The 57,222-nt window shown below is 60.3% G+C and carries 54 protein-coding genes, 1 tRNA gene and 1 pseudogene (2 of these 56 only partly in view); 26 read left to right on the top strand and 30 right to left on the bottom strand.

Features of this window, described 5'->3' with window-relative positions; all coding sequences use genetic code 11:
- A protein-coding gene (gene edd, locus AC1RR7_RS17595; protein ID WP_085606582.1) for a phosphogluconate dehydratase crosses the window boundary here: on the bottom strand, positions 1–1,174 show its 5' portion. 653 nt of this gene lie to the left of the window's left edge; only the first 1,174 of its 1,827 coding nucleotides appear in the window; it begins with the start codon at positions 1,172–1,174; its stop codon lies off the left edge, out of view.
- A gap of 220 nt (positions 1,175–1,394) precedes the next feature.
- On the opposite strand from edd, the gene gap reads away from it, so the two are divergent.
- From gap to AC1RR7_RS17550, 9 genes and pseudogenes are all read left to right on the top strand, one after another.
- A complete protein-coding gene (gene gap / locus AC1RR7_RS17590; protein ID WP_096818258.1) occupies positions 1,395–2,396 on the top strand; it encodes a type I glyceraldehyde-3-phosphate dehydrogenase in 1,002 nt (333 codons plus the stop codon).
- 120 nt (positions 2,397–2,516) lie between these two features.
- A complete protein-coding gene (locus AC1RR7_RS17585; protein WP_085709647.1) occupies positions 2,517–3,035 on the top strand; it encodes an RNA polymerase sigma factor in 519 nt (172 codons plus the stop codon).
- Positions 3,036–3,155: 120 nt separating this feature from the next.
- Positions 3,156–4,121: a FecR family protein gene (locus tag AC1RR7_RS17580; RefSeq protein ID WP_493158064.1), complete on the top strand. Its 966-nt coding sequence runs from the start codon at positions 3,156–3,158 to the stop codon at positions 4,119–4,121.
- Positions 4,122–4,243: 122 nt separating this feature from the next.
- Positions 4,244–6,829: a TonB-dependent receptor gene (locus AC1RR7_RS17575; protein WP_493158063.1), complete on the top strand. Its 2,586-nt coding sequence runs from the start codon at positions 4,244–4,246 to the stop codon at positions 6,827–6,829.
- Positions 6,830–6,940: 111 nt separating this feature from the next.
- Positions 6,941–7,537: a biliverdin-producing heme oxygenase gene (locus AC1RR7_RS17570; RefSeq protein ID WP_273538097.1), complete on the top strand. Its 597-nt coding sequence runs from the start codon at positions 6,941–6,943 to the stop codon at positions 7,535–7,537.
- Between the two features lie 104 nt (positions 7,538–7,641).
- Positions 7,642–8,037, top strand: a complete 396-nt coding sequence (locus AC1RR7_RS17565; RefSeq protein WP_493158062.1) for a YbaN family protein — start codon at positions 7,642–7,644, stop codon at positions 8,035–8,037.
- 102 nt (positions 8,038–8,139) lie between these two features.
- Positions 8,140–9,498, top strand: a pseudogene (locus AC1RR7_RS17560) (methyl-accepting chemotaxis protein); the annotation flags it as partial.
- Positions 9,499–9,600: 102 nt separating this feature from the next.
- A complete protein-coding gene (locus AC1RR7_RS17555; RefSeq protein ID WP_371320921.1) occupies positions 9,601–10,356 on the top strand; it encodes a methyl-accepting chemotaxis protein in 756 nt (251 codons plus the stop codon).
- Between the two features lie 142 nt (positions 10,357–10,498).
- On the top strand, positions 10,499–11,848 hold the full coding sequence (locus AC1RR7_RS17550; protein WP_493158061.1) for a CoA transferase: 1,350 nt from the start codon (positions 10,499–10,501) through the stop codon (positions 11,846–11,848).
- A gap of 231 nt (positions 11,849–12,079) precedes the next feature.
- Here AC1RR7_RS17550 and AC1RR7_RS17545 read toward each other — a convergent pair whose 3' ends face one another.
- Positions 12,080–12,931: a DNA-3-methyladenine glycosylase family protein gene (locus AC1RR7_RS17545; RefSeq protein WP_493158060.1), complete on the bottom strand. Its 852-nt coding sequence runs from the start codon at positions 12,929–12,931 to the stop codon at positions 12,080–12,082.
- Positions 12,928–14,355: an arginine-ornithine antiporter gene (arcD, locus tag AC1RR7_RS17540; protein WP_493158059.1), complete on the bottom strand. Its 1,428-nt coding sequence runs from the start codon at positions 14,353–14,355 to the stop codon at positions 12,928–12,930. Before arcD (AC1RR7_RS17540) ends, AC1RR7_RS17545 begins: the two co-directional genes overlap by 4 nt.
- Before the next feature lie 437 nt (positions 14,356–14,792).
- Between arcD (AC1RR7_RS17540) and arcD (AC1RR7_RS17535) the strand changes: the two genes are divergently transcribed.
- From arcD (AC1RR7_RS17535) to AC1RR7_RS17480, 12 genes are all read left to right on the top strand, one after another.
- Complete coding sequence (gene arcD, locus AC1RR7_RS17535) at positions 14,793–16,220, top strand: arginine-ornithine antiporter (protein WP_064383741.1); 1,428 nt, start codon at positions 14,793–14,795, stop codon at positions 16,218–16,220.
- Positions 16,221–16,255: 35 nt separating this feature from the next.
- On the top strand, positions 16,256–17,512 hold the full coding sequence (arcA, locus tag AC1RR7_RS17530) for an arginine deiminase (protein ID WP_096818274.1): 1,257 nt from the start codon (positions 16,256–16,258) through the stop codon (positions 17,510–17,512).
- Between the two features lie 174 nt (positions 17,513–17,686).
- A complete protein-coding gene (locus tag AC1RR7_RS17525; protein WP_096818276.1) occupies positions 17,687–18,697 on the top strand; it encodes an ornithine carbamoyltransferase in 1,011 nt (336 codons plus the stop codon).
- 74 nt (positions 18,698–18,771) lie between these two features.
- Positions 18,772–19,701, top strand: a complete 930-nt coding sequence (arcC, locus tag AC1RR7_RS17520; RefSeq protein ID WP_096818277.1) for a carbamate kinase — start codon at positions 18,772–18,774, stop codon at positions 19,699–19,701.
- 64 nt (positions 19,702–19,765) lie between these two features.
- On the top strand, positions 19,766–20,128 hold the full coding sequence (locus AC1RR7_RS17515; RefSeq protein WP_273541009.1) for a DUF5064 family protein: 363 nt from the start codon (positions 19,766–19,768) through the stop codon (positions 20,126–20,128).
- A 145-nt stretch (positions 20,129–20,273) separates the two neighbouring features.
- The gene (gcsR, locus tag AC1RR7_RS17510; protein WP_085730273.1) at positions 20,274–21,782 is read left to right on the top strand and encodes a transcriptional regulator GcsR; all 1,509 of its coding nucleotides are present in this window, start codon (positions 20,274–20,276) and stop codon (positions 21,780–21,782) included.
- 305 nt (positions 21,783–22,087) lie between these two features.
- A complete protein-coding gene (gcvH, locus tag AC1RR7_RS17505; protein ID WP_074688335.1) occupies positions 22,088–22,471 on the top strand; it encodes a glycine cleavage system protein GcvH in 384 nt (127 codons plus the stop codon).
- A 10-nt stretch (positions 22,472–22,481) separates the two neighbouring features.
- Positions 22,482–25,334, top strand: a complete 2,853-nt coding sequence (gene gcvP, locus AC1RR7_RS17500; RefSeq protein WP_493158058.1) for an aminomethyl-transferring glycine dehydrogenase — start codon at positions 22,482–22,484, stop codon at positions 25,332–25,334.
- A gap of 75 nt (positions 25,335–25,409) precedes the next feature.
- On the top strand, positions 25,410–26,786 hold the full coding sequence (locus tag AC1RR7_RS17495) for an L-serine ammonia-lyase (RefSeq protein ID WP_085730271.1): 1,377 nt from the start codon (positions 25,410–25,412) through the stop codon (positions 26,784–26,786).
- A 51-nt stretch (positions 26,787–26,837) separates the two neighbouring features.
- Positions 26,838–27,962, top strand: coding sequence for a glycine cleavage system aminomethyltransferase GcvT (gene gcvT / locus AC1RR7_RS17490; protein WP_102621277.1), 1,125 nt, complete (start codon positions 26,838–26,840; stop codon positions 27,960–27,962).
- A 404-nt stretch (positions 27,963–28,366) separates the two neighbouring features.
- On the top strand, positions 28,367–28,579 hold the full coding sequence (locus AC1RR7_RS17485; protein WP_007934683.1) for a cold-shock protein: 213 nt from the start codon (positions 28,367–28,369) through the stop codon (positions 28,577–28,579).
- Between the two features lie 97 nt (positions 28,580–28,676).
- Positions 28,677–29,165: an RDD family protein gene (locus tag AC1RR7_RS17480; protein WP_102621276.1), complete on the top strand. Its 489-nt coding sequence runs from the start codon at positions 28,677–28,679 to the stop codon at positions 29,163–29,165.
- Between the two features lie 58 nt (positions 29,166–29,223).
- Here AC1RR7_RS17480 and nadA read toward each other — a convergent pair whose 3' ends face one another.
- The 19 genes from nadA to AC1RR7_RS17385 form a co-directional block, all read right to left on the bottom strand.
- Complete coding sequence (gene nadA, locus AC1RR7_RS17475; protein ID WP_096818286.1) at positions 29,224–30,282, bottom strand: quinolinate synthase NadA; 1,059 nt, start codon at positions 30,280–30,282, stop codon at positions 29,224–29,226.
- A 270-nt stretch (positions 30,283–30,552) separates the two neighbouring features.
- Positions 30,553–30,628: transfer RNA gene (locus tag AC1RR7_RS17470), tRNA-Lys, on the bottom strand.
- 63 nt (positions 30,629–30,691) lie between these two features.
- Positions 30,692–31,384, bottom strand: a complete 693-nt coding sequence (gene queC, locus AC1RR7_RS17465; protein WP_085730268.1) for a 7-cyano-7-deazaguanine synthase QueC — start codon at positions 31,382–31,384, stop codon at positions 30,692–30,694.
- Between the two features lies 1 nt (position 31,385).
- Complete coding sequence (gene queE / locus AC1RR7_RS17460) at positions 31,386–32,033, bottom strand: 7-carboxy-7-deazaguanine synthase QueE (RefSeq protein ID WP_007951198.1); 648 nt, start codon at positions 32,031–32,033, stop codon at positions 31,386–31,388.
- Between the two features lie 165 nt (positions 32,034–32,198).
- Complete coding sequence (gene ybgF, locus AC1RR7_RS17455) at positions 32,199–33,038, bottom strand: tol-pal system protein YbgF (RefSeq protein ID WP_096818288.1); 840 nt, start codon at positions 33,036–33,038, stop codon at positions 32,199–32,201.
- A 6-nt stretch (positions 33,039–33,044) separates the two neighbouring features.
- On the bottom strand, positions 33,045–33,542 hold the full coding sequence (gene pal, locus AC1RR7_RS17450; protein WP_003178634.1) for a peptidoglycan-associated lipoprotein Pal: 498 nt from the start codon (positions 33,540–33,542) through the stop codon (positions 33,045–33,047).
- Between the two features lie 52 nt (positions 33,543–33,594).
- Complete coding sequence (gene tolB, locus AC1RR7_RS17445) at positions 33,595–34,863, bottom strand: Tol-Pal system beta propeller repeat protein TolB (RefSeq protein WP_217993298.1); 1,269 nt, start codon at positions 34,861–34,863, stop codon at positions 33,595–33,597.
- Positions 34,864–34,892: 29 nt separating this feature from the next.
- Positions 34,893–35,972 carry a cell envelope integrity protein TolA gene (gene tolA, locus AC1RR7_RS17440; protein ID WP_096818292.1) on the bottom strand — a complete coding sequence of 360 codons (1,080 nt, stop codon included), beginning with the start codon at positions 35,970–35,972 and terminating at the stop codon, positions 34,893–34,895.
- A complete protein-coding gene (gene tolR / locus AC1RR7_RS17435) occupies positions 35,972–36,424 on the bottom strand; it encodes a protein TolR (RefSeq protein WP_162803534.1) in 453 nt (150 codons plus the stop codon). The genes tolA and tolR overlap by 1 nt, the downstream gene beginning before the upstream one ends.
- A gap of 23 nt (positions 36,425–36,447) precedes the next feature.
- The gene (tolQ, locus tag AC1RR7_RS17430; protein WP_039766018.1) at positions 36,448–37,143 is read right to left on the bottom strand and encodes a protein TolQ; all 696 of its coding nucleotides are present in this window, start codon (positions 37,141–37,143) and stop codon (positions 36,448–36,450) included.
- On the bottom strand, positions 37,133–37,600 hold the full coding sequence (gene ybgC / locus AC1RR7_RS17425) for a tol-pal system-associated acyl-CoA thioesterase (protein WP_096818294.1): 468 nt from the start codon (positions 37,598–37,600) through the stop codon (positions 37,133–37,135). The genes tolQ and ybgC overlap by 11 nt, the downstream gene beginning before the upstream one ends.
- Positions 37,601–37,727: 127 nt before the next feature.
- Entirely contained in the window at positions 37,728–38,789 is a 1,062-nt protein-coding gene (gene ruvB, locus AC1RR7_RS17420; RefSeq protein WP_096818296.1) for a Holliday junction branch migration DNA helicase RuvB, read from the bottom strand.
- Positions 38,790–39,398, bottom strand: a complete 609-nt coding sequence (ruvA, locus tag AC1RR7_RS17415) for a Holliday junction branch migration protein RuvA (protein ID WP_007951205.1) — start codon at positions 39,396–39,398, stop codon at positions 38,790–38,792.
- A gap of 115 nt (positions 39,399–39,513) precedes the next feature.
- Positions 39,514–40,041, bottom strand: a complete 528-nt coding sequence (gene ruvC / locus AC1RR7_RS17410) for a crossover junction endodeoxyribonuclease RuvC (RefSeq protein ID WP_115078986.1) — start codon at positions 40,039–40,041, stop codon at positions 39,514–39,516.
- A 98-nt stretch (positions 40,042–40,139) separates the two neighbouring features.
- Positions 40,140–40,886 carry a YebC/PmpR family DNA-binding transcriptional regulator gene (locus AC1RR7_RS17405; RefSeq protein WP_085709622.1) on the bottom strand — a complete coding sequence of 249 codons (747 nt, stop codon included), beginning with the start codon at positions 40,884–40,886 and terminating at the stop codon, positions 40,140–40,142.
- Between the two features lie 135 nt (positions 40,887–41,021).
- Positions 41,022–42,797, bottom strand: coding sequence for an aspartate--tRNA ligase (gene aspS / locus AC1RR7_RS17400; RefSeq protein ID WP_096818297.1), 1,776 nt, complete (start codon positions 42,795–42,797; stop codon positions 41,022–41,024).
- A 108-nt stretch (positions 42,798–42,905) separates the two neighbouring features.
- Positions 42,906–43,127, bottom strand: a complete 222-nt coding sequence (locus tag AC1RR7_RS17395; RefSeq protein WP_096818299.1) for an FmdB family zinc ribbon protein — start codon at positions 43,125–43,127, stop codon at positions 42,906–42,908.
- Positions 43,128–43,240: 113 nt separating this feature from the next.
- Positions 43,241–43,585: a ribbon-helix-helix domain-containing protein gene (locus AC1RR7_RS17390; protein WP_102621273.1), complete on the bottom strand. Its 345-nt coding sequence runs from the start codon at positions 43,583–43,585 to the stop codon at positions 43,241–43,243.
- A gap of 241 nt (positions 43,586–43,826) precedes the next feature.
- A complete protein-coding gene (locus AC1RR7_RS17385; protein ID WP_039766007.1) occupies positions 43,827–44,297 on the bottom strand; it encodes a Dps family protein in 471 nt (156 codons plus the stop codon).
- Positions 44,298–44,606: 309 nt separating this feature from the next.
- Here AC1RR7_RS17385 and AC1RR7_RS17380 point away from each other — a divergent pair, with 309 nt between their 5' ends.
- Entirely contained in the window at positions 44,607–45,209 is a 603-nt protein-coding gene (locus tag AC1RR7_RS17380; protein ID WP_096818303.1) for a cold-shock protein, read from the top strand.
- Positions 45,210–45,292: 83 nt separating this feature from the next.
- On the opposite strand, the gene AC1RR7_RS17375 is transcribed toward AC1RR7_RS17380, so the two are convergent.
- Together AC1RR7_RS17375 and AC1RR7_RS17370 are read right to left on the bottom strand one after the other, a co-directional pair.
- On the bottom strand, positions 45,293–45,499 hold the full coding sequence (locus AC1RR7_RS17375; RefSeq protein WP_096818305.1) for a SlyX family protein: 207 nt from the start codon (positions 45,497–45,499) through the stop codon (positions 45,293–45,295).
- 2 nt (positions 45,500–45,501) lie between these two features.
- Entirely contained in the window at positions 45,502–45,927 is a 426-nt protein-coding gene (locus tag AC1RR7_RS17370) for an HIT family protein (RefSeq protein ID WP_273538305.1), read from the bottom strand.
- An 878-nt stretch (positions 45,928–46,805) separates the two neighbouring features.
- Here AC1RR7_RS17370 and AC1RR7_RS17365 point away from each other — a divergent pair.
- Positions 46,806–48,152 carry an OprD family porin gene (locus AC1RR7_RS17365; protein ID WP_493066006.1) on the top strand — a complete coding sequence of 449 codons (1,347 nt, stop codon included), beginning with the start codon at positions 46,806–46,808 and terminating at the stop codon, positions 48,150–48,152.
- Positions 48,153–48,273: 121 nt separating this feature from the next.
- Here the strand turns inward: AC1RR7_RS17365 and AC1RR7_RS17360 are convergent, their stop codons facing one another.
- Both AC1RR7_RS17360 and AC1RR7_RS17355 read right to left on the bottom strand, forming a co-directional pair.
- The gene (locus AC1RR7_RS17360) at positions 48,274–49,113 is read right to left on the bottom strand and encodes a mechanosensitive ion channel family protein (RefSeq protein WP_007951217.1); all 840 of its coding nucleotides are present in this window, start codon (positions 49,111–49,113) and stop codon (positions 48,274–48,276) included.
- A 138-nt stretch (positions 49,114–49,251) separates the two neighbouring features.
- Positions 49,252–49,737 carry a YajQ family cyclic di-GMP-binding protein gene (locus tag AC1RR7_RS17355; protein ID WP_007951218.1) on the bottom strand — a complete coding sequence of 162 codons (486 nt, stop codon included), beginning with the start codon at positions 49,735–49,737 and terminating at the stop codon, positions 49,252–49,254.
- 140 nt (positions 49,738–49,877) lie between these two features.
- Between AC1RR7_RS17355 and AC1RR7_RS17350 the strand changes: the two genes are divergently transcribed.
- Genes AC1RR7_RS17350 through AC1RR7_RS17340 form a run of 3 tightly spaced genes read left to right on the top strand, consistent with a single transcriptional unit; the run spans position 49,878 to position 53,462 of the window.
- Positions 49,878–50,795 carry a putative 2-dehydropantoate 2-reductase gene (locus tag AC1RR7_RS17350; RefSeq protein WP_493158057.1) on the top strand — a complete coding sequence of 306 codons (918 nt, stop codon included), beginning with the start codon at positions 49,878–49,880 and terminating at the stop codon, positions 50,793–50,795.
- Positions 50,796–50,840: 45 nt separating this feature from the next.
- Positions 50,841–52,877, top strand: coding sequence for a sensor histidine kinase (locus tag AC1RR7_RS17345; protein ID WP_493158056.1), 2,037 nt, complete (start codon positions 50,841–50,843; stop codon positions 52,875–52,877).
- A 3-nt stretch (positions 52,878–52,880) separates the two neighbouring features.
- Positions 52,881–53,462 carry a cob(I)yrinic acid a,c-diamide adenosyltransferase gene (locus AC1RR7_RS17340; protein WP_273538295.1) on the top strand — a complete coding sequence of 194 codons (582 nt, stop codon included), beginning with the start codon at positions 52,881–52,883 and terminating at the stop codon, positions 53,460–53,462.
- Between the two features lie 39 nt (positions 53,463–53,501).
- Here the strand turns inward: AC1RR7_RS17340 and AC1RR7_RS17335 are convergent, their stop codons facing one another.
- From AC1RR7_RS17335 to secA, 4 genes are all read right to left on the bottom strand, one after another.
- Positions 53,502–54,446, bottom strand: coding sequence for a Nudix family hydrolase (locus AC1RR7_RS17335; RefSeq protein ID WP_273538294.1), 945 nt, complete (start codon positions 54,444–54,446; stop codon positions 53,502–53,504).
- Positions 54,443–55,075: a glutathione S-transferase family protein gene (locus AC1RR7_RS17330; RefSeq protein ID WP_096818317.1), complete on the bottom strand. Its 633-nt coding sequence runs from the start codon at positions 55,073–55,075 to the stop codon at positions 54,443–54,445. The genes AC1RR7_RS17335 and AC1RR7_RS17330 overlap by 4 nt, the downstream gene beginning before the upstream one ends.
- Before the next feature lie 62 nt (positions 55,076–55,137).
- The gene (gene argJ, locus AC1RR7_RS17325; RefSeq protein WP_096818319.1) at positions 55,138–56,355 is read right to left on the bottom strand and encodes a bifunctional glutamate N-acetyltransferase/amino-acid acetyltransferase ArgJ; all 1,218 of its coding nucleotides are present in this window, start codon (positions 56,353–56,355) and stop codon (positions 55,138–55,140) included.
- A gap of 122 nt (positions 56,356–56,477) precedes the next feature.
- Positions 56,478–57,222, bottom strand: partial view of a preprotein translocase subunit SecA gene (gene secA / locus AC1RR7_RS17320; RefSeq protein WP_096818321.1) — the 3' portion only. The gene runs 1,994 nt beyond the window's last position; 745 of the gene's 2,739 nt are visible here — the last part of the coding sequence; its start codon lies off the right edge, out of view; the stop codon is at positions 56,478–56,480.

Here is a 57,222-nt window from a genome sequence, read left to right as displayed (position 1 = left end):
GTTTGCCGTTATCGAGGAACGGCTCCTTGGTGTACTGGCTCAAGCCGTGGCCGAGCACGGTGTTGACGTCTTCGTGCAGCAGGCCGGCTTCGAGCAGCTCGCGAATCAGGAACGACATGCCGCCCGCAGCCTGGAAGTGGTTGATGTCGGCCTTGCCGTTCGGATAGACGTGGCTCAGGGTCGGCACGACTTCGGAGAGGTCGGCCATGTCCTGCCAGGTCAGTTGAATACCTGCCGCCATGGCAATGGCCGGCATGTGCAGGGTGTGGTTGGTCGAGCCGCCGGTGGCATGCAACGCGACGATCGAGTTGACCAACGCCTTCTCGTCGACGATTTCACCGATCGGCATGAAGTTGCCGTTCTGTTTGGTCAGGCGCGTGACCTGATGCGCGGCTTCGCGGGTCAGGGCATCACGCAGCGGCGTGTTCGGGTTGACGAAGGATGCGCCCGGCAAGTGCAGGCCCATGACTTCCATCAGCAGCTGGTTGGTGTTGGCGGTGCCGTAGAAGGTGCAGGTGCCCGGGCTGTGATAGGACTTCATTTCCGATTCCAGCAGCTCTTCGCGGGTCGCCTTGCCTTCGGCGTACTTCTGCCGCACGTCGGCTTTTTCCTTGTTGGAAATCCCCGACACCATCGGGCCGCCCGGCACGAAAATCGTCGGCAGGTGACCGAAACGCAGGGAGCCCATCATCAGGCCCGGCACGATCTTGTCGCAGATGCCGAGCATCAGTGCGCCGTCGAACATGTTGTGGGACAGCGCCACCGCCGTCGACATCGCGATCACTTCGCGACTCGGCAGGCTCAGCTCCATGCCCGGTTCGCCCTGGGTCACGCCGTCGCACATGGCAGGCGTGCCGCCGGCGAACTGGCCGACCGAGCCGATTTCGCGCAGGGCGTTCTTGATCTGTTCCGGGAAGACTTCGTACGGCTGGTGCGCCGAGAGCATGTCGTTATACGACGAAACAATGGCGATGTTCGCCGAGTTCATCATCCGCAGGCTGTGCTTGTCTTCGCTGCCGCATCCGGCCACGCCGTGGGCGAAGTTGGCGCATTGCAGCTTGCCGCGCATCGGCCCGTCAGTGGCAGCGCCGCGAATCAGCGCAAGGTAAGCCTGACGCGTGGCGCGGCTGCGGGCGATAAGCCGTTCGGTGACCTCAAGAACGCGGGGATGCATGTGTAGAACTCCAGGCTAACGGATGTGGCGACCTGATTGTCTATGCTGATCAAAAGCCCGTTCGCGTGGGATGACGAGCGGTTTTCTTGATCATTCGGACCAGTTGATTCAGGTCACTCGTTGTAGATAAAACAAAATATTGCCACTAAAAAGGCTTGTTTTCTATTTTTATGCGAATAATCTTGTAATTCCAACAACAAAACGACGGCGGCGCTGTTCAATGACTCTTCGAATCGCAATCAATGGTTTTGGCCGCATCGGCCGTAATGTCCTGCGCGCACTGTATACCCAAGGCTATCGTCAGGATTTGCAGATCGTCGCCATCAACGATCTGGGCGACAGCGCGATGAATGCGCACTTGCTCAAATACGATACCGTTCACGGCACGTTCGATGCTGAAGTTGCGCATGACAACGAGAGTCTGACCGTCAACGGTGACCGCATTTCGGTCAGCGCCATCCGCAACCCTGCCGAACTGCCGTGGGCTGCGGAAAAGATTGATGTGGTATTCGAATGCACCGGTCTGTTCACCGACCGGGCCAAAGCTGCCGCGCATATTACTGCCGGTGCGCGCAAAGTCATCATCTCGGCCCCGGCCAAAGGCGCCGATGCCACCGTTGTTTATGGTGTGAACCACGACATCCTGCGCCAGTCGCACCAGATCATTTCCAACGCATCGTGCACCACCAACTGCCTGGCCCCGGTGGCCCAGGTGCTGCACCGCGAACTGGGCATCGAAAGCGGTCTGATGACCACGATTCACGCCTACACCAATGACCAGAACCTGACCGACGTCTATCACACCGATCCGTACCGCGCCCGCTCCGCCACCCAGAACATGATCCCGAGCAAGACCGGTGCTGCCGAAGCTGTGGGCCTGGTGTTGCCGGAACTGGCAGGCAAGCTGACCGGCATGGCCGTGCGCGTGCCGGTGATCAATGTGTCGCTGGTTGACCTGACCGTACAATTGAAGCGCGAAGCCTCGGCCGATGAAGTGAACGCACTGATGAAAGCCGCGAGCCAGCATTCGAAAATCCTCGGCTACAACACCCTGCCGCTGGTATCGAGCGACTTCAACCACAACCCGCTGTCGTCGATCTTCGACGCCAACCACACCAAATCCAGCGGCAAACTGCTGAAAGTGCTGGCCTGGTACGACAACGAGTGGGGCTTCTCCAACCGCATGCTCGATAACTGCCTGGCGCTGTGCAACGCGGAATAAAACCGCTGCCGCCGATTTGAGAGCGGGTAAATAGCTTTACCAACCTTTGACAAATCAACACTTGACCACTCGGGCGGATGATAAGCATTATCATTCGCTCGAAATGGATCAGGTCCTCCCGTGAGTCAGTCGCAGTTCAATCACGTTTTCCTCGCCCAGCGCACTTCACTGCTGCGAACGCTGGAACGAATGGTCAACAACCACAGCACCGCCGAAGACCTGTTGCAGGAAACCTACCTGCGCGTCACCCGGGCGCTGAGCGAACGGGCCATCGATCACCTTGAACCCTTTGTCTTCCAGACCGCGCGCAACCTGGCGCTGGACCATTTGCGTGCGCGCAAGATTCATTCACGCACCATGGTCGACGACGTACCGCAGGACGTGGTGCACAGCGTCGCCGCCCCCGCCAGCAGCGCCGAAGACGCCGCCCACGCCGAACAATTGCTGGAGCGCCTGAACGTGAGCCTCGGTGAACTCAGCCCCCGTCAGCAGCAAATCTTCATCCTCAGCCGCTTGCACGGGCACAGCTATCAGGAGATCGCCGAAGAACTCAGCGTGTCCCTCAGCACGGTGCAGAAAGAACTCAAACTGATCATGACCATTTGCATCGGTGTCGCCGAGCGCCTGAACGGCGACTGACCAGGCCTTGTCCGTATTCGACAGGATCGACTGCACTGATCATCGGGCTTTGTTACCCTTGCCCGACTTTTACGCTTCACTAAAAAAACAGCCGTGCACAGACACTGCCGAGGAAACACCGTGACGGACACCCACCGCCCTCCTTCGCCCGATAAGGCGCAGGACGCCGCCAACGCAATGGACCAGGCTCTGGACTGGCTCATCGTGCTCGGCAGTCCGGACGAGGAGCAGACCCGGCAGTTTCATGCCTGGCTGGCGGCCGATCCGTTGAACGGCCAGGCGTTCGCCAAGGCCCAGGCGATCTGGGACGGCCCGCAGATCGCCCAGTGCGCGCAGAACCTCGCGGCCAAACCGAAGAAAGTCACCGTCCTCACACGTCTGCGTCCGCACTGGAAACCGCTGGCCACCGCCGCCGTGCTGGTGCTCGGTCTGTTCAGTTTCAGCAACCTGCCGATGCGTTTGCAGGCCGATCACCTGACCGTGGTCGGCGAGCGGCAACGCCTGCAGCTTGAGGACGGTTCGAAAGTCCTGCTCAACACCAATTCCGCCTTCTCCAGCACGATCAACGATCGGCAGCGGGTGGCGCGCCTGTATCAGGGCGAAGCATTTTTCGAGGTCCCGGCCAGCCACAGCCAGCCGCTGGAAATCGACGCCGGGCCGGTGAAGGCCAGCGTGCGCGACACCGCGTTCGCCGTGCGTTACCTGGACGGCGTGGCGCAGGTTCGGGTGCAGCGCGGCGATGTCGATCTGCGCGCAACCCGTGACGATGCCCGGGTGCGGCTGTCCGCCGGGGAAAGCATCCGTATCGGCCCGAATGGTTTCGACCGCCCGGCCAAGGTCGATGCCGCCACCGATCTGGCGTGGGTGCAGGGTCGGCTGATCTTCGAGAACTGCCCGCTGAACCGGGTGCTGGCCGAACTGCGCCGTTACTACCCGGGCTTCATCATCAATACCAACGAACAGTTGGCCGACGTCGCCGTCACCGGCAATTACCGTCTCGACCAACCACTGGACGTAGTTCGTTCGCTCGCTCACATCACCTCGGCCAAGCTTCAGGAATTCCCGGCGCTGGTGATTTTGAACTAAATGAGAATTATTTTTACTCGATAGCCAAAGCTCGTTCGTCTCGTTATAGCCAATGCAATTGATTCGCATCTCGCGATACCAATCAGCACCTATAAAGATTCGTGCGACACGGAGCGCTATCGATGTCCTCACGCCTTACCTGCCAGACTTCTTCCCCTTCCCGCGTGCTGTCGCTGCTGACCGCCGCCATCCTGATGGCCGGCACCGCGCCGCTGATGGCTGCCACCGAGCAACCGGCACGCAACATGGGCGATTACTCGTTCGCCATCGGCCAGCAACCGCTGGTGTCGGCGCTCAACGCGTTCACCGCCGTCACGGGCTGGCAGGTCGGCTTGCCGGCGGAACTGGGTCAAGGCGTGTCGTCGCCGGGCGTGCGCGGTTCGCTGCCACCGGAAAAAGCCCTGGAGCGCCTGTTGGTGGGGACCAACCTGAGCTTCCGCAAACTGAGCAACAACAACGTCGTGCTGGAAAAGCGCAACAACAGCGGCGCACTCAACCTCGATCAGGTGACCATCAGCGCCACCCGTCAGGAACAGTCGGTGAGCAGCGTGCCGGCCACCGTCACCGTGCAGACCCGTCAGGACCTGGACCGCAACAACGTCAACACCATCAAGGATCTGGTGCGCTACGAGCCGGGCGTCTCCGTCGGCGGCGCCGGCCAGCGCGGCGGGATCAGCGGCTACAACATTCGCGGCATCGACGGTGACCGCATCCTGACCCAGGTCGACGGTGTCGAAGTACCCGACGGCTTCTTCAACGGCCCGTACGCCAAGACCCAGCGCAACTACGTCGACCCGGAAATCGTCAAACGCGTCGAAATTCTCCGCGGTCCGGCCTCGGTGCTCTACGGCAGCAACGCCATCGGCGGCGCCGTCAGCTACTACACCCTCGACCCGGACGACATCATCAAGCCCGGCAAAGACGTCGGCGCCCGCCTGAAAACCGGCTACAGCTCCGCCGACGACAGCTGGCTGAAATCCGCCACCGTCGCCGGTCGCGCCGACCAGTTCGACGGCTTGCTGCACTACAGTCAGCGCGACGGTCATGAAACCGATTCCTACGGCAGCAACAACGGCACCGGTCTTGAGCGCACTGCCGCCAACCCGGAGGACGTGAAAGCCACCAACGTACTGGCCAAGATCGGCTGGAACTACAGCGAAGGTTCACGCCTGGGCCTGACCTACGAAAAGTACAAGGATGATCGCGACACCGATCAGAAAAGTGCCTACGGCGGCCCGTTCTTCAATGGTGCTCCGACGATCCCCAACAGCATGCTGCCCGGCGGCATGTATCAGTGGCGTACCGGCAACGACACCGTCACCCGCGAGCGTTTCGGCCTGGAGCACAGCTTCGCCCTCGACAGCCTGCTGGCCGATAACGTGAAGTGGAGCCTCAACCACCAGGTCGCCAAGACCGACCAGAGCACCGAAGAGTTCTACTACCCGATGACCCGTAAAGTGCTGCGTACCCGCGACACGATCTACGAGGAAAAACAATGGGTGTTCGATGCGCAACTGGACAAGGCATTCGCCATCGGTGACACCGATCACGTGCTGACCTTCGGCACCACGATCAAACAGCAGAAAGTCACCGGTTCGCGCAGCGGCGACGGCAAGTGCCTGGCAGTCGGTCGCGGCTGCACCGCCATCGGCGCCACCAGTGCGGCCGACGTGCTGAAAAAGTCCAGCGACTTCCCGGACCCGACCATCAACACCTACAGCCTGTTCGCCCAGGATCAGATCAGCTGGAACAACTGGACCTTCCTGCCAGGCCTGCGCTACGACTACACCCAGCTCAAGCCGCACATCACCCAGGAATTCCTCAACACCGTGGCTGCCGACGGCAAAGGCACGGTCAGCGACGAGAACAAGACCTGGCATAAAGTCTCGCCGAAATTCGGCCTGACCTACGCCCTGACCGAAAACTACACCTGGTACGGTCAGTACGCCGAAGGCTTCCGCACCCCGACCGCGAAAGCGCTGTACGGCCGCTTCGAGAACAGCACCACCGGCTACAACGTGGCACCGAACCCGAACCTGGAACCGGAAAAAAGCAAAAGCTATGAAACCGGTCTGCGCGGCAACTTCGAGCAAGGCTCGTTCGACGTGGCGGTGTTCTATAACAAGTACCGCGACTTCATCAACGAAGACGCCGTCACCCCGGGCTACAGCGAGCTGACCTTCCAGTCCAGCAACATCAAGCACGCCACCATCAAGGGTGCCGAAGTCAAAGGTCGCCTGAACCTGGATTCCTTCGGCGCGCCGCAAGGCCTGTACACCCAGGGTTCGATCTCCTACGCCTACGGACGCAACAACGACAACGGCGAGCCGTTGAACAGCGTCAATCCGCTGACCGGCGTATTCGGTCTGGGTTATGACCAGGACAACTACGGCGGCCTGCTGAGCTGGACCGTGGTGAAGAAAAAGGATCGCGTCGACGACAGCAACTTCAAGTCGCCGGACGGTGTCAGCAGCCAGTTCAAGTCGCCGGGCTTCGGCATTCTCGATCTGGCCGGTTATTACAAGGTCACCGACGACGTCACCGTCAGCGGCGGCATCTACAACCTGACCGACAAGAAGTACTGGTTGTGGGATGACGTGCGCGGTTACGACAGCGTCGGCGAAGCTTCGGTGACACAACCGGCCAACCTTGATCGCCTGACCCAGCCGGGTCGCAACTTCGCGATCAACCTGGTCTGGGATATCTGATCCGGCCAATCTCACGGCGCGTGTGCATTGCCGCGCCGTGAGGTTTTTTTACTGTCCGGCGCTTGCCCGTACGTCTCGTTATCAAGCGCCTCTTCTTTTCAAGGACATCTCATGAGCACCCCGGAAAAAGCCCTGCGTTCGCAACGCCTGAACCAGATCACCCACGAGCCGCACAGCAAGCTCGATGCGCTGGTCAAGGCGCACGCGCCGTTCGAGACTCGTGCCAATTTCGCCCGCTTCGTGGTTGCGCAGTACCTGTTCCAGTCGGAACTGGTCTCGCTGTACAACGATGCCGAACTGACCGCCATCGTCCCTGACCTGCCGGCCCGCTGCCGCGCCGAAGCGGCCAAGGCCGACCTCGCCGATCTCGACACCGAAGTGCCTGCCCCGGTGGCCGGCGCGGTGAAGAACCCGAGCAAGGCCCGCGCCCTGGGCTGGATCTTCGTGTCCGAAGGTTCCAAGCTCGGCGCTGCGTTCCTGATCAAACGCGCCGTTGCGCTGGAGCTGAGCGAAACCTTCGGCGCCCGTCACCTGGGCGAGCCTGAAGGCGGTCGCGCCGAAGGCTGGAAGAGCTTCGTGCGCACCCTCGACGCGCTGCAATTCAGTGCCGAAGAAGAAGCCGAAGTGGAGCAAGGCGCGATCGACGCGTTCAACCGCTTCACCGTGCTGCTGGAACAGGCTTACGCCACAGAAGCCGAGCTGGCCTGATCCCAAGCCCGACACAAAACCCTGGGGGAGCTGGCCAACCAGCTTCCACATGGGAATGGCGCCAGCCTGTAGAATCCCCGTTTCGCCTCACGCACCTCGAGCCCATGCCCCAACCCGCCTCCTCCCGACTCGCCCGCCTGCTGTTCGGCCTGCTCGCCTATGTCAGCCTCGGCATCGGTCTGATCGCCATCGTCGTGCCCGGCCTGCCGACCACCGAGTTCATCTTGCTCGCCGCCTGGGCTGCCACCCGCAGTTCGCCGCGCCTGAGCGCCTGGCTGGAAAACCATCGGCTGTTCGGCCCGATCCTGAGCAACTGGCGCAACGGCAAGATCATCGCCCGCAAGGCCAAGGTCAGCGCCACCGTCAGCATGCTGTTGTGCGCGACCCTGATGTGGGTGATGCTCGATCACGGCTGGCCGGTGTATCTGGCGATTGCCGGCATGACCATGGGCAATCTGTGGATCTGGTCTCGACCGGAAGCGTTGCCGAAGATTTCCTGATTTTTCCCTTCTTTTCAGGGCATTTGCCCGCGCAAACGTTTAGCCGTGACCGTTCGTCGGCTTGCACCTCATGCACCCTCGCCCCGCGCCGATGAGCATTGAATGGCGCTGAATGGATTTGGCGAGCCGGGCAACTCCGTGCCCCGTAGCCAACCGTTCATTCATTCGCGAGAACATCCCATGTTCGACTCTCTGTCCATTCGCCTGAAAATCGTCCTGCTGTCCGGCCTGTGCCTGCTCGGCGTGGTTGCGCTGATCGTCGGCATCAACCTCTACCAGACCAACCAGAACGACGAACTGGTCAGCGAGTCGAGCAGCAAGATGCTCACCGCCAGCGTGCAGAACCTGCTGCAAGCCAAGGCTGCCGAACAGGCGGTACAGGTGCAGAAGACCTTCGGCGAAAGCCTGCTGGTGATCACCGCACTGGCCGACCAGATCAAGGACATGCGCGTCATGGCCGCCAAGCGTTCGCTGGACGCCGGGGCGTTGCGCGAAGAGTTGAACCTGAGCCTGAAAACCGCGTTCGAGCGCAACAGCAAGGTGCTCGGCATCTGGCTGGCCTTCGAACCCAACGGCCTGGACGGCAAGGACAGCGAGTTCGTCAACGACGCGGCGCGCCAGTCCAACGAAGCCGGGCGCTTCGCCACCTACTGGAGCCGTGCCGCCGGTTCTGCGCTGAACACGATCATGGTCGAAGAAGACATGACCAAGACCACCCTCAGCGTCAGCGGCACGCCCTACAACAGTTGGTACACCTGCCCTCGCGACAATAAGCGCACCTGCCTGCTCGACCCGTACGCCGACACCGTGGGCGGCAAGGAAATGCTCATGACCACCATTTCAGTGCCGCTGCTGGTGGACGGCAAGGCCATTGGCGTGGTCGGCATCGACATCGCCCTCGACGCCCTGCAAGCAGCGTCCGTGGGTTCCCAGCGCGAACTGTTCAACGGTTCCGGGCACATGCTGATCGTCTCCGGCAGCGGCGTGCTCGGCGCCTACAGCACCGACGCGACCAAGGTCGGCAAAGGCATCGCCGAAACCCTTGGCGCCGAAGGCAAGGACATCCTGCAACTGCTGAGCGCCGGCACACCGAAGATTCTCGAACAGGGCGACCTGATCCGCGCCGTGTACCCGGTCGATCCGATCGGCAATTCCCGGGCCTGGGGCGTGGTCATCGACCTGCCGAAACAAGTGCTCCTGGCCGACTCGGTCAAGCTGCAAGCGGTGCTCGACGACGCTCAGCAAACCGGCATGATTACCGCGCTGTCGGTGGCCGTGATCGCCGGTCTGATCGGCCTGCTGCTGATCTGGCTCACCGCCTCCGGTGTGACCCGTCCGATCAACAGCGTTGCCGAAATGCTGAAGAACATCGCCAGCGGTGAAGGCGACCTGACCCAGCGTTTGAACTACACCAAGAAAGATGAACTGGGCGAACTGGTGAACTGGTTCAACCGCTTCCTCGACAAGCTGCAACCAACCATCGCCCAGATCAAACAGAGCATCACCGAAGCCCGTGGCACCGCCGATCAATCGTCGGAAATCGCCCGCCAGACCAGCGAAGGCATGCAGGTGCAGTTCCGCGAAATCGATCAGGTGGCCACCGCCTCCAACGAAATGAGCGCCACCGCCCACGACGTGGCCAACAGTGCTTCGAACGCTGCCAACGCGGCCAAAGGCGCCGATCAGTCGGCCAAGGACGGGATGTCGATCATCGAGCGCAGCACCCGCGACATCAATCAACTGGCCGACGAAGTCAGCAAAGCAGTGACCGAAGTCGAGGAACTGGCGGTCAACAGCGAGCAGATCGGTTCGGTGCTGGAAGTGATCCGCAGCATCGCCGAACAGACCAACCTGCTGGCGCTGAACGCTGCGATCGAAGCGGCCCGTGCCGGTGAAAGCGGCCGTGGATTCGCGGTGGTTGCCGACGAAGTGCGCAACCTGGCCAAGCGCACTCAGGATTCGGTGGAAGAAATCCGCGTGGTGATCGAACGCATCCAGACCGGCACCCGTGGCGTGGTCGCGACCATGCATTCGAGCCAGACCCAGGCCCACAACAACGCCGGGCAGATCCGCCAGGCCGTGGACGCCCTCGGCAAGATCAGCGATGCGGTGACCGTGATCAGCGACATGAACCTGCAAATCGCCAGCGCCGCCGAACAGCAAAGCGCCGTGGCCGAAGAGGTCAACCGCAACGTCTCGGCGATCCGCACTGTCACCGAGACCCTGACCGAACAGGCCACCGAATCGGCGGCGATCAGCAGCCAGTTGAATGCCCTGGCCAGTCAGCAGATGAAATTGATGGATCAGTTCCGCGTCTGACCTCCCTTCCCTGATCGTTCCCACGCTCCGCGTGGGAATGCAGCCCAGGACGCTCCGCGTCCCGCTCCTGAATTGGAACGCAGAGCATGGGAACGATCTCGTCATCTGTTCTATGATCAGGCCCTCTTCCGGAGGGCCTTCGATGACTGATCTGCTCACGTCCATTCAAGCCGCGCTCGGCTTGTCCCGCACGCCGATTCCGTTCACCGCCGAGGGCGCCCTGCCCTCCGCGTTTGCCGTCACTGACCTTGCCTGCGCGAGCATTGCCGCTGCCGGGCAGGCAGTCGCCGAACTGCTCCAGCAGCAAACCGGCGACTTGCCCGGTATTGAAGTCGATCGACGCCTCGCCTCGTTCTGGTTTGCCACTTCGCTACGGCCGATCGGCTGGGAAGTGCCACCGCTGTGGGATCCGGTCGCCGGCGACTACGCAACGAAGGACGGCTGGATCCGCCTGCACACCAACGCCCCGCATCACCGCGCCGCCGCCGAAAGCGTGCTGGGTGCCTGCGCCGACCGCACGGCGATGGCGGCGAAAGTCGCGCAATGGGCCAGTGCCGATCTGGAGCAAGCGGTGGTCGATGCCAAGGGCTGCGCCGCCGAAATGCGCAGTTGGGCGCAGTGGCAGAAGCATCCGCAAGGGCTGGCGGTGAATGCCGAGCCGCTGGTGCATTTCAGTGATGGGAAAGACGAAAGCCATCAACCCTGGCAAGGCTCGGTGGCACAGCCATTGGCCGGGCTCAAGGTGCTCGATCTGACTCGCGTACTGGCCGGCCCCACCGCCAGCCGCTTTCTCGCAGGGCTCGGCGCCAATGTCCTGCGCATCGACCCGCCGACCTGGAACGAGCCCGGCGTAGTGCCGGAAGTGACCCTCGGTAAACGCTGTGCGCGTCTGGATCTGCATGAGCCGGCAGATCGCGCGGTGTTTGAAAGCCTGCTCAAGGATGCTGACATTTTGCTGCACGGCTATCGCGCCGATGCGCTTGAGCATCTCGGTTTTGGCGCCGAACGTCGCCGGCAACTGGCGCCGGGGCTGATCGACGTCTGCCTCAACGCCTACGGCTGGAGCGGTCCGTGGCAGAACCGCCGGGGCTTCGACAGTCTGGTGCAGATGAGCAGCGGCATCGCAGAGGCCGGACAGCGCTGGAAGCAGGCGGACAAACCGACCCCGCTGCCGGTGCAGGCGCTGGATCATGCGACGGGGTATTTGATGGCGGCGAGTGCGATCAGGTTGCTGACTGAAGGGCTGCGCAGTGGTCGAGGTGGATCGGCGCGATTGTCGCTGGCGCGGACGGCGAAGTTGTTGATTGAACATGGGCCGGGGACGGACGAAGCGCTGCGTCCGGAAGATGAGCAGGATCAGAGCTTGCGGGTGGAACAGACGCCGTGGGGCCCCGCACATCGGCTTGAAGCCCCGCTGAAGATCAGCGGGACGCCTCTGCAGTGGGCTTTGCCGGCCACTGAGTTGGGATCGCATCAACCGCAGTGGCTCTGAGATTCGTGCATGGTTTGAGATCGCTGCCCTCACCCCAGCCCTCTCCCGGGGGGGAGAGGGAGCCGACCGAGTTGTCTGGCGCCATGCATCGACCTGAGAGATCGAGTCGATTTTGGATTCGATGCAGAACGTTCAAGTCGGTGTACTTCTCAAATATCCCCCAATCGGCTCCCTCTCCCTCCGGGAGAGGGCTGGGGTGAGGGCAGCGATCTCAAGCCGTACACCAAAACCTCAGTCGAATCGGCTCAAAGACGCCCACAAAACCTGCGCCGCATACCCCCGAAACGGCCGCCAGGCCTCTGCCCGAACAGACAACTCCCGCGCCGTCATCCGTTCCCCTTCCAGCACCTCCAACGCCCGCAGCAACCCCACATCGCCGGTCGGAAACCCGTCCATATCCCGCAACTGTCGCAAGGCAATGTACTGCGCCGTCCAGTCGCCAATCCCGTGCAGCGCCAGCAACCGCGCAGTCCCGGAGGCAAACAGCAACGGATCATCCAGCAACGCCTGCGCGACCCCGGACAAAGTGCGTCCGCGACTTTTCGGCATACCCAGCGTCGCCAGATCCGCGTTCGCCAGGACCACCGCGTCGGGAAACACATGGGTCAGCCCCGGCACTGCTGAACGCAACAGCTCGCCATACTGCGCCACCATTTTCCCCGCCAGCCGGATCGCCCCGACCACCGTAATCTGCTGCCCCAGCACTGCCCGAAACGCCAACTCCAGTCCGTCCCACGCGCCCGGTACCCGCAACCCCGGGCGTTCGGCAATCAATGGCGCCAGCAGCGGATCCGCCGCCAGATGGCGCTGCATCGTCGACAGATCCGCGTCCAGATCGAACAGCCGACGCAAGCGCGTGATGATCTCGGGCACCGCCGTCGCATCCGGAAAATCCAGCTCGACCTCCAGTGCATCGCCGTCACCGGGCCAGACCGAAACCGTGCCATGCACACCGTTCAAACCGATGCTGCGCGAATACACGCCATCGACCACGGTCTCCATCCCGACCACCGCCCGCGCCGCGAGAAACCCGAGCATCGCCGGCCAGTCGTAGGGCGCCTGGTATTCGAGCCGCAGCCTCACAACGACAGTACACCGCTGTACAACCCGTAGGCCGCAAGCCCGGCACCGGCGATGACACAGGTGAAAATCCCCTTCTCGATCGTGGTGAACAGCGGCTCGCCCTGCTCATGCTTGGCCTTGGCGAACAGAATCACCCCCGGCGCATACAACAGCGCTGACAGCAGCAAATATTTCACCCCGCCGGCGTACAGCAACCACACCGCGTAGCACAGGGCGATGCCGCCGATCAGCAGATCCTTGGTGCGTTCGGCCGAGGCATGTTCATAGGTTTCTCCCCGCCCGCTCAACAGCACCGCATAGGCCGCCGACCACAGGTACGGCACCAGAATCATCGACGATGCGAGATAGATCAGACTGGTGTAGGTGCCGGCGGAAAACAGCGTGATCAGCAGGAAAATCTGGATCATCACGTTGGTCAGCCACAGCGCGTTGACCGGCACATGGTTGGCGTTTTCCTTTTTCAGGAACTCCGGCATGGTCTTGTCCTTGGCGGTGGCGAAGAGGATTTCGGCGCACAACAGCGCCCAGGACAACAGCGCACCGAGCAATGAAATCGCCAGGCCGATGCTGATCGCCAGCGCGCCCCACGGCCCGACGATGTGTTCCAGCACCGCCGCCAGCGAAGGGTTCTGCAGGGTCGCCAGTTCCGGCTGGCTCATGATCCCCAGCGACAGCACGTTGACCAGCACCAGCAGCGCCAGCACGCCAATGAAACCGATCACCGTGGCCCGACCGACGTCCGCGCGTTTCTCGGCCCGCGCCGAATACACGCTGGCGCCTTCGATGCCGATGAACACGAACACCGTCACCAGCATCATGTTGCGCACCTGATCCATCACCCCGCCGAAGTTCGGGTTGCTGTGGCCCCAGATGTCGCGGGTAAAGATATCGGCCTTGAACGCCACGGCAGCGATGACGATGAACATGATCAGCGGCACGATCTTGGCCACGGTCGTCAGCTGGTTGATAAACGCCGCCTCCTTGATCCCGCGCATCACCAGAAAATGCACGGCCCACAGCAACACCGAAGCGCAACCAATTGCGATCGGCGTGTTGCCCTGACCGAACACCGGAAAGAAGTAGCCGAGGGTGCTGAACAGCAACACGAAATACCCGACGTTGCCCAGCCAGGCGCTGATCCAGTAGCCCCACGCCGACGAGAACCCCATGTAGTCGCCAAACCCGGCCTTGGCGTAGGCGTAGACACCGGAGTCCAGTTCCGGTTTGCGGTTGGCCAGGGTCTGGAACACGAACGCCAGGGTGAGCATGCCGATGGCCGTGATCCCCCAGCCGATCAGGATTGCCCCGGCATCGGCGCGAGCCGCCATGTTCTGCGGCAAAGAGAAAATCCCCCCGCCAATCATCGACCCCACCACCAGGGCGATCAGCGCGCCAAGGCGCAGCTTTTGCGTCGGTTGCGACATTCAAATCTCCTTGAAAGATGGGTGAGGTTTTTATTTGTAACAACTATTAACTAAACGGATAAAACTGACTGACGTTTATCAGGTAATGCCGATAAACGTCCGGTTATATATAGCCGATGACGCTAACGCCTAGCACGTTAAGACAGTTTTGTGCGCTGATCCTAATAAATCAATTCTGTACTGAAAACAGATGTGAAAAATTTGCCAAAAGTGGAAAAGCAACTAGCGTGATAACTCGAAAGTAATAGGATCCATTCCCAACCACATCGACCAAAGGCCTCTGGGACGGGCCTTCCAGACAATAGCTTTATGCCTGCAGCGGTTTCATAAGTCATTCATTAACAATGGAATGTGAGCATGCACTGATCTAAGTCAGCTGTTTGAAAAGCCAACAGAACTACGCTGTGAACTCTTCTCTCCTGCAATGGAGTCATGCAATGTCTGAAGCTCCCGGAAAACTACGGCTAGGTGCACTGGTTGCCCTGGTAGTCGGATCAATGATCGGTGGCGGGATATTCTCTTTGCCACAAAACATGGCAGCCAGCGCCGACGTCGGTGCCGTGCTGATCGGTTGGGCCATCACCGCTGTCGGTATGCTCACTCTCGCTTTTGTCTTCCAGACCCTCGCCAATCGCAAACCTGACCTGGACGGCGGTGTCTACGCCTACGCCAAGGCCGGTTTCGGCGACTACATGGGTTTTTCTTCGGCCTGGGGCTACTGGATCAGTGCCTGGCTGGGCAACGTCGGTTACTTCGTTCTGCTGTTCAGCACCCTCGGTTACTTCTTTCCGATTTTCGGTGAAGGCAACACCGTTGCTGCGGTGATCGGTGCGTCGGTTTTGCTGTGGGCGGTGCACTTCCTGGTGCTGCGCGGGATCAAGGAAGCGGCGTTCATCAACCTGGTGACCACCGTCGCCAAGGTCGTGCCGTTGCTGCTGTTCGTCCTGATCGCGATCTTCGCCTTCAAACTGGACATCTTCACCGCCGACATCTGGGGCGTTAAAAACCCGGATCTGGGCAGCGTGATGAACCAGGTGCGCAACATGATGCTGGTCACCGTGTGGGTGTTCATCGGCATCGAAGGCGCGAGCATCTTCTCGGCCCGGGCGGAAAAACGTTCGGACGTCGGCAAGGCCACCGTGATCGGTTTCATCACCGTGCTGCTGTTCCTGGTGCTGGTGAACGTGCTGTCGCTGGGCATCATGACCCAGCCGGAACTGGCCAAACTGCAAAACCCGTCGATGGCCGCCGTGCTGGAGCACGTGGTCGGTCACTGGGGGGCAGTGCTGATCAGCGTCGGCCTGATCATCTCGCTGCTGGGGGCGCTGCTGTCGTGGGTGTTGCTGTGCGCGGAGATCATGTTCGCCGCCGCCAAGGACCACACCATGCCGGAGTTCCTGCGCAAGGAGAACGCCAACCACGTGCCGGTCAACGCCCTGTGGCTGACCAACGCGATGGTGCAGTTGTTCCTGATCATCACCCTGTTCTCGGCCAGCACTTACCTGTCGCTGATCTACCTCGCCACTTCGATGATTCTGGTGCCGTACCTGTGGTCGGCGGCCTACGCCCTGCTGCTGGCGGTGCGTGGCGAAAGCTACGAAGGCTTCGCGGCCGAACGCCGCAAGGACCTGATCATCGGCGCCATCGCCCTGATCTATGCGGTCTGGCTGCTCTACGCCGGCGGCGTGAAGTACCTGCTGCTCTCGGCCCTGCTCTATGCGCCCGGCGCGATCCTGTTCGCCAAGGCCAAGCTGGAACTCAAACAACCGGTTTTCACCAACGTCGAGAAGCTGATTTTCGCCGCGGTGGTCGTGGGTGCCCTGGTGGCAGCCTACGGTCTCTACGACGGCTTCCTGACTCTGTAACCCCTGACTGATTTGTTATCTGGAGGATCACTGAAATGACCACGGAAAAAGTTAAGTACGGCGTCCATTCCGAAGCCGGCAAACTGCGCAAAGTCATGGTTTGCTCCCCAGGTCTGGCCCATCAGCGGCTGACCCCGAACAACTGCGATGAACTGCTGTTCGACGACGTCATCTGGGTCAACCAGGCCAAGCGCGACCACTTCGACTTCGTGACCAAGATGCGCGAACGCGGGATCGAAGTGCTGGAAATGCACAACCTGCTGACCGACATCGTTTCCAACCCCGAAGCGCTGAAATGGATTCTGGACCGCAAGATCACCCCCGACACCGTCGGCGTCGGCCTGACCAACGAAGTGCGCAGCTGGCTCGAAGGCCTGGAGCCACGCAAGCTCGCCGAGTTCCTGATTGGCGGCGTGGCCGGTGAAGACCTGCCGGAAAGCGAAGGCTCCAGCGTAATCAAGATGTACCGCGATTATCTGGGCCACTCCAGCTTCCTGCTGCCACCGCTGCCCAACACTCAGTTCACCCGCGACACCACCTGCTGGATCTACGGCGGTGTGACGCTCAACCCGATGTACTGGCCGGCCCGTCGTCAGGAAACCCTGCTGACCACCGCCATCTACAAATTCCACCCCGAGTTCACCAACGCCGACTTCGAAGTCTGGTACGGCGACCCGGACAAGGATCACGGCCAGGCCACCCTCGAGGGCGGTGACGTCATGCCGATCGGCAATGGCGTGGTGTTGATCGGCATGGGCGAGCGCACTTCGCGTCAGGCCATCGGCCAACTCGCGCAATCGCTGTTCGCCAAAGGCGCCGTGGAAAAAGTCGTGGTCGCCGGCCTGCCGAAATCCCGCGCGGCGATGCACCTGGACACCGTGTTCAGCTTCTGCGACCGCGACCTGGTCACGGTCTTCCCTGAAGTGGTCAAGGAAATCGTGCCGTTCATCATCCGCCCCGACAGCAGCAAGCCTTATGGGCTGGACGTGCGCCGGGAGAACAAGTCGTTCATCCAGGTGGTGGCCGACGTATTGGGCCTCAAGGAACTGCGCGTCGTGGAAACCGGCGGCAACAGCTTCGCCGCCGAACGCGAGCAATGGGATGACGGCAACAACGTGGTGGCCGTGGAACCGGGCGTGGTCATCGGCTACGACCGCAACACCTACACCAACACCCTGCTGCGCAAGGCCGGGGTCGAGGTCATCACTATCAGCGCCGGCGAACTGGGCCGTGGCCGTGGCGGCGGCCACTGCATGACTTGCCCGATCGTCCGCGACCCAATCGACTACTAACTTTTTGACTTAAAACGACCCGGCGCTGTGAAAGCGTAGCGAGCGAAGGAAAGACAAGGCAAAAACAGGCGAGGAAGCGGAGTTTACTGGCTGTAAATGAGCATTCCGAGCCTGTTTTTAACGCAGTATTTCCGAGCGCAGTAGCTTTCACAGTGTCGGGCAAGGAGATCCATCATGGCTTTCAACATCCACAACCGTAACCTGCTCAGCCTGGAACACCACACCCCACGTGAGCTGCGTTACCTGCTCGACCTGTCCCGCGACCTCAAGCGCGCCAAGTACACCGGCACCGAGCAACAACACCTGAAGGGCAACAACATCGCCCTGATCTTCGAAAAAACCTCGACCCGCACCCGTTGCGCGTTCGAAGTCGCCGCGTATGACCAGGGCGCCAACGTCACCTACATCGACCCGAATTCCTCGCAGATCGGCCACAAGGAAAGCATGAAGGACACAGCCCGCGTGCTGGGTCGCATGTACGACGCCATCGAGTACCGTGGCTTCAAGCAGGAAATCGTCGAAGAGCTGGCCAAGTTCGCCGGCGTGCCGGTGTTCAACGGCCTGACCGATGAATATCACCCAACGCAAATGATCGCCGACGTGCTGACCATGCGTGAGCACGCCGACAAGCCGATCCATGAAATCAGCTACGCCTACCTGGGCGACGCCCGCAACAACATGGGCAACTCGCTGCTGCTGGTCGGCGCCAAACTGGGCATGGACGTGCGCATCTGCGCGCCGAAAGCCCTGTGGCCCCACGACGATCTGGTCGATCGCTGCAAGAAATACGCAGAGGAAAGCGGTGCCCGCATCACCCTGACCGACGACCCGAAAGCCGCCGTCAAAGGCGTGGACTTCATCCACACCGACGTCTGGGTATCGATGGGCGAACCGGTTGAAGCCTGGGCCGAGCGTATCCAGCAACTGCTGCCATATCAGGTCAACAAAGAGCTGATGAAAGCCACCGGCAACCCGCGCACCAAGTTCATGCATTGCCTGCCGGCGTTCCACAACAGCGATACCAAGGTCGGCAAACAGATCGCCGAGCAGTATCCGCACCTGGCCAACGGCATCGAAGTGACCGACGACGTGTTCGAGTCGCCTGCCTGCATCGCCTTCGAGCAAGCGGAAAACCGCATGCACACCATCAAGGCGATTCTGGTGTCGACCCTGGCTGATCTGTAAGCGTTGACCTTTGACCTGCGGGCGCCGCCGAAGGCTGCATCCGCAGGCTCACCGAATTCTGAAAGGACTGCATTATGCGTATCGTCGTAGCTCTGGGCGGTAACGCCCTGCTCCGTCGTGGTGAGCCGATGACCGCTGACAACCAGCGCGCCAACATCCGCATCGCCACCGAGCAAATCGCCAAGATCCATCCGGGCAACCAACTGGTCATCGCCCACGGCAATGGCCCACAAGTCGGCCTGCTGTCGTTGCAGGCAGCCGCCTACACCTCCGTCACCCCTTACCCGCTGGACGTGCTCGGTGCCGAAACCGAAGGCATGATCGGCTACATCATCGAACAGGAACTGGGCAACCTGCTGGACTTCGAAGTCCCGTTCGCCACCCTGCTCACCCAGGTCGAAGTCGACGCCAACGACCCGGCCTTCAAGAACCCGACCAAACCGATCGGCCCGGTCTACGAGAAAGCCGAAGCGGAAAAACTCGCCGCCGAAAAAGGCTGGGCGATTGCCCCGGACGGCGACAAGTTCCGTCGTGTGGTGGCCAGCCCGCGGCCGAAACGCATCTTCGAAATCCGCCCGATCAAGTGGCTGCTGGACAAGGGCAGCATCGTGATCTGCGCCGGCGGCGGCGGCATCCCGACCATGTATGACGAGAAGCGCAACCTCAAAGGTATTGAGGCGGTGATCGACAAAGACCTGTGCTCGTCGCTGCTCGCCGAACAACTGGAAGCGGACTTGCTGGTAATCGCCACCGACGTCAACGCGGCGTACATCGACTTCAAAAAACCGACCGAGAAAGCCATCGCCCAGGCTCACCCGGACGAACTCGAACGCCTGGGCTTCGCTGCCGGCTCCATGGGGCCGAAGGTGCAGGCAGCCTGTGAATTTGCGCGCCATACTGGCAAGGTTGCGGTGATCGGTTCGCTGGCGGACATCGAAGCCATCGTCCAGGGCACCGCCGGTACGCGGGTCAGCACCGCCGCGCCAGGCATCACCTACCGATAACCAGAAATACCGGGGGCAGACCCAGGGTCTGCCCTTCTCCCATGCCTTGAAAGGAGAGAACACCATGGCCCAGTTCGAACCCGGTCACTTGCACATCGAACGGCACGCGTTGACCCAGGATGACGTCAACTACAACATCCGCCTCGAATACGAGGTGTCGCAGGATCCGCAAAAAGGCAAAGGGATACAGTTCCGGCTGCTTGGAACCATCCAGGGCAAAGAGGTCAACGAACCGTTCTTCCTGCCCAAGGAAGAGGCCTACAACTTCGCCCGCAACGTGACGCAGATTGCCGAAAAGTACGGCATCCCCAAGAGCCACAGCCAGATCGGCTCGGTTCACAAGCATTACGATTTGATGTTTGAAGACATCCGTGTGCAGTTGAATATGAAATCCGGGGATCCGGTCAATCCCGAGCATTTCGAGTAACCCCGCACACCACAGATCCATTGTGGGAGCGAACTCGCTCCCACAGGAGATGCATACCTGCCTCAAGTTCACGTCGGATTTCACCTGAAGCCCCGCCCCAAGGCATACTTGCCCCCCTCCGTACTCCAGAACACTGAACCACCCCATGCGTATCCACGTCAGCTTCATCGACCGCGTCGGCATCACCCAGGAAGTCCTGGCGATACTCGGTGGGCGCAACCTCAATCTGGATGCGGTGGAAATGGTCCCGCCGAACGTCTACATCGACGCCCCGACCCTCAGCCCGCAAGTACTCGAAGAACTGAAAGATGCGCTGTTTCGAGTGCGCGGCGTCGAGGCCGTGGTGGTGGTCGACATCCTGCCCGGTCAGCGCCGGCACTTGCAGCTCGACGCGTTGCTCGCGGCAATGACCGACCCGGTGCTGGCGCTGGACAGCGCCGGCAAAGTGCTGCTGGCCAACCCGGCGCTGATCGCCTTGTACGGTCGCGAGCCGGCCGGTGAAAGCGTCTCGGAACTGTTCAACGATCCCGGCCTGCTCGAAACCTTGCTGGAACAAGGCTTCCGCTTGCCACTGCGGGAAATCACCGTCAACGGCCAGACCCTGTTGCTGGACGCCACGCCGATCACCGACGCCGGCGCCCTGCTGACCCTGTATCAACCCAACCGCATCGGCGAACAACTCTCGGCGCTGCACCATGACCATGCCGAAGGTTTCGATGCGCTGCTCGGCGAATCCCCGGCGATCCGCACGCTCAAGGCCCGCGCGCAACGGGTGGCAGCCCTCGATGCGCCACTGCTGATTCAGGGCGAAACCGGCACCGGTAAGGAATTGGTGGCCCGCGCCTGCCACGCCATCAGCACCCGCCACAGCGCGCCATTTCTGGCGCTGAACTGCGCGGCCCTGCCGGAGAACCTCGCCGAGAGCGAACTGTTCGGCTACGCCCCCGGCGCCTTCACCGGCGCACAACGGGGCGGCAAACCGGGGCTGATGGAACTGGCCAACCAGGGCACGGTGTTTCTCGACGAGATCGGCGAAATGTCACCGTACTTGCAGGCCAAGCTGCTGCGCTTTCTCAACGATGGCAGCTTCCGCCGGGTGGGCGGTGATCGCGAAGTGAAGGTCAACGTGCGCATCCTCAGCGCGACCCACCGCGACCTGGAAAAAATGGTCAGCGAAGGCCTGTTCCGCGAAGACCTGTTCTACCGCCTCAACGTGCTCAACGTCGAAGTGCCGCCGTTGCGCGAACGTGGCCAGGACATTCTGTTGTTGGCGCGTTACTTCATGCAGCAGGCCTGCGCGCAGATCCAGCGCCCGGTCTGCCGACTCGCCCCGGGCACTTACCCGGCACTGCTCGGCAACCGCTGGCCGGGCAACGTGCGGCAATTGCAGAACGTGATCTTCCGCGCCGCCGCCATCTGCGAAAGCAGTCTGGTGGACATCGGCGACCTCGACATCGCCGGCACCTCGGTGGCACGCCAGACCGATACCGACGTCGACAGCCTGGAAGAAGCCGTGGAGGCGTTCGAGAAATCGCTGCTGGAAAAGCTCTACGTCAGCTACCCCTCGACCCGCCAACTGGCCAGTCGCCTGCAGACTTCGCACACCGCGATTGCCCATCGGCTGCGCAAGTACGGGATTCCGGGAAAAGCCTGAATCCCGCCAAAAGCGACCTCCATCTGTACTGAAAGCGCTACAGCGGAACGATATCGCTACACCCTCCTTCGACCACCGCCGTGCAAGGCTTTGATCCGCTTCAGCTTTTTTCTTCGCTCCAAGCTGTAGCGATTTCGCTACAGCTTGCTCGATCACGACCGCCAACAAATCAATCAACTAATTGATTTATAACGATATTTTTACGTTGGCCGCGTTCTTGCTAAGTAACCGCTCATAAAATCAGGGCATTGCCGCCCGAGTATTCCACCGCGTCCACCAGACGAGTCTGGCCCTTAGGAGATTCCATGAGCGAGTTGCGTTTTACTGAAGATCACGAATGGCTGCGCGCCGAAGCCGATGGCTCTGTCACCGTTGGCATCACCGCTTTCGCGCAGAACGCTTTGGGCGACGTGGTGTTCGTGCAACTGCCTGAACTGCAGGCTTACGACAAAGGCGCCGAAGCCGCCACCGTGGAATCGGTAAAAGCCGCGAGCGGCGTTTACATGCCACTGGACGGTGAAGTCCTGGCCACCAACCCGGCCCTGGAAGACAGCCCTGAGCTGGTCAACGAAGATCCGCTGGGCGAAGGCTGGTTCTTCCGCTTCAAGCCAGCCGACGCTTCGGCCGTCGCCAAGTTGCTGGATCAGGACGCCTACGACCGTCTGATCAAAGCCCAAGCCGAAGCCTGAGGAACCTGACATGACCCAAGTAAATCTCGGCACCGCCAATGAATTCATCGCCCGTCACATCGGCCCGCGCGCCGGTGACGAGCAGGCCATGCTCAACAGCCTCGGCTTCGACTCGCTGGAAGCCCTGAGCGCCAGCGTCATCCCGGAAAGCATCAAGGGCACCAGCGTGCTTGGCCTCGATGACGGCCTGAGCGAAGCCGATGCCCTGGCGATGATCAAAGGCATCGCCGGCAAGAACCAACTGTTCAAGACCTACATCGGCCAGGGCTACTACAACTGCCACACACCGTCGCCGATCCTGCGCAACCTGCTGGAAAACCCGGCCTGGTACACCGCTTACACCCCATACCAGCCGGAAATTTCCCAGGGCCGTCTCGAAGCGCTGCTGAACTTCCAGACCCTGATCAGCGACCTCACCGGCCTGCCGATCGCCAACGCCTCGCTGCTCGATGAAGCCACCGCCGCTGCCGAAGCCATGACCTTCTGCAAACGCCTGAGCAAGAACAAGGGCAGCCATCAGTTCTTCGCCTCGATCCACAGCCACCCGCAAACCCTCGACGTACTGCGCACCCGTGCCGAGCCTCTGGGCATTGAAGTGGTGGTCGGCGACGAGCGTGAACTGACCGACGTGACGCCGTTCTTCGGCGCACTGCTGCAATACCCGGCGAGCAACGGTGATCTGTTCGACTACCGCGAACTGACCGAACGCTTCCACGCCGCCAACGCACTGGTCGCCGTGGCCGCTGACCTGCTGGCCCTGACCCTGCTGACCCCGCCGGGCGAGTTCGGCGCCGACGTGGCCATCGGCAGCGCCCAACGTTTCGGCGTACCGCTGGGCTTCGGTGGCCCGCACGCGGCTTACTTCTCGACTAAAGATGCGTTCAAGCGCGACATGCCGGGCCGTCTGGTCGGTGTCTCGGTTGACCGCTTCGGCAAACCGGCCCTGCGTCTGGCGATGCAGACCCGCGAGCAACACATCCGCCGCGAGAAAGCCACGTCGAACATCTGCACCGCGCAAGTGCTGCTGGCCAACATCGCCAGCATGTACGCCGTGTACCACGGCCCGAAAGGCCTGACCCAGATTGCCAACCGCGTGCATCACCTGACCGCGATTCTGGCCAAGGGCCTGAGCGCACTGGGCGTGACCGTCGAGCAAAGCAGCTTCTTCGACACCCTGACCCTGGCCACCGGCGCGCAAACTGCTGCGCTGCACGACAAGGCCCGTGCCCAACAGATCAACCTGCGTGTGATCGACGCCCAGCGTCTGGGCCTGTCGGTCGACGAAACCACCACCCAGGCCGACATCGAAACCCTGTGGGGCCTGTTCGCCGACGGCAAGACCCTGCCGGATTTCGCTGCTCTCGCCGCTTCGGCTGCAAGCACTATTCCAGCCGCACTGGTTCGCCAGTCGCCGATCCTCAGCCACCCGGTGTTCAACCGTTATCACTCGGAAACCGAGCTGATGCGCTACCTGCGCAAACTGGCGGACAAGGACCTGGCACTGGATCGCACCATGATCCCGCTGGGCTCGTGCACCATGAAGCTCAACGCCGCCAGCGAAATGATCCCGGTGACCTGGGCCGAATTCGGCGCCCTGCACCCGTTCGCCCCGGCCGAGCAAAGCGCCGGTTACCAGCAACTGACTGACGAACTGGAAGCGATGCTCTGCGCCGCCACCGGTTACGACTCGATCTCCCTGCAACCGAACGCCGGTTCCCAAGGTGAGTACGCAGGTCTCCTGGCGATTCGCGCCTATCACCAGAGCCGTGGCGAAGACCGTCGCGACATCTGCCTGATCCCGTCGTCCGCCCACGGCACCAACCCGGCGACCGCCAACATGGCCGGCATGCGCGTGGTCGTGACCGCCTGCGACGCCCGTGGCAACGTGGACATCGAAGACTTGCGCGCCAAGGCCATCGAGCACCGCGAACACCTCGCGGCGCTGATGATCACTTACCCGTCGACCCACGGCGTGTTCGAAGAAGGCATCCGCGAAATCTGCGGCATCATTCATGACAACGGCGGCCAGGTGTACATCGACGGCGCCAACATGAACGCGATGGTCGGCCTCTGCGCACCGGGCAAATTCGGCGGCGACGTCTCGCACCTGAACCTGCACAAGACTTTCTGCATCCCCCACGGCGGTGGCGGCCCGGGCGTCGGCCCGATCGGCGTGAAATCGCACCTGACGCCATTCCTGCCGGGCCATGGCCACATGGAACGCAAGGAAGGCGCGGTCTGCGCAGCACCGTTCGGCAGCGCGAGCATTCTGCCGATCACCTGGATGTACATTCGTATGATGGGTGGCGCAGGTCTGAAGCGCGCTTCGCAACTGGCGATCCTCAATGCCAACTACATTTCCCGTCGCCTGGAAGAGCACTATCCAGTGCTGTACACCGGCAGCAACGGTCTGGTGGCGCATGAGTGCATCCTCGACCTGCGCCCGCTGAAAGACAGCAGCGGCATCAGCGTCGATGACGTGGCCAAGCGTCTGATCGACTTCGGCTTCCACGCCCCGACCATGTCGTTCCCGGTGGCCGGCACGCTGATGATCGAGCCGACCGAAAGTGAATCCAAGGAAGAGCTGGACCGCTTCTGCGACGCCATGATCCGCATCCGCGAAGAAATCCGCGCTGTAGAGAACGGCACCCTGGACAAGGACGACAACCCGCTGAAGAACGCTCCGCACACCGCCGCAGAGCTGGTCGGCGAGTGGACTCACCCGTACAGCCGCGAGCAAGCGGTGTACCCGGTGGCGTCGTTGATCGAAGGCAAGTACTGGCCGCCGGTCGGTCGCGTCGACAACGTGTTCGGCGACCGCAACCTGGTCTGCGCCTGCCCGTCGATCGAAAGCTACGCTTGACCTGTGAGGGGGCGGGTTCGCCCGCCCCGTTCATGCGTGCCTGATGTGCCTATAACAAGAAACCGGAGAACAACCATGTCGTTAAGCGTGTTCGACCTGTTCAAGATTGGCATCGGCCCCTCCAGCTCCCACACCGTCGGCCCGATGCGCGCAGCCGCGCGCTTCGTCGAAGGCCTGCGCCGGGAAAACCTGTTGTCGGCCACCACCAGCGTCAGGGTCGAGTTGTACGGATCCCTCGGCGCCACCGGCAAGGGTCACGGCAGCGACAAGGCTGTGTTGCTGGGCCTGGAAGGTGAACACCCGGATACCGTGGATACTGAAACCGTCGCTGCACGTCTCACGCAGATTCGCGGCAGCGGGCGTTTGAACCTGCTCGGTGAACACAGCATCGCGTTCAACGAGAAAGAACACCTGGCAATGATCCGTAAACCGTTGGCCTATCACCCCAACGGCATGATCTTCCGTGCCTTCGATGCAGCGGGATTACAGATCCGCAGCCGCGAGTACTACTCGGTCGGCGGTGGTTTTGTGGTCGACGAAGATGCGGCCGGAGCCGACCGTATCGTAGAAGACGCCACACCGCTGACCTTCCCGTTCAAAAGTGCCAAGGACTTGCTCGGTCACTGCGCCACCTACGGTCTGTCGATCAGTCAGGTGATGCTGACCAACGAAAGCGCCTGGCGCCCGGAAGCGGAAACCCGCGCCGGCCTGCTGAAAATCTGGCAAGTGATGCAGGACTGCGTGGCCGCCGGCTGTCGCAACGAAGGCATTCTGCCGGGTGGCCTGAAGGTCAAGCGGCGGGCGGCAGCGTTGCACCGGCAACTGTGCAAGAACCCGGAATCGTCGCTGCGCGATCCGTTGTCGGTGCTGGACTGGGTCAACCTCTACGCCCTCGCCGTCAACGAAGAAAACGCCAATGGCGGGCGCGTGGTTACGGCGCCGACCAACGGCGCGGCGGGGATTATTCCGGCCGTATTGCATTACTACATGCGCTTCATTCCCGGCGCCAACGATGACGGCGTGGTGCGTTTCCTGCTGACCGCGGCGGCCATCGGCATTCTGTACAAGGAAAACGCCTCGATTTCCGGCGCCGAAGTCGGCTGTCAGGGCGAGGTCGGCGTGGCCTGCTCGATGGCGGCCGGTGCGTTGTGCGAAGTCCTCGGCGGCAGCGTGCAGCAAGTGGAAAACGCCGCTGAAATCGGCATGGAACACAACCTCGGTCTGACCTGCGACCCGATTGGCGGGCTGGTGCAGGTGCCGTGCATCGAGCGCAACGCCATGGGCTCGGTCAAGGCGATCAACGCCGTGCGCATGGCCATGCGCGGAGACGGGCAGCACTTCGTCTCCCTCGACAAGGTCATCCGCACCATGCGCCAGACCGGCGCCGACATGAAAAGCAAATACAAGGAGACCGCCCGCGGCGGTCTGGCGGTCAACATTATCGAGTGTTAATTAGCCCCCTCTCCCTCCGGGAGAGGGTTGGTGTGAATCAAGGAGTCCCGCATGTCCACCGAACAACTGTCGAAAACCCCGCTGCACGCTCTGCACATCGAACTCGGCGCCCGCATGGTGCCGTTCGCCGGCTACGACATGCCGGTGCAATACCCGCTGGGCGTGATGAAAGAACACCAGCACACCCGTGAGCAGGCCGGGCTGTTCGATGTCTCGCACATGGGTCAGATTCGCCTGACCGGCGCCAATGCCGCCAAAGCCTTGGAAACCCTGGTGCCGGTGGACATCATCGACCTCCCGGTGGGCATGCAGCGCTATGCGATGTTCACCAACGAAACCGGTGGCATCCTCGATGACCTGATGGTCGCCAACCTGGGCAACGACGAACTGTTCCTGGTGGTCAACGCCGCGTGCAAGGACCAGGACCTGGCCCATCTGCAGAAGCACATCGGCGATCAATGCAAGATCGAGCCATTGTTCGAAGAACGCGCCCTGCTCGCCCTGCAAGGCCCGGCCGCCGTGACCGTGCTGGCGCGCCTGGCACCGGAAGTGGCGAAGATGACCTTCATGCAGTTCGCCCGCGTGAAACTGCTGGGCGTGGATTGCTTCGTCAGCCGTTCGGGCTACACCGGTGAAGACGGTTTCGAAATCTCCGTACCGGCAGCCGATGCGGAAAAACTCGCCCGCGCCCTGCTCGCCGAACCGGAAGTGGCCGCCATCGGCCTCGGTGCCCGTGACTCGCTGCGTCTGGAAGCCGGCCTGTGCCTGTACGGCCACGACATGAACACCGACACCACGCCGATCGAAGCGAGCCTGCTGTGGGCCATCTCCAAGCCACGCCGCGCTGATGGCGCACGTGCCGGTGGTTTCCCGGGTGCAGAACAGGTTTTCAGCCAGCAACAGAACGGTGTCGCGCGTAAACGCGTCGGCCTGTTGCCGCAGGAGCGCACGCCGGTCCGTGAAGGGGCAGAAATCGTCAACGAAGCCGGCGAGATCATCGGCAGCGTGTGCAGCGGCGGTTTCGGTCCGACCCTGGGTGGGCCATTGGCGATGGGTTACCTCGACAGCGCCTATGTCGCACTCGACACGCCAGTCTGGGCCATCGTTCGTGGGAAAAAGGTGCAAATGCTTGTAAGCAAAATGCCATTCGTTCCACAACGCTACTATCGTGGTTGATTGACTGTTTCTATAAGTAACGCGATTGCGTTATGCGTGCACTAATGTGTAACGCAATCGCCATAAAACAGTGCACTTTCTTTACATTCGATTCGAATATGAACTTGGCTTATAACGTTCGAAAACAATTGAACAAGCTAATCGTATAAGCCCGACTAATGGACTGACTAACTGCCAGCAAGCACAGGAAAACCGGGGCCCTCACGGGGCTTGTTTTTCCTCCTGTAGTTGGCGTAGAGTTTGTCCACTGTGTTTGCATGGGTCAGCTTGGAATCGTGACCTGGGCAGTAGCCTACAAGTTAGCTACATCCCGTTCGACGTCTTCTTACTCTCCTGCAACCAGCCCCAGTACTCTTTCATGAGGAAGAGACTGTCATCAATTTTTGCGTCAAAGGAAATAAGAAATGTCCCAACGTCAGAGCGGTACCGTCAAGTGGTTTAACGACGAGAAAGGTTTTGGTTTTATCACTCCAGAAAGCGGTCCGGATCTGTTCGTGCATTTCCGCGCTATTCAGGGCAACGGCTTCAAGAGCCTGAAAGAAGGCCAGAAAGTGACTTTCGTGGCTGTGCAGGGCCAGAAAGGCATGCAGGCTGACGAAGTACAAGCCGAAGGCTGATCTTCTGTTACGAAAAAGCCCCTGATATTGATATCAGGGGCTTTTTTGTGCGCGCGAATCCGTAAAATGGCGCTTCACTTTCCGTCCAGAGGCTGCCATGTCGAAACACCTGCTCATCCCCCAGGGCGATTTTCCCGCCGTTGGCCTGGGTCGTCGTCTGGCAGCGATGTTCTATGACTTTCTGCTGTGTACCGCCCTGCTGATCGTCACCGGCGGAATCTACAAGATGATCCAGGCCGCGATCATCGGTGAGGAGCGCCTGCGGGTACTGACCGACGCCGGCAAGCTGGACGGCGACCCGCTCTACTCCACCGTGTTGCTGCTGGTGCTGTTTGGCTTCTTCGCCAAGTTCTGGACTCACGCTGGCCAGACACTGGGCATGCAGGTGTGGGGCATCCGCGTACAGAATGCCGATGGCACCGCGATCAGCCTGTGGCAGGCGCTGCTGCGGTTCATGGTATCGATTGCGTCGTGGCTGTGCCTGGGCGTGGGATTCTTCTGGTCGCTGTTCGACAAACGCAAGCGTGCCTGGCATGACATCTATTCGGACACACAACTGGTGCGGATCCCGAAGAAAGCCAAATAATCCTGCAGATGCAAAAACGCCCCGATCAAATCGGGGCGTTTTTGTTTGTGGCTCAAGGTCAGGCGTTGCCGGCCAGCTTCAACCGCGCAGCCTGAGTGAAATCGAGCATGCGCTTGAGTGGGCGAATCGCCTGGGGAATCAGCGCCGGGTCGACGAAGATCTCGTTCGAGCCCTCCTTCAGGCACTTCAGCGTGCGCTCAAGGGTGTTCATGGCCATCCACGGGCAATGTGCGCAACTGCGGCATGCCGCGCCGTTACCGGCCGTTGGCGCCTCGATGAAGACCTTGTCCGGGCACAGCTGCTGCATCTTGTAGAAGATGCCGCGGTCGGTAGCGACGATCAGGGTCTTGTTCGGCAGCGTTTGTGCGGCAGCGATCAACTGGCTGGTGGAACCGACGGCGTCCGCCAGTTCGATCACCGACGTCGGCGACTCCGGGTGCACCAGAATGGCCGCGTCCGGGTACAACGCTTTCATGTCTTCCAGCTGCTTGGATTTGAACTCTTCATGGACGATGCACGCACCGTCCCAGAGCAGCATGTCGGCGCCGGTCTGACGCTGAATGTAGGTGCCCAGGTGCTTGTCCGGGCCCCAGATGATGGTCTCGCCGTTGTCCATCAGGCTTTCGACGATCTCCAGCGCGCAGCTCGATGTCACCACCCAGTCGGCCCGGGCTTTGACCGCCGCCGACGTGTTGGCATACACCACGACCGTGCGCTCGGGATGCTGATCGCAGAACGCCGAGAACTCATCCACCGGGCAACCCAGGTCCAGCGAGCAGGTCGCCTCCAGGGTGGGCATCAGTACACGTTTTTCCGGGTTGAGAATCTTCGCGGTTTCGCCCATGAACTTCACGCCGGCGACCACCACGGTCTTGGCCGGGTGGGCGTTGCCGAAGCGCGCCATTTCCAGTGAGTCTGAAACGCAACCGCCGGTTTCTTCGGCGAGGGCCTGGATGATCGGATCGCAATAAAAGTGGGCAACCAGCACCGCGTCCTGAGCCTTGAGCTCGGCGGCGATGGCGGAACGGTAATAAGCCTCTTCCTCGGCCGTCAGCGGTTTGGGCTGCTTGGCGTCGAGGTGGGCTTGTACCAGAAGGCGTTCGGAAATCTGCGTCATGTTCGCAAGACCTGCAGGCGCATTCGCGCGAAAGTCGAGTATACACCCGGCTCCGGACCGCTTGAGGGTACCGCCGGGAGAGTGAGTTTTATCAGGCACGGACAGCGTTGAAGCTGCGCAAGGCTACAGAATATCCCGGTGATGCAAAAGATGATTCTGACCTGTGTCAGCGCAACGGCACCGAAAGGAGACATGCCCGAATCGCAGGCAAAAAAAAACCCGGAAATCCTCACTTTCGTGGGCCTTCCGGATTTTCTAAACCGCCAAATATGGTGGGTCGTGTGGGATTCGAACCTACGACCAATTGGTTAAAAGCCAACTGCTCTACCAACTGAGCTAACGACCCGCTGTGTGGTGGCGCGTATAATACTGATTTTTAAGGACTATTCAACACCTAATTTGAAAATAATCAAAAATAAGGTGTCGGGTCGCTGATTCCGGCCGCTGCGAAGCCTTCTGCACGCAGTCGGCAGCTGTCGCATTTGCCGCAGGCACGGCCATTATCGTCCGCCTGATAGCAGGAAACAGTCAGCCCGTAGTCAACACCAAGCTTCACGCCGGCCTGGACGATCTGTGCCTTGCTCAGGTTCTGCAACGGAGCCTGGATGCGGAAACCATTGCCTTCTACACCGGCCTTGGTCGCCAGGTTGGCCATGCGCTCGAACGACTCGATGAACTCGGGACGGCAATCCGGGTAGCCGGAGTAGTCCACTGCGTTGACACCAATAAAGATGTCACGAGCGCCCAATACTTCAGCCCAACCCAACGCTAGAGAAAGGAACACCGTGTTGCGCGCCGGCACATAAGTCACCGGAATGCCTTCACCCAGTTCCTCCGGGATATCGATGCTGCTGTCGGTCAGGGCCGAACCGCCCATGCCGTTCAGGTTCAGACCGATCACCTTGTGCTCGACCACGCCCAGATCGCGAGCGACGCGTGCGGCAGCGTGCAACTCTGCGTGAGAGCGCTGGCCGTAATCGAAGCTCATGGTGTAGCAGCGATAGCCTTCGGCGCGGGCCATCGCCACGACCGTGGCCGAGTCCAGGCCGCCGGACAGCAAAATGACCGCACGCTTTTCAGTGGTGTTCAGTTGTTCAGTCATCTCAGCGCCCCGGCTCGTCATTCCACAGATACTTGTGCAGTTGCAATTGCAGGCGTACCGGCAAATTGTCCGCCACCACCCAATCCGCCAGATCCCGAGCATTCAGGTCATGATGGCTCGGGGAAAACAGCACTTCGCCGGCACGCCGCTCAAGACCGTACTGGATCAGCTTGGATACCGCCCAGTCATAGTCTTCCCGCGAGCAGATGACAAACTTCACCTGATCGTTGGGCGTCAGCAACTCGATGTTCTCGTAACGATTGCGATGGGCTTCTTTGGAATCGGGGGTCTTCAGGTCGACAACCCGACTGACCCGCGGATCGACCGCGGAAATATCGAGGGCGCCGCTGGTTTCCAGCGAGACTTCGTAGCCGGCATCACACAACTGCTTGAGCAAAGGAATGGCATTGGGCTGTGCCAGCGGCTCACCGCCGGTGACACAGACGTAGCGCGGGCGAAACCCGGCTACCTGCTCGAGGATGTCGTCGAGTGTACGAATGGTGCCGCCGCTGAACGCGTAGGCACTGTCGCAGTATTGGCAACGCAATGGGCAACCGGTCAGGCGCACAAAAACCGTGGGCAGCCCGGCAGTCCGCGTTTCCCCCTGCAACGAGTAGAAAACTTCGGTGATTCTCAATGTGTCTTGCATAGTCGCCACGGGCGTAACAGCTAAACAGGCTGTCCGCCTCCGTCAGGCACTTCAGGCAACCCCGCCATCGCGTAGATCACCAGAAGCGTGTTTCATAAAAGGGCGTGAATTCTAACGAAAAAACCCGCGACAAGCGCGGGTTTCTTCTAAACGGGTCAAACAGTATTACATGCGCTGCAGATCGCGCTGGGCCAACTGAGCAGCGGAGGTACCCGGATACTGGGACACCACCTGTTGCAGAATGCCTTTGACCTTGTCGGTGTGACCGAGGCGGCGCTCTACGTCAGCCAGCTTGTACAGCGAATCCGGTACTTTGGCATGCTTGGGATAGAGCTGCGAAACCTTGGCAAAAGCCTGACCGGCACCTTGCAGATCGCCTTTGGCCAGGTTCACTTCACCCAACCAGTACTGGGCGTTGCCCGCATATTGGCTGTTCGGGTATTTACGCAGGAAAGCGGCGAAAGCCTGGCTGGCCTTGTCGAAATCCTTGGCCTTGATCAGGTCGAAGGCTGCATCGTAATACAGCTTTTCCTTGGCCGGATCAGCCGGTTCGCCACCCGCGGCAGGTGCCTGGGCGGCCGCAGCGGCCCCGGCTCCAGCGGCGGCACCGGCAGCAGCACTTGCATCGCCACCGGCAGAAGAATTCTCAGGAGTCGCGGCAGGTGCAGCACCGGATCCTATGCGCCGATCAAGATCCTGGTATCGCTCCAGGGATTCTTGCTTCATGCGCGCAACCTGATTCTGCAGTTCTTCGATCACGCCTTGCTGGCGCGATATCTGATCCTGCATTTGTTGCAGTTGGTTGAACAGCATGCCTTGTGCCGAGGCAGGGGCCGAAGCCGCTCCCCCGGCATAGGCGCCGTTCGTACCGTAACCTGCAGGCGGATAACTGCTCCCGCTATTGTTATAACCGGAGTTGTCATCGACCACAGGAACCGCAGCCCACGCCGCAAGCGGCGCGAGGCTGAGAGCCAGAACAGTTACAGCACGACGGCACGTTCGCATATCGAATTACTTACGCAGTTCGACGCGACGGTTTTGAGCCCAGGACTGCTCGTCGTTGCCGGTAGCAACTGGACGCTCTTCGCCGTAGGAAACCAGTTCCAGCTGAGCTGGGGAAACACCTTGCAGTACCAGGTAGCGCTGAACGGCTTTCGCACGACGCTCGCCCAGTGCCATGTTGTACTCACGAGTACCACGTTCGTCGGTGTTGCCTTCCAGAACAACGCGAGCGCCGTTTGCTTTCAGGTCTTTGGCGTGAACGTCCAGAGCGCGCATGGCTTCTGGCTTCAGGTCCGAGCTGTCGTATTCGAAGTAGAAGGTGGTGATTGCGCGCAGAGCAGCTTCTTCGCTCAGGGAACCGTCAACGGCACCAGTGTTTGCGCCGTAACCAGCGTTTGGATCAACAGCGCCTTCACCGGCGTTGTCGCCGCCTTTGGACGAGCAACCTACAGCTACAGCCATGGCCAGAGCCAGCGCAGCAAATTTACCAAACTTCAGCATTTCCATCGTGAAACTCCTAATGAACCCCAGTGTGTTAAGTAAAACGTGTAGCGCCCGCTCACTTCAGGTAAGGGGACCAGGACGGTTCTCTGACTTCGCCTTGAGCGGTAGGAAGCGGGAGCCTAACGCGTCCATTAATGGACACGAGCATCAAGACTCCCCGGCCCTGTTGGCGGGTGGCGTAGATTACCATGGTGCCGTTGGGCGCAACAGTAGGCGACTCGTCCAGAGTGCTATCAGTGAGGATTTTTACACTTCCCCGCTGCAAATCCTGGGCTGCCACCTTGAAATTGGTGAAACCGTCCTGGCGATGGATCATTACCAGGGTCTTTTCATCAGCCGAAAGCTTCGGGTTGGCGTTGTAGTTACCGATAAAGGTCACTCGCTCCGCACCGCCGCCACTTGCACTGGTTTTGTAGATCTGTGGTTTGCCGCCACGGTCCGAGGTGAAGTAGATGGTCGAACCATCCTTGCCCCAGTACGGTTCGGTGTTGATGCCAGGACCTGCGGTCACGCGAGTGATCTGACGCGAAGCCAGGTTCATCACGTAGATGTCCGGGTTGCCGTCTTTCGACAATACGAACGCCAGGCGATCACCATTCGGCGACCAGGCAGGAGCACCGTTCAGGCCTTCGAAGTTGGTGATCTGCTCACGGCGACCGGTGTCGATGTTCTGCATGAAGATGCGTGGACGCTTCTGCTCGAACGACACGTAGGCAATACGCTTGCCGTCCGGTGCGAAACGCGGCGACAGGATTGGCTCGCGCGATTGCAGCAGGGTTACGGCGCGAGCACCGTCATAGTCCGAACGTTGCAGCGTGTAACGGGTGTTCTTCTCGGAGAAGCGTTCAGCCGTCACGTACAGCAGGCGAGTCGAGAACGCACCGTCGATACCGGTGAGTTTCTGGAACGACTGGTCAGAGATGAAGTGCGCCATGTCGCGCAGTTGCTCGGTCGTGCCGGAAACACTGCCGTCCGCCACTTTCTGCTCGGTAGCGACGTTGAACAGAGCCCACTGCACTTGCAAGCGGCCACCGGCCGGCACGATGTTGCCGACCATGATGAACTGAGCACCTACCGCCTTCCAGTCACGGAAGATGATTTCGCTCGGCTGGCTTGGCTGGCTGATCATGTTCTGCTTTGGAATCGGAGCGTAGTAGCCCGAGTTGCGCAGATCGTTACCAACGATTTCAGCAATGTCGTCCGGCAGGACGGCACCGCCCTGGAAGCCGAACGGCACGACGGCAATTGGCGTTGCCTGGGAGCTGCCACTGCTGACCAGGATATTTTTTTCATCTGCCGAAGCCAGTCCTGCAAAGCAGAACATGACTACAAGCAGTCCTCGAAGAAGGTTTCTCACAAGGCTAGATCCTCAGGTGTGAATGTCATCTTGAATGAACGATAGGGTGCGAAATCCGCTGGTTTCAGACCCTGCATTTCGGTCAATCGACCAATATTTTTTACAGCCGCGACGGCAGAGCTGTCGAACGGCGCGTCACCGCTGGAATGAGCAACCGAAACACCGGAGATCGTTCCGTCAGGGAGCATGTTGATTTGCAGTACCACCTTCATGCCTTTACGGGCCGACGGAGGCTGCGCCCAACCTTCAGATGCTCGCGAACGAATCAGATCATCGAAGTTGCCGGCGGTTTCATCACCCACTTCATCTGCCAATGCCTGCTGACGCTCGGTCTTGTCGGACAGCAGGTCGGCCAGAGCCTGAGCCTTCTTGTCCTCGACCGATTTGCGTGCCGCGTCCTGCGCTTTCTTCTTCGCAGCATCGGCAGCAGCTTTCTTCTTGGCATCTTCGGCGACTTTCTTCTTCGCCTCTTCAGCTTCGGATTTCTTCTTGGCGTCTTCGGCGGCTTTCTTCTTCGCGTCTTCGACGATTTTCTTCTTGGCTTCTTCAGCGGCCTCTTTCTTGGCCTCTTCTTCAGCAGCCTTCTTGGCCTCTTCTTCGGCTTTCTTCTTGGCTATATCAGCCAATTGTTTCTCTTCTGCCTTCTTGGCGTCGGCGGCTTTCTTCGCGTCTTCGGTTTTCTTGGCTTCGTCAGCCTTCTTCGCCTGTTCCGCTTTCTTCGCCTCGTCGGCCTTCTTGGCTTCCTCGGCCTTTTGAGCCGCTTCTTCTTTCTTTTGTTCCGCAGCCTTCACCGCTTCCTGCTCGACCTTTTTCTGCTCCATCTGCTCGACTTCGGTCTGACGCGCGGCGGATTTCTTCGCCTCACCCGCAATCTTCTGATTGGTCTGGGTGGTCGCCTGACTTTTCGATTTCAGCTGGTACAGGGTCGCCTGGACAATCGGCTTGGCCACCGGCAGCTCAGGCGTCAGGGCAAAACTGACGAACAGCATGCCGAACACCAGCACGTGCAAGCCAATCGCCCAGACACTAGGCCAGAAGTAGCTTTCCGAGGCGGACGGCTCTCGCTGTTGCTGCATCAGGGGGCCTCGGTAATCAAGCCAACATTACCGACCCCGGCTTTCTGCAACCCGCCCATGGCGCCCATGACGGAGCCATAATCGACGGACTTGTCGCCACGGATGAAGACCTGGGTACGCTTGCCGCCTTCAGTGCCGGCGCGAATGATCTTGGTCACCGCATCGGTCATCTGCGGCAGGGTCATGGCCCTGTCCTGTTGCTTTTCAGTATCGACTTCGCTGCCAAGGTTCCAGTAGTAGGTCTTGTCAGCCTTGATCGAAATGGTCAGCACCTGGGTGTTGTTGTCCTGCGGCAAGGCTTCGCTGGAAACCTTGGGCAGATCCACTTTCACGCCCTGATTGAGCATCGGCGCAGTCACCATGAAGATGACCAGCAGCACCAGCATCACGTCGATGTAAGGCACTACGTTCATCTCGGCGACCGGCTTGCGCTTGTGTCGGGCTCGAGTGATTAAAGCCATCGGGAAATACCTGCTTATTCTTCGCTGGTGTGCACTTTGCGGTGCAGGATCGCCTGGAATTCATCGGCGAAGGTGTAGTAGCGGCTCAGCAAGGTTTCGCTGCGGGCAGAGAAACGGTTGTAAGCGATAACGGCCGGGATCGCGGCGAACAGGCCGATCGCGGTGGCGATCAGGGCTTCGGCGATGCCTGGAGCCACAGTGGCCAGAGTGGCCTGTTGTGCGCTGGCCAGGCCGCGGAAGGAGTTCATGATCCCCCAGACGGTACCGAACAGACCGATGTACGGGCTGACCGAACCTACGGTGGCGAGGAATGGCAGGCTCTGCTCGAGCTTTTCTTCCTCGCGGGAGATGGCAACACGCATGGCACGGGCCACGCCTTCCATCACTGCTTCAGGATCGACACCCGGCTGCTGGCGCAGGCGCGAGAACTCTTTGAAGCCGGCACGGAAGATCTGCTCGACGCCCGAATCCGGATCCGGGTTGCTGCCGGCCTGACGATAGAGCTTGGACAGGTCGATACCCGACCAGAAGCGCTCCTCGAAGCTCTCCAGGGCACGTCGACCGGCGCGTATCAGATTGCTGCGCTGAAAGATCATGATCCATGAGGTCACCGATGCGGCCACCAGAGTCAACATTACCAACTGCACCACGATGCTGGCATTGCTGACCAGGCTCCACATGGAGGAATGGTCGACGACGTTAGCTTCCACGCTTTATCTCCTGCTTTAAGTGTGTACCCGTGCCGACCGCGTCGGCGAAAGCCGCACGCAAGTCTTCGGGAAGGGCCCGGGGTTTCAAACTGTTAGTGCGCACACAGGCCACCAGAAACTGCCCCTCACAGAGCAGCACATTATCCGTTGCCCGCCTGACCTGCTGTCTGAAGCGCAGGCTGGCACGGTTCAATTCGATTACATCAGCGCTTACCAGCAGCTCGTCGTCCAGTCGCGCCGGCGCGTGGTAACGCGCTTCGCTGGAGTGCACGACGAACAACAGGTCCTCCCCTGCCAGCGCCGACTGGGCAAAGCCCAGCTCCCGGAGCCGCTCGGTTCGAGCCCGTTCCATAAACTTGAGGTAATTAACGTAATACACGATGCCGCCCGCATCGGTGTCCTCGTAATAAACGCGACAACGATGTGCGAACGACTCAAGCCCGTTTTGCGCGCGCATACTCTAGTGCTTACTCCTCGGGTTGCCAATCCAGCCAGGCAACTGTTTTTCATTGTTCGAAGGCTTTACCGCAAAAGTACCGTCCTGAGACAGTACAAACGCTGAATAAATCGACAATAAATGTGTATTAATCGTCCACGGCATCGAGAAACTCGTCTACCACAGGCATCTCGCCCATTCGTGACGGAATGTTTAAACCAAAATGCAGGTACGCGTGCCGGGTGACCACCCTGCCCCGTGGCGTACGCATGATGTAACCCTGCTGTATCAGGTACGGCTCCAGCACATCTTCGATGGTGTGGCGTTCTTCGCTGATCGCCGCCGCCAGGCTGTCGATACCGACCGGGCCGCCATCGAACTTCTCGATCATGGTCAACAGCAAACGCCGGTCCTGATGATCGAAGCCGTGTTCGTCGACATCCAGCAGGTTCAGCGCCAGGTCGGCGACGGACTTGGTGATGTGACCCTTGGCCCGAACTTCGGCGAAATCCCGCACCCGGCGCAACAACCGGTTAGCGATCCGCGGCGTACCCCGAGCACGACGGGCAATCTCGAAGGCACCTTCCGGGTCCAGCGGCAGACCGAGGATGTTCGCCGAACGGCTGACGATCGTCGCCAGGTCGGCAGTGCTGTAGAACTCAAGACGCTGGACGATACCGAAACGGTCACGCAACGGGTTGGTCAGCATCCCCGCCCGCGTCGTTGCGCCAACAAGAGTGAACGGCGGCAGATCAAGCTTGATCGAACGCGCCGCCGGCCCCTCACCGATCATGATGTCGAGCTGGAAATCTTCCATCGCCGGATACAGCACTTCTTCGACGATTGGCGACAGACGATGGATTTCATCGATGAACAGCACGTCGTGCGGCTCAAGATTGGTCAGCAGCGCCGCCAGATCTCCCGGCCGTTCAAGCACCGGGCCCGAAGTACTTTTGATCGACACGCCCATTTCCTGGGCAATGATGTTAGCCAGCGTGGTCTTGCCCAAACCCGGCGGGCCGAAGATCAAGGTGTGGTCGAGGGATTCGCTACGGCCACGGGCGGCCTGGATAAACAGCTCCATCTGCTCGCGAACGGTCGGCTGGCCGATGTATTCGGCCAGGCTGACGGGACGTATCGCCCGATCCTGGACTTCTTCGCGCTCACGCGGACTGTGCGTGGCGGCGATCAGACGATCAGCTTCAATCACTTAAATCATTCCCTTCAGGGCGCGTCGGATCATGTCTTCGCTGCTCAAGCCTTTCTCTTTGATCGCGGAAATCGCCTTGCTTGCTTCCTGCGGCTTGTAGCCCAGGGAAATCAGCGCGCTGACCGCGTCGTTCTCGGCGGTGTTGACCGGCGCCGGGCCGTCCGGCTGGTTCGGCACCAGCGCAAACATGGCCGGCGAGGTTTCCCACGCCTTGAAGCGATCCTTGAGCTCCACCAGCAGACGCTCGGCGGTTTTCTTGCCCACACCCGGCACCTTGGTCAGCGCCGAGGTGTCCTGGGACTGCACGCAACGAATCAGCTCATCGACTTCCAGGCTCGACATCAAGGCCAGGGCCAGTTTCGGCCCCACACCATTGAGACGGATCAACTCGCGAAAAAAGTCTCGCTCACGCTTGCCGGCAAAACCATAGAGTAACTGCGCGTCTTCGCGCACGACCAGATGGGTGTGCAGGGTCAGCGGTTCACCGACCGACGGCAGGCGATACAAGGTGGTCATGGGCACTTCCAGCTCATACCCGAGGCCGTTTACATCCAGAATCAGGTGCGGCGGCTGTTTTTCAGCGAGGGTGCCGCGCAAGCGTCCAATCACGTTTCAGATCCTTGAGCGTTGGCCAGCCGTGGGCTGGCGACAATCAGAACGAAGAAACTCCGGCCGACAACACAGGCGCGCAAGTCCACATTCCGTAAATTTGATGCTGATGCTATCAGAGACGCAGGCGCCCGCCACGACTGCGTGCGGTTCCCAGACCGTGCGGCAGCAGACTGGAGCGAGTGTGCGCATGGCAAATGGCAATGGCCAGGGCGTCCGAGGCATCGATTTGCGGCTTGCTGGTCAGTTTGAGCATGTGCATGACCATCATCTGCACCTGCTCTTTATTGGCGGCGCCGGTGCCGACCACGGCCTGTTTGACCTGGGTGGCCGTGTACTCGGCGATCTCCAGGCTCTCTTCGGCGCCTGCAACGATAGCGGCCCCACGGGCCTGCCCAAGCTTCAGCGCCGAATCGGCGTTTTTCGCCATGAACACTTTTTCGATGCCCATGGTCACCGGGCCATAGGTCTGGATAATCTCGCGTACGCCGCGATAGACGATTTGCAGGCGCTCGTGCAGCTCACCGGCGCCAGTTCGGATGCAGCCCGAGGCGACATAGATGCAACCGCCGCGTCCGGCATCACGAACAATGCCGTAACCGGTAATGCGCGAACCGGGGTCGATACCAAGAATTAAAGTCATAAGCCTGCAGGTTCGAAAAAACACAAAAACAAATGTGGGAGCTGGCTTGCCCGCGATCACACAGGCAAGTCCGCTCCCACATTGAATCCTAGTCGCTCTTAACCGAGCTGAGCAGCCACGTCTTCCGGAATGTCCGCGTTGGAGTAGACGTTCTGCACGTCGTCCAGGTCTTCCAGCATGTCGATCAACTTGAGCACCTTCTCCGCCCCTTCCAGATCCAGTTCGGCGCTGGTGGTCGGCTGCATGACGATTTCCGCGTCGTCACCCTTGAAACCGGCCGCTTCCAGCGCGTTTCGCACAGCGTAGAAGCTGGTGAACGAGGTGAACACGTCAATCGAGCCGTCTTCATGAGTGACCACGTCATCGGCGTCGGCTTCCAGCGCCGCTTCCGTCAGCGCGTCTTCGTCGACACCCGGCGCAAAGCTGATCTGGCCCTTGCGCTCGAACAGATACGCCACCGAGCCGTCAGTACCGAGGTTGCCGCCACACTTGCTGAACGCATGACGCACGGCCGCAGCGGTACGGTTGCGGTTGTCGGTCATGCACTCGACCATCACCGCCACGCCACCCGGGCCATAACCTTCGTAGGTCAGTTCTTCAACGTTGTCCGCCTCGGTCGCACCGGCGCCACGGGCCACCGCACGATCGATGATGTCGCGGCTCATGTTGGCGCCCAGCGCCTTGTCCAGGGCCAGACGCAGACGCGGGTTGGAACCCGGATCGCCACCGCCCTGACGGGCCGCAACGGTCAGTTCACGGATCCACTTGGTGAAGATCTTGCCTCGTTTGGCATCCTGACGTTCTTTGCGGTGCTTGATGTTCGCCCACTTGGAATGACCTGCCATATCTCGCTCCGAATTCTCTTTGAAACGTTGCCCGCCATGCTCGCGCATCGGCCGGCAAACACAAAATTGCGACCTGCTTTCATGGGGGTACAGAAAGAAAAAAGGCGCATCCGAAGATGCGCCTTCAGGCCCGTCTTACTCAGCCTTTGGCGTTTCGCGCAAACGAATGTGCAATTCGCGCAATGCCTTGGCATCCACAACACCCGGCGCCTGCGTCATCACGTCGGCAGCACTCTGGGTTTTCGGGAAGGCGATCACTTCACGGATCGACTGGGCACCGGTCATCAGCATCACCAGACGGTCCAGACCAAAGGCCAGACCACCGTGCGGCGGCGCACCGTATTTCAGGGCGTCGAGCAGGAAGCCGAACTTCTCTTCCTGTTCCGCTTCGTTGATGCCCAACAGGCGGAATACCGCTTGCTGCATCTCTTTACGGTGGATACGGATCGAACCGCCACCCAGCTCGGTGCCGTTCAGCACCATGTCGTAGGCACGGGACAGAGCGCCCGCCGGGTTGGCTTCGAGCTCTTCCGGGGTGCACTTCGGCGCAGTGAACGGGTGATGCAGAGCAGAGAAGCTGCCGTCATCGTTCTCTTCGAACATCGGGAAGTCGACGACCCACATCGGCGCCCACTTGCAGGTCAGCAGGTTCAGGTCGTGACCGAGCTTGATACGCAGCGCGCCCAGGGCTTCGCTGACGATCTTGGCCTTGTCGGCGCCGAAGAACACGATATCGCCATCAACTGCACCGACGCGATCGAGGATCACGTTCAGGTTGGCTTCCGGGATGTTTTTCACGATCGGCGATTGCAGACCTTCAACACCGGCAGCACGCTCGTTGACCTTGATGTACGCCAGGCCCTTGGCACCGTAGATGCCGACGAACTTGGTGTAGTCGTCGATCTGCTTGCGCGGCATGCTCGCGCCGCCTGGAACGCGCAGTGCGGCGATACGGCATTTCGGATCGTTGGCCGGGCCGCTGAACACCTTGAAATCGACTTCTTTCAGTTGATCGGCAACGTCGACCAGTTCCAGCGGGATACGCAGGTCTGGCTTGTCGGAACCGTAACGGCGCATGGCTTCTTCGAAAGTCATGTGCGGGAACTCGCCGAATTCCAGATCCAGCACTTCCTTGAACAGGTTGCGGATCATTTGCTCGGTCAGGCCCATGATCTCTTTTTCATCGAGGAAGCTGGTCTCGATGTCGATCTGGGTGAATTCCGGCTGACGGTCGGCGCGCAGGTCTTCGTCACGGAAGCACTTGGCGATCTGGTAGTAACGGTCGAAGCCGGCGACCATCAGCAGTTGCTTGAACAGCTGTGGCGATTGCGGCAGCGCGAAGAACGAACCGGCGTGAGTACGGCTCGGTACCAGGTAGTCGCGCGCGCCTTCCGGCGTTGCACGGGTCAGGATCGGCGTTTCAACGTCGAGGAAGCCGTTTTCGTCCAGGAAGCGACGGATGCTGGTGGTCATGCGCGAACGCAGACGCAGCTTCTCGGCCATTTCCGGACGACGCAGATCGAGGAAGCGATAGCGCAGGCGGGTCTCTTCGCCAACGTCGGAGAACTCGTTCAGCGGGAACGGCGGGGTTTCCGACTCGTTCAGCACTTCCAGCTCGTAGCCCAGGACTTCGATCATGCCCGACGCCATGTTGGCGTTGGTGGCACCGGCCGGACGCAGACGCACCTTGCCGGTGATCTTCACGACGTATTCGCTGCGCACGCGGTCGGCGGCGGCGAAGCTCTCGGCGCGATCCGGGTCGAACACCACCTGGGCCAGACCATCACGATCACGGATATCGAGGAAAATCACCCCGCCGTGGTCGCGGCGACGGTGAACCCATCCGCAAAGGGTAATTTCCTGGCCTTCCAGGCTTTCGTTCAGTTGGCCGCAATAATGGCTGCGCATCATGGTAGTGGTTTCGCTTCTCGTAATTCGAAATTCGGTGGAGATCCATCGCACTCAAGCTATGTGCGACCGGTGGATACTCGCGCGTGTCGTTCGACCTGGGTCTGAACCCTAGTCAGATTTGTCGCCACCGGCCAGATTCTTCTTCGCGCCGGTCTTGAAATCGGTTTCGTACCAACCGCTGCCGCTGAGGCGAAAGCCTGGCATGGACAGCTGTTTCTTGAGCTCTGGTGCCTGACAGGCAGGGCAATCGATCAGCGGTGCATCACTGATCTTTTGAATGGCTTCCAACTGATGACCACAGGAAGCACATTGGTAATCGTACATCGGCATGGCGTTGTCTCGGCGATCAGATTGCCAGCTCCCGCAGGGCGGTGTGGCGAAAGAGCGGGATTATATCCATTAAATGCGGCCTGTGCAGCCGGAAGACTGCACAGGCCGCCCAGTCATTGACAACCCCCGGTGGTCACCGGGGCATCGCGCAAGCCATGTACGACACACACCACCCGTACCAGACCGCTGAAGTTCTTCACGCCACCATGACGCAAGTGCACTTCGCGGTCGACACGGGATAACAACGTGCCGACCGAACAGCAATTCTCCTCGGCCATGCGACCCAGAATATTCCAGTAGACCTGTTCCAGCCGCATGCAGGTCGCAAACCCGTTCAAACGCACCGACCGGGCCAATGGCCGGATCAATGCCATGTCGAATTCGTCAAGAAACGGCGCCGCGGCTCGGTCCTGCTGTGAGCCGATGGCGATTTCACTTCGCCTGTCTCCACCTTCCATATCGTTGACACTCCTTTGCCATCGCTGCTTGTTTTCAAGGCAACATCCTGTGACCTCATTAAAAGCGCAGGGGCAAAGGTATATCCAGACGACTTTTTGACCGTCGACGTAGGATAAGCCAACACAACAGGGAGGATCATGGACCAGCGAAGTGCTTACTTCGCTTCCTACAATAGCGAACGCTTTTTCCCGGCCAAAACGGGCGCACGACCCACAAACGGTGTCCGTGCGCCTCGGGCGATCAGGCTTCGAGCAGTGCCCTGAGCATCCACGCGGTTTTCTCGTGGACTTGCATGCGTTGGGTCAGAAGATCAGCCGTCGGCTCGTCACTGACTTTATCCAGCAGCGGGAAAATCCCCCGCGCAGTGCGAGTGACCGCTTCCTGGCCTTCGACCAGTTGTTTGATCATGTCCTCGGCACTCGGCACGCCCACTTCTTCTTTAATAGAGGAAAGACGCGCGTAAGTCGCATAGGCGCCCGGCGCAGGGAAACCCAGGGCGCGGATGCGCTCGGCGATCGAGTCCACGGCCAGGGCCAGTTCGTTGTATTGCTCTTCGAACATCAGGTGCAGGGTCCGGAACATCGGCCCGGTGACGTTCCAGTGGAAGTTGTGGGTTTTCAGATACAGCACATAGGTGTCCGACAGCAGACGCGAAAGCCCTTCGACGATGGATTTGCGGTCTTCTTCACTGATACCGATATCGATTGCCATGCTTACCCCCTAACGGCGATTGAATTCATCCAGCAGGTGTCGGTTCACTGTAGCAAGGCCTCCCCCCCATGGCAGCCCCCGTATCGACCCGATAGAGGCGACAAATCGCCCCACGCCCTGCCGCTGGCCGGCGTTATTTGAGTAGCTGCAGGCTTTACTGTTAAATAGGCAGTGTGTCGCTACGCCCTGTTTTCCGGGTGTTGCGCATAGGCTGATGCCGGGCACGTGTCCAACGCCTCTTATTGTTCCGAAGCGAACCGTGCGCCTTCAGCTCTTCCTTGTGAGCCGTCATAACGTGAGTCATTAAAAATGTTGAAAATCGTCCACCTGCTAATGGGCGCAGCAGCCTTGCTGCTGTCCTTCATACCTAGCTTGAGATCCGAAGCCGTACCTTACCTGCAACAACCCGATGCACTTTACCTGGCCTTTTTCGGCCTGCTGAACCTGGTTCTCGCTCCAGTGATCCCGTACTGGAACAAAGGCCCGCGCCAGCATCTGCAAAATCTGGTCAGCGCATTGCTGGTACTGACCGTCGTCCTGCAAACCCTGACCCTGATCGCGCCGATGCCTGTCATCGCCGGCCAGCCAGCTGTGCTGTTCAGCCTGGTCATTGCTCTGGTTGCCGTGGCCGTGCACCTGGCCGTCAGCTTCTATAAATCCTCACCGGCCGCCGCCGCGCAAAGCTACGACATGAGCAACCGCGATACCGGCACCGTCAAGTGGTTCAACACCTCCAAGGGCTTCGGCTTTATCTCCCGGGATTCCGGCGATGATATTTTCGTGCACTTTCGCGCCATCCGTGGCGAAGGCCACCGCGTTCTGGTCGAAGGCCAGCGCGTGGAGTTCTCGGTGATGAACCGTGACAAAGGCCTGCAAGCTGAAGACGTGATCGCCGCCCTGCCGCGTCGCTGATCTGAAACGAAAAAACCGCGAACAGCCTGGCTGTTCGCGGTTTTCTTTTTTTACAGGATCATGCCCACACAAAATGCAGAAGCTCAGTAGTGCGGCGGCGGCGCGTCTTCTTCGAAGGACCCGAACTGGCCGACCATTTCTTCCTGCCGCTTCAGCAGCGCGGCCATCTGTAACTGCAGACGCTCCACCACCCTCTGTTGCGCCACCAGCACGTCGTTCAACGCCTGAATGGTGTCGTCCTGAAACGCCAGACGGCTTTCCAGATCGTTGACGCGTTCTTCCAGGCTCATGATCAAACCTCCAGAAACTTGAAATCGTCGTCCAGCACCAGGCGCAGGCGCTCGCGGATCGCGGCTACCTGCTCGGCGCTGTAAGGTTTGGCGGGGTGCTTGCCCCAGACCGGCGCCGGCCATGCGGCATCATCACGTTTGCGCACGATCACATGCATGTGCAGCTGGCTGACAACGTTACCCAAGGTGGCAACGTTCATCTTGTCGGCATCGAACGAGTCCTTGAGCACCTCCGCCAGGGCTGTGGTTTCCTGCCACAGACGCTGCTGGTCGGCGACATCCAATTGAAACAACTCGCTGATATCGTCGCGACGAGGTACCAGGATGAACCAGGGGTAGTTGGCGTCGTTGGACAGCAGCAGCCGGCAGAGCGGGAAGTCGCCGATGATCAGCGTGTCCTGTTGAAGTCGTGAATCTAAAGCAAACACTGGGTGTACTCCCGGCTGATCGACAATATTCAGCTTAGTGGGCCAGCCCGGTGGAGGGCGCACTAAACGACAGGACGGCAGCATACCTTCGAATGCCCTGCCCTTCACGATGAAGCGGCGCCCCGACATGGAACATTTCTGGCGATCGCGCACCAGCACGAGACCCACCGAGCCAGGCAACACGCCGGAATGACCGCGACTCACTACCGCGTTCAGGGTCATGACAGGGTGCAAGTGTTTGAATTCAGTACAGCCAGAAAAAATATTTGCACCAAAACCGTACAGTGCGTCTACGCTCAATGGCTCGGGCATCCGCCAAATACTCACTGACAGGGTGAACCGGTAACGTTTTTGGTTGTCATGCGCAAAAACGCGCGAGGCAACACCAAGCGAGCAAGCGCGTCAACCCTCATCAAAAAGGGGCGCGCGGGCCCGTATTTACAAGGTTTTTACAGCAGCGAGCGGGGCCATGGAAAAATAACCGCATCAATTTTGCGGTTTGTGCACGCTTGTTGCATTCGTACTCATATGAGCTATGAGCACGCCACGGGAAGTGGTTGCTCAAAGCCCGAAAAAAACAGTGGCAGGGTTGCCCGATGGAGATTCAAGTGTTTTGCCAGGGACTCTTTTTTACCGATGCAAAAAGGCCCAGAAACAGCGATAAAGTTGTCAGTCCGGCTGCATTGGTACTGTGAATTTGCGACATCAACCAAGCCATTTGCGACAGCGTCGTAAAGAACATGAAAGGTTGTATGCGCAAGTATCGCCAACATTGTCGGCGTGATATAAGTTTGCGCCGACACAAAAAGAAAGAGCCGCCCAGATAATAAAACAGGTGGGACGGCAGTACTCTTCTAAAACCAAAGGAGCAAATCACGATGCGCGTGATGAAGTGGAGCATGATCGCACTGGCCGTTACAGCAGCCAGTACTCAGTTGGCTACGGCCGCACCGTTTGTTAGTGACCAGTCTGAAGCCAAAGGCTTTGTTGAAGACGCCAAACTGACCGAAACGTTGAAGAACTACTACTTCAACCGTGACAACAAGAACGGCAGCCACGACCAGAAAGACTGGACCCAGGGTTTCCTCGGCAACTTCACTTCCGGTTACACCCAAGGCACCGTAGGCGTCGGTATCGATGCATTCGGTTACCTGGCGGTCAAACTGGACGGCGGTGACGGTACTTCCGGTACCGGTAACATGAGCCGCAGCAATACTGTCAAAGCCAACGGTTATGCCCATGACGTTGATGAGAGCCAAGGCAAAGCCGGCGCAGCCATCAAATTCCGCATCTCCAAAACCGAGCTGAAAATCGGCGACCAGCAGCCAAGCACTGCTCCAGTGTTCGCTGTCGGTGGTTCCCGCGTTCTGCCGCAAACTGCCAGTGGCTTCCAGCTGCAGAGCAGTGAAATCAAAGACCTCGATCTCGAAGCCGGTCACTTCTACTCGGCTACCAGCCAGGACAAAAACGCTCGTGAAGGCGGCCTTTACGCCACCTACGCAGGCGTAGAAGCCAAAAACATCGACTACTTCGGTGGTAAATACGGCATCACTGACAACCTGACTGCATCCCTGTACGGCGCCAAGCTGGAAGACATCTGGAACCAGTACTACGCGAACGTGAACCTCACCACTCCATTCGGTGGTGACACTTCGTTGAACACTGACTTCAACATCTACCGCACCACCGACACCGGTAGCGCCAAAGCGGGCGAAATCAGCAACACCGCCTTCTCGCTGGCAACCGCGCTGTCGTTCCTGAAAGCGCACACCTTCACCCTGGCCTTCCAGAAGGTCAACGGCGACACCCCGTTCGACTACATCGGCGTGGGCAAGAACAACCGTGGTGGCGACTCGATCTTCCTCGCCAACTCCATCCAGTACTCCGACTTTAACGGTGCAGGCGAGAAATCCCTGCAAGCCCGTTACGACCTGAAAATGGCCGAGTATGGCGTTCCTGGTCTGAGCTTCATGGTTCGTTACGTTAAAGGCTGGGATATCGACGGTACCCACACTCCAGCGGGTAGCTCTTACGCCGGTCTCTACGGTGAAGATGGCAAGCACCACGAAACCAACTTTGAAGCCAAATATGTGGTTCAAAGCGGTCCAGCAAAAGACCTGTCCTTCCGTATTCGCCAGGCTTGGCACGTTGCCAACTCTGACGAGAAAGAAGGCGACGTGAAAGAGTTCCGTCTGATCACCGAGTACCCACTGAACATCTTGTAATCGTCAGTGGTTAGTTTGGTAGCATAAAAAAAGGCCCATCTTCGGATGGGCCTTTTTTGTTATCTGTCACTTGTAATAAATGCCTGACCAACAAGTCAGGCAATTAATTAGCAACCTATCATTACACCGCCGATTCCTGAACCACACGAATCACACGCTGTGGAAACGGAATATCGATGCCGGCAGTCTTTAAACGATCACGGGATTGTTCGTTAAACATGAACATCACATCCCAATAATCTGCAGTTTTAACCCAGACCCGCAGGGAAACAGTGATCGAACTATCGCCCAAGGTAGAAATGACAGCCTGCGGCGCCGGATCCTGCAGAACGCGATCATCCTTGGCCAGATCCAGCAGCACCTGACGGGCCTTTTGCAGATCGGCTTCGTAATCGACACCCACATCAAACACAACCTTGCGGGTTGGCTGACGGTTGGTGTTGGTAATGATGCCATTCGACAGATTGCCGTTCGGCACGATGATGGTCTTGTTGTCGCCGGTACGCAGCACGGTGTGGAAAATCTGGATGCTGTCGACAGTACCCGCCACGCCTTGCGCTTCGATCCAGTCACCGATGCGGAACGGACGGAACAGCAGAATCAGCACGCCACCGGCGAAGTTCGCCAGGCTGCCCTGCAATGCCAGGCCGATGGCCAGGCCGGCCGCACCGATTGCCGCCACGAACGAAGTGGTCTCGACGCCGATCATCGAGGCCACACTGACGATCAACAGCACCTTGAGAATGATGTTGGCCAGGCTGCTGATGAAACCTTGCAAAGCCAGGTCGGCATTGCGCAGAGCCAGCAGGCCGCCCAGTTTTTGCGTGACCTTGTTGATCAGCCACCAGCCAATCGCCAGGGTAATCACCGCCAACAGCACACGACTGCCGTATTCCATGATCATCGGAATCCACGCCTGGGACGCCTTGACCAGGTTGTCTACCTCAGCATTCAAATCCATCTTTTATCTCCTGATTGCCGGCTTCCCGGGCTGAAAAAATCAGCGGCAGAACGACCGGCCCTGTGGGGGCTCAATCGTTTCTGCCGCTGCTTGGGCCTCGGACGCTGAAAACGCCGAGAGGTTCCCGACTCGGATGGCTCAGTCGCGGAAGTTGTTGAATTGCAGTGGCATGCCGAATTCCTTGGCGCGCAGGGCAGCGATGGCTTCCTGCAGGTCGTCACGCTTCTTGCCGGTCACACGCACCTGCTCGCCCTGAATGGCGGCCTGCACCTTGAGTTTGGCTTCCTTGATGTGGCCGACGATCTTCTTCGCCAGTTCCTTGTCGATGCCTTCCTTCAGAACGGCGTCCTGCTTCATCAGTTTGCCCGATGCGAAGGAGTCTTTGACTTCGAGGCACTGTACGTCGATCTTGCGCTTGACCAGGGCCAGCTTGAGGATCTCGATCATCGCTTCCAGCTGGAAATCGGCTTCAGCGGTCAGGTGGACGGTCAGGTCCTTTTCCTTGAATTCGAAGCTGCCCTTGCCTTTCAGGTCATAACGACGATCGAGTTCCTTCACGGCGTTCTCGACCGCGTTGGTGAGTTCGTGTTTGTCCAGTTCGGATACCACGTCGAACGACGGCATGTAATCTCTCCAATAAAAAGGCGCGCTCGTTCAGGACGCGGCGCGCTTGGCTTGCGGTTAAAATCGGGCTCATTATAACGGGTCTTTTCCCACCGACACGGCGAGCCTTGCATGCCTGTACCTTACCGAGTGAAAAACTGATGTCCACCCCCTGGCATATCCTCGGCGCCGGAAGTCTCGGCACACTCTGGGCCACGCGCCTGGCCCGGGCCGGATTGCCGGTCCGGCTGATCCTGCGCGATATCGATCGTTTGCATGACTATGCGACGGCGGGCGGCCTGACCCTCGTGGAACAAGGCGTGGCCAGCAGCTACGCCATCCCCGGCGAAACGCCGGACAGTTCCGAACCGATCCGCCGTCTGCTGGTGGCGTGCAAGGCCTACGACGCCGAAAGCGCCGTGGCCGGCGTCGCTCATCGCCTGGCGCAGGATGCAGAACTGATTCTTCTGCAGAACGGCCTCGGCAGTCAGGAAGCGGTCGCCGCGCAAGTCCCGCAGGCCCGCTGCATCAGCGCCTCCAGCACCGAAGGCGCGTTTCGCGATGGCGACTGGCGCGTGGTCTTTGCCGGCCACGGTTACACCTGGCTCGGCGATGCCGGTCATCCCGTGGCACCGTTCTGGCTGGATGATCTTGAAACGGCAAAGATTCCTCATGAATGGAGCGCGGACATCCTCACCCGGCTGTGGCGAAAACTGGCGCTCAACTGTGCGATCAATCCGCTGACGGTGTTACACGACTGCCGCAACGGGGGATTGCAGGAACATCACTGCGAAGTCGCCACGCTGTGCGCCGAACTGACCGAATTGCTGGAGCGTTGCGGCCAACCAGCGGCGGCGGACAATCTGCAACAGGAAGTCGAAAGGGTGATTTCGGCCACCGCAGCCAATTTCTCCTCCATGTATCAGGACGTGGCCAGCAAACGCCGCACCGAGATCAGCTACCTGCTGGGCCATGCCTGCAAGGTTGCGCAGCGGCACCAGCTCAACCTGCCGCATCTGAAGCAATTGCAGCAGCGCCTGACCGCGCATCTGCACAGTCTCGGATTGCCCGTCGACTGAGCAGCGGCTACGCTGCCCACTTGTTCCTTTGCTGCGATAAACCTGATGCCATTGCGCCAGCGCCTCGAAAACCTGCCGGTCGGCCAGAAACTGCTGGCCGCCCTGCTGGTGCTGTTGACCACCGTGTTACTGGTCGCGAACCTGACCTTCATCAGCGCGGCCTATTACATTTCCCAGGAAAGCATGGCGCCTCAGGCGTTGCAGACCATTGGCCGACTGGTCTCGAACCCGAGCCTGGTCGCCGAAGCCTTGCAGTCACCGCAAAGCGCCGAGCGCCTGCTCAAGGAACTCGACAGTTACTCGCCACTGCGGGCCGCCGCTCTGTATGACGGCAAAGGCGATCGCATTGCTCAGGTACAACGCAGCGACAAGCTCAACCTGCCGGAACGCTACCGGCATATCGAAGCCTGGCAACTCACCGAGTTTCGCAGCAACCAGCTGATCACCCTGCCCCGCCCCGGCACTGCGCCGGGTCATCTGTTGCTGGTGGCCAGCAGCGAACTGCCGATGGCGTTCTACACCGGCACCCTGACGGCGAGCCTGGGGATCCTGATCTTCAGCGTACTGCTGTGGCTGGTGATTGCCCGGCAGATCAAACGCCTGATCACCCGGCCGATCCATCAACTCGAAGAGCTGTCCCGCCAGGTGACCCGCGAGGAGAACTACGCCCTGCGCGCCTCACGCGGCAACCACGACGAAATCGGCAGCCTGGCCGAGGCCTTCAACACCATGCTCTCGCGCATCGAGGCCCGGGAGCAGCAACTCAAGCGCGCCCGCGATGACTCGCAAGCCGCCTACGATCAGGCGCAGGGGCTGGCCGAAGAAACCCGCCACACCAACCGCAAACTGGAGCTGGAAGTCCAGGTGCGGAGCAAGATCGAGAAGAAGCTCACGGGTTTTCAGAACTACCTCAACAGCATCATCGACTCCATGCCCTCGGCGCTGATCGCCCTCGACGAGCAGCTCTATGTCACGCAATGGAACCAGGAGGCCAGCGCCCTCTCCGGCACCCGGCTGGACGAAGCGCTGAACCAGCCGATCTTCCTCGCGTTCGAGCCGCTCAAGCCTTTCCTGCCGCAGCTCAAGCAGACCGTCGAACAGCACACCGTGGCGAAAATCGAGCGGGTGACCTGGTTCAAGGACGACGAGCCCAAGCATTACGCCCTGACGTTTTATCCACTGATGGGCGGTGCCGGACGCGGCGTGGTGATCCGGATCGACGACATCACCCAGCGCCTGTCGCTGGAGGACATGATGGTGCAGTCGGAAAAAATGCTCTCGGTCGGCGGCCTCGCCGCCGGCATGGCCCACGAGATCAACAACCCGCTGGGCGCGATCCTGCACAACGTGCAGAACATTCGCAGACGTCTGTCGCCCGACCTGCCGAAAAACCTCGAGCAGGCCGAACAACTGGGCATCGAACTGGATACCGTGAACCGCTACCTGCAAGGCCGGGAAGTCCCGCAATTGCTCGACGGCATTCAGCAGGCCGGTGCCCGGGCGGCAAAAATCGTTACCCACATGCTCAGTTTCAGTCGCCGCAGCACCCGGCAGATGGCCCCGTGCGACCTGCCGGCGCTGATCGATCAAGCCGTGGATATCGCTGGCAACGACTTCGACCTGGCGATCGGCTTCGACTTCAAGGGTCAGGCGATCATCCGTCAGTTTGACCCGGCGCTGGGTCCGGTTCCGGGCACCGCCAACGAGCTTGAACAGGTGCTGCTCAACCTGCTGAAAAACGCTGCACAGGCAATTCACCTGCGCGAAGACGACAGTGAGCCGGGGCGGATCATCCTGCGCACCAAACTCAATCCGCCGTGGGCCGAGATACAGGTCGAGGACAACGGCATCGGCATGAGCGAGAACGTGCGCAAACGTACCTTCGAGCCGTTCTTCACCACCAAGGAAATCGGCCAGGGCACAGGGCTCGGGCTGTCGGTGTCGTATTTCATCATCACCAACAACCACAAAGGGCAGATGGAAGTGCAGTCGGCACCGGGACAAGGCACCTGCTTCACCCTGCGCCTGCCGCTGACGCAACCTGCACCCATTGCCGCAGAAACCAATCAACTACCGAGGTAAACCATGGGCTTTCGCTTGTCGAAGATCTACACCCGCACCGGCGACAAAGGCGAAACCGGCCTCGGCGATGGTCGCCGCGTACCCAAGGATCACCCGCGCATCGAAGCCATTGGCGAGGTCGACACGCTGAACAGTCAGGTCGGCGTGCTGCTGGCCGGGTTGATCGCCGAACGCGAAACCTGTCCAGGGCTGAATGAATTGATCGACGTGTTGGCGCCCTGTCAGCACCGCTTGTTCGACCTCGGTGGCGAGCTGGCGATGCCGGAATATCAGGCGCTGAACACGGCAGAAATCGAACGGCTGGAAGCGGCCATCGATGTCTGGAACGAGGAATTGGGGCCGCTGGAGAACTTCATTCTGCCCGGCGGTTCGATGCTGATTGCCCAGGCGCATGTCTGCCGCAGCCTGGCGCGCAGTGCGGAGCGGCGTTGCCAGCATTTGAATGCGATCGAACCGTTGGCCGGGGTGGGCCTGGCTTACATCAATCGCTTGTCGGATCTGCTGTTTGTGGCAGCGAGGCTGATTGCGCGGCGCCAAGGGATTGCCGAGATTCTGTGGCAACCGGCCGCAAAACCCGAAAACTGATCACTCCCACGCCAGGCGCGGGAGTGTTCTGATGCCCAGTCAGGCCTCAGGCCAGAAGGCCCGAATCCCCGCCACACCCTGAGCCCCGGCATTCCACGCTTTCTCGCGCTCGGCCGGGCCGACTCCACCCAACAGGAATACCGGCTTGCTGAAGCCTTCGATCAGCGTCGAAGCCTGCTCCCAGCCCAGCGGCTGCGCATCCGGATGAGTCAGGGTCGGCTGCACTGGCGAAAGAGTGACGAAATCCACACCCATCTGCTCGGCCAGCGCCAGTTCTTCAGCATTGTGGCAGGACGCCGCCAGCCAGCGCTCCGCCGGTAGCGGACGCCCTGCTGCCGCGTACTTGCGCAGCTGAGCCGAGGTAATGTGCCAACCGGCGGACGGGAAATCACCCAGCCACTCGAACGGGCCCTTGATCATCAACTGCGCCTTGCCGGCACACAGGCCGACCGCGTCCACCGCCAGATCGCGGTACTTCGGGTCATAACCATTGGGCGCACGCAGCTGGATCAGCTTGATGCCCCCGGCAATAGCCTTCTGGATACCGCGCAGCAAGGCCGGGGTTTCCAGGTCTTCCGGGGTGATCAGGTATTCAGCGGGCAGACGCGCCGCCGCCACGATCGGCTGGTTGGCTGCCGGGAATTCGTAATTTGCCAGTTCCTTGGCCGACACCCAGGCCAATGGCTGACCTTCGGCGCCGTGGGGTTCGCCGGTGAAGCTTGAGACTTCCCAGACATCCAGCAACACCTGCTTGTCCGGGTAATCGTGGCGAACCTTGATCAGCGGGCGAGCAGCGCCGACGACAATGCCCAACTCTTCGTGCAGCTCACGGGCCAGCGCAGTTTCAACCGACTCATCGACCTCGACCTTGCCACCGGGAAATTCCCACAGACCGCCCTGGTGCTGGGTATCGGCCCGGCGGGCGATGAGGATTTTGCCGCTGTCGTCACGGATGACGGCAGCAGCGACGTGTACGCGTTTCACGACTGCAACTCCTCCAGTCCTGCCTTTTGCCAGGCCTTGAAGGCTGGCCATTGGTAAACGGTTTCAACATAGGCCTGATCCACGGCCGGCAACTGCACCTGATAGGTGCGCAGACGCACGGCAATCGGCGCGAAGAACGCATCCGCCAACGACACGCGACCAAACAGGAACGGCCCCGGCTCGGTAGCCACGGCACGGCATTCGGCCCACAGCGCGAGCATGCGCTCGACATCGACCTTCACTTCCGGCGGTACCGGGTTGAGCGGCGCGTCGTGGCTCAGGTTGAACGGCATGTGATTGCGCATGGCGAAGAAGCCGCTGTGCATCTGCGCGCAGGCAGAACGCGCCTGAGCGCGGGCCGCGATATCAGTCGGCCAGAGCTGTTCGGAAGGAAACTGTTCGGCCAGGTATTCGGCGATCGCCAGAGAGTCGGCGATGGTACCCCGTGCGGTGGTCAGCAGCGGTACCTTGCCGGTGGGCGAATGCTTGAGCAGCCGCTCGCGGGTGTCGGGCTTGCCGAGTTTGATCAGTTCTTCGGTGTAGGGCGCGCCGGTCAGTTCAAGCGCCAGTGCCGCGCGCAGGGACCAGGAGGAAAGCAGTTTGTCGCCGATGATCAGGTGAAGGCTCATGTTCGGGTCCTTTCATGGGACAGAAGAAAAGGAGGCCCGCAGACCTCCCTCTTCGGCAGGGATCAGGTGCGGTATTCGGCGTTGATCTTCACGTACTCGTGGGACAGGTCGGTGGTCCAGATGGTTTCGCTGCAATCACCGCGACCCAGTTCAATACGGATGGTGATTTCTTCCTGCTGCATCACCGCCGAGCCCTGGGCTTCAGTGTAGGTCGCAGCACGGGCGCCACGGCTGGCAATGCACACTTCGCCGAGGAACACGTCGATCTTGCTCACGTCCAGATCCGGCACGCCGGCACGGCCGACAGCGGCGAGGATGCGGCCCCAGTTCGGATCGGAAGCGAACAGTGCAGTCTTGATCAGCGGCGAGTGGGCCACGGTGTAGCCGACGTCCAGGCATTCCTGGTGATTGCCGCCGCCGTTGACTTCAACAGTCACGAACTTGGTCGCGCCTTCGCCGTCACGCACGATGGCCTGAGCCACGTCCATGCACACTTCGAACACGGCCTGTTTCAGCTTGGCGAACAGCTCGCCTTCGGCACGGGTGATTTCCGGCAGTGCAGCCTTGCCGGTGGCGATCAGCATGCAGCAGTCGTTGGTCGAGGTGTCGCCGTCGATGGTGATGCGGTTGAACGACTTGTTGGCGCCGTCCAGCATCAGGTTGTGCAACACGTCGCGGGAGACTTTGGCGTCGGTGGCGATGTAGCCGAGCATGGTCGCCATGTTCGGACGGATCATGCCCGCGCCCTTGCTGATGCCGGTGACAGTGATGGTCACGCCGTCATGCTGGAACTGGCGGCTGGCGCCTTTTGGCAGCGTGTCGGTGGTCATGATGCCGGTGGCGGCCGCTTCCCAGTTGTTTTCCGACAGGTCGTCCAGTGCGGCCTGCAAGGCGCCTTCGATCTTCTCGACCGGCAGCGGCTCGCCGATCACGCCGGTGGAGTACGGCAGGATCTGGCTGGCATCCACGCCGGTCAGTTCAGCCAGTTTCGCGGTGGTGCGCTCAGCGGCGGCCAGGCCCGGCTCGCCAGTGCCGGCGTTGGCATTGCCGGTGTTGGTCAACAGGTAGCGCACAGCGTTCTGCACGCGTTTCTTGGCCAGGATCACCGGCGCGGCGCAGAAAGCGTTCAACGTGAACACGCCCGCCACGGTGGAACCTTCGGCACAGCGCATCACGACGACATCCTTGCGCCCAGGGCGCTTGATGCCGGCCGAAGCGATACCGAGTTCAAAACCGGCAACCGGGTGCAACGTTGGCAAAGGACCAAGACCAACAGCCATGAATGCGCTCCTTACTCAATGATGTCAGCACCGCCAAGCGTAGTGACGGTGGTGTAAATGGCAAAACGCCGCGACGGCTGGTGCCGGTCGCGGCGCGGGTATTTCAGCGATTGAAACGGGTTTTACTGGATCTGCCCGTGGCAATGCTTGAATTTCTTGCCCGAACCGCAGTAGCACAGTTCGTTGCGGCCCAGCTTCTGCTCGTTGCGAACCGGCGCGGTGGCCAGGGCCACATCGACCTCTTCACCGACCAGTGCTTCCGGCTGCTCCAGACCTGGCGCCTCGGCGTGTTCGAACTGCATGCGCGCGGCCAGCGCTTCGGCTTCCTGACGCAGACGCGCCTCTTCCTCGGCCGGATCTTCGCGGCGAACCTGAACGTGCGACAGCACACGGATCGAGTCGCGCTTGATCGAATCCAGCAGCTCGGAGAACAGCGTGAAGGACTCGCGCTTGTATTCCTGCTTCGGGTTCTTCTGGGCGTAGCCACGCAGGTGGATGCCGTGACGCAGGTGATCCATGGTCGACAGGTGGTCTTTCCACAGGTCGTCCAGAACGCGCAGCACGATCTGCTTCTCGAAGGAGCGCAGTGCGTCGGCACCGGCCTGGTCTTCTTTCTCGTTGTACGCGGCGATCAGCTCGTTCATCAGCTTCTCGCGCAGGGTTTCTTCGTACAGGTGATCGTCTTCGTCGAGCCATTGCTGGATCGGCAGTTTCACACCGAAGTCGCTGGCGATCGACGCTTCCAGACCGGCCACGTCCCACTGCTCTGGCAGCGATTGCGGCGGAATGTGTGCGCTGACGGTGGCGTTCAGTACGTCCTGACGGAAATCAGCGATGGTCTCGCCGATGTTGTCCGCGGCCAGCAAC

This window comes from Pseudomonas sp. GW821-FHT11G12, from assembly GCF_058808055.1.
Note: the sequence above shows the minus strand (reverse complement) of the source record. Positions and strands in the feature narration are given on the sequence as shown.

What these genes read in the sequence shown, in the direction of transcription:
- gap (WP_096818258.1), top strand. Translation starts at nt 1,395, where the DNA reads ATGACTCTTCGAATCGCAATCAATGGTTTTGGCCGCATCGGCCGTAAT.
- AC1RR7_RS17575 (WP_493158063.1), top strand. Translation starts at nt 4,244, where the DNA reads ATGTCCTCACGCCTTACCTGCCAGACTTCTTCCCCTTCCCGCGTGCTG.
- AC1RR7_RS17570 (WP_273538097.1), top strand. Translation starts at nt 6,941, where the DNA reads ATGAGCACCCCGGAAAAAGCCCTGCGTTCGCAACGCCTGAACCAGATC.
- AC1RR7_RS17565 (WP_493158062.1), top strand. Translation starts at nt 7,642, where the DNA reads ATGCCCCAACCCGCCTCCTCCCGACTCGCCCGCCTGCTGTTCGGCCTG.
- AC1RR7_RS17555 (WP_371320921.1), top strand. Translation starts at nt 9,601, where the DNA reads ATGCAGGTGCAGTTCCGCGAAATCGATCAGGTGGCCACCGCCTCCAAC.
- AC1RR7_RS17550 (WP_493158061.1), top strand. Translation starts at nt 10,499, where the DNA reads ATGACTGATCTGCTCACGTCCATTCAAGCCGCGCTCGGCTTGTCCCGC.
- arcD (WP_493158059.1), bottom strand. Translation starts at nt 14,355, where the DNA reads ATGTCGCAACCGACGCAAAAGCTGCGCCTTGGCGCGCTGATCGCCCTG.
- arcD (WP_064383741.1), top strand. Translation starts at nt 14,793, where the DNA reads ATGTCTGAAGCTCCCGGAAAACTACGGCTAGGTGCACTGGTTGCCCTG.
- arcA (WP_096818274.1), top strand. Translation starts at nt 16,256, where the DNA reads ATGACCACGGAAAAAGTTAAGTACGGCGTCCATTCCGAAGCCGGCAAA.
- AC1RR7_RS17525 (WP_096818276.1), top strand. Translation starts at nt 17,687, where the DNA reads ATGGCTTTCAACATCCACAACCGTAACCTGCTCAGCCTGGAACACCAC.
- arcC (WP_096818277.1), top strand. Translation starts at nt 18,772, where the DNA reads ATGCGTATCGTCGTAGCTCTGGGCGGTAACGCCCTGCTCCGTCGTGGT.
- AC1RR7_RS17515 (WP_273541009.1), top strand. Translation starts at nt 19,766, where the DNA reads ATGGCCCAGTTCGAACCCGGTCACTTGCACATCGAACGGCACGCGTTG.
- gcsR (WP_085730273.1), top strand. Translation starts at nt 20,274, where the DNA reads ATGCGTATCCACGTCAGCTTCATCGACCGCGTCGGCATCACCCAGGAA.
- gcvH (WP_074688335.1), top strand. Translation starts at nt 22,088, where the DNA reads ATGAGCGAGTTGCGTTTTACTGAAGATCACGAATGGCTGCGCGCCGAA.
- gcvP (WP_493158058.1), top strand. Translation starts at nt 22,482, where the DNA reads ATGACCCAAGTAAATCTCGGCACCGCCAATGAATTCATCGCCCGTCAC.
- AC1RR7_RS17495 (WP_085730271.1), top strand. Translation starts at nt 25,410, where the DNA reads ATGTCGTTAAGCGTGTTCGACCTGTTCAAGATTGGCATCGGCCCCTCC.
- gcvT (WP_102621277.1), top strand. Translation starts at nt 26,838, where the DNA reads ATGTCCACCGAACAACTGTCGAAAACCCCGCTGCACGCTCTGCACATC.
- AC1RR7_RS17485 (WP_007934683.1), top strand. Translation starts at nt 28,367, where the DNA reads ATGTCCCAACGTCAGAGCGGTACCGTCAAGTGGTTTAACGACGAGAAA.
- AC1RR7_RS17480 (WP_102621276.1), top strand. Translation starts at nt 28,677, where the DNA reads ATGTCGAAACACCTGCTCATCCCCCAGGGCGATTTTCCCGCCGTTGGC.
- nadA (WP_096818286.1), bottom strand. Translation starts at nt 30,282, where the DNA reads ATGACGCAGATTTCCGAACGCCTTCTGGTACAAGCCCACCTCGACGCC.
- queC (WP_085730268.1), bottom strand. Translation starts at nt 31,384, where the DNA reads ATGACTGAACAACTGAACACCACTGAAAAGCGTGCGGTCATTTTGCTG.
- queE (WP_007951198.1), bottom strand. Translation starts at nt 32,033, where the DNA reads ATGCAAGACACATTGAGAATCACCGAAGTTTTCTACTCGTTGCAGGGG.
- ybgF (WP_096818288.1), bottom strand. Translation starts at nt 33,038, where the DNA reads ATGCGAACGTGCCGTCGTGCTGTAACTGTTCTGGCTCTCAGCCTCGCG.
- pal (WP_003178634.1), bottom strand. Translation starts at nt 33,542, where the DNA reads ATGGAAATGCTGAAGTTTGGTAAATTTGCTGCGCTGGCTCTGGCCATG.
- tolB (WP_217993298.1), bottom strand. Translation starts at nt 34,863, where the DNA reads ATGTTCTGCTTTGCAGGACTGGCTTCGGCAGATGAAAAAAATATCCTG.
- tolA (WP_096818292.1), bottom strand. Translation starts at nt 35,972, where the DNA reads ATGCAGCAACAGCGAGAGCCGTCCGCCTCGGAAAGCTACTTCTGGCCT.
- ybgC (WP_096818294.1), bottom strand. Translation starts at nt 37,600, where the DNA reads ATGCGCGCGCAAAACGGGCTTGAGTCGTTCGCACATCGTTGTCGCGTT.
- ruvC (WP_115078986.1), bottom strand. Translation starts at nt 40,041, where the DNA reads ATGACTTTAATTCTTGGTATCGACCCCGGTTCGCGCATTACCGGTTAC.
- AC1RR7_RS17405 (WP_085709622.1), bottom strand. Translation starts at nt 40,886, where the DNA reads ATGGCAGGTCATTCCAAGTGGGCGAACATCAAGCACCGCAAAGAACGT.
- aspS (WP_096818297.1), bottom strand. Translation starts at nt 42,797, where the DNA reads ATGATGCGCAGCCATTATTGCGGCCAACTGAACGAAAGCCTGGAAGGC.
- AC1RR7_RS17395 (WP_096818299.1), bottom strand. Translation starts at nt 43,127, where the DNA reads ATGCCGATGTACGATTACCAATGTGCTTCCTGTGGTCATCAGTTGGAA.
- AC1RR7_RS17390 (WP_102621273.1), bottom strand. Translation starts at nt 43,585, where the DNA reads ATGGAAGGTGGAGACAGGCGAAGTGAAATCGCCATCGGCTCACAGCAG.
- AC1RR7_RS17385 (WP_039766007.1), bottom strand. Translation starts at nt 44,297, where the DNA reads ATGGCAATCGATATCGGTATCAGTGAAGAAGACCGCAAATCCATCGTC.
- AC1RR7_RS17380 (WP_096818303.1), top strand. Translation starts at nt 44,607, where the DNA reads ATGTTGAAAATCGTCCACCTGCTAATGGGCGCAGCAGCCTTGCTGCTG.
- AC1RR7_RS17375 (WP_096818305.1), bottom strand. Translation starts at nt 45,499, where the DNA reads ATGAGCCTGGAAGAACGCGTCAACGATCTGGAAAGCCGTCTGGCGTTT.
- AC1RR7_RS17365 (WP_493066006.1), top strand. Translation starts at nt 46,806, where the DNA reads ATGCGCGTGATGAAGTGGAGCATGATCGCACTGGCCGTTACAGCAGCC.
- AC1RR7_RS17360 (WP_007951217.1), bottom strand. Translation starts at nt 49,113, where the DNA reads ATGGATTTGAATGCTGAGGTAGACAACCTGGTCAAGGCGTCCCAGGCG.
- AC1RR7_RS17355 (WP_007951218.1), bottom strand. Translation starts at nt 49,737, where the DNA reads ATGCCGTCGTTCGACGTGGTATCCGAACTGGACAAACACGAACTCACC.
- AC1RR7_RS17350 (WP_493158057.1), top strand. Translation starts at nt 49,878, where the DNA reads ATGTCCACCCCCTGGCATATCCTCGGCGCCGGAAGTCTCGGCACACTC.
- AC1RR7_RS17345 (WP_493158056.1), top strand. Translation starts at nt 50,841, where the DNA reads ATGCCATTGCGCCAGCGCCTCGAAAACCTGCCGGTCGGCCAGAAACTG.
- AC1RR7_RS17340 (WP_273538295.1), top strand. Translation starts at nt 52,881, where the DNA reads ATGGGCTTTCGCTTGTCGAAGATCTACACCCGCACCGGCGACAAAGGC.
- AC1RR7_RS17330 (WP_096818317.1), bottom strand. Translation starts at nt 55,075, where the DNA reads ATGAGCCTTCACCTGATCATCGGCGACAAACTGCTTTCCTCCTGGTCC.
- argJ (WP_096818319.1), bottom strand. Translation starts at nt 56,355, where the DNA reads ATGGCTGTTGGTCTTGGTCCTTTGCCAACGTTGCACCCGGTTGCCGGT.